General features: G+C 66.7%; 55 protein-coding genes and 1 tRNA gene (2 of these 56 running past the window's edge). 31 read left to right on the top strand and 25 right to left on the bottom strand.

Annotated features, from left to right (window positions below):
* Positions 1-1,186 carry the 5' portion of a glucans biosynthesis glucosyltransferase MdoH gene (mdoH, locus tag AB4Z10_RS08390; RefSeq protein ID WP_441469925.1) on the bottom strand. It extends 644 nt beyond the left edge of the window, so 1,186 of the gene's 1,830 nt are visible here — the first part of the coding sequence; the start codon lies at positions 1,184-1,186; the stop codon falls past the left edge of the window.
* A 130-nt stretch (positions 1,187-1,316) separates the two neighbouring features.
* Between mdoH and AB4Z10_RS08395 the strand changes: the two genes are divergently transcribed.
* The 4 genes from AB4Z10_RS08395 to AB4Z10_RS08410 are packed head-to-tail and all read left to right on the top strand — an operon-like array spanning position 1,317 to position 4,578.
* Entirely contained in the window at positions 1,317-2,240 is a 924-nt protein-coding gene (locus AB4Z10_RS08395; protein WP_441469926.1) for a zinc-dependent alcohol dehydrogenase, read from the top strand.
* 36 nt (positions 2,241-2,276) lie between these two features.
* Positions 2,277-2,678 carry a 6-pyruvoyl trahydropterin synthase family protein gene (locus tag AB4Z10_RS08400; RefSeq protein WP_441469927.1) on the top strand — a complete coding sequence of 134 codons (402 nt, stop codon included), beginning with the start codon at positions 2,277-2,279 and terminating at the stop codon, positions 2,676-2,678.
* Positions 2,675-3,739, top strand: coding sequence for a glycosyltransferase family 4 protein (locus AB4Z10_RS08405; protein ID WP_441469928.1), 1,065 nt, complete (start codon positions 2,675-2,677; stop codon positions 3,737-3,739). Before AB4Z10_RS08400 ends, AB4Z10_RS08405 begins: the two co-directional genes overlap by 4 nt.
* Positions 3,739-4,578, top strand: coding sequence for a class I SAM-dependent methyltransferase (locus tag AB4Z10_RS08410; RefSeq protein WP_441469929.1), 840 nt, complete (start codon positions 3,739-3,741; stop codon positions 4,576-4,578). The genes AB4Z10_RS08405 and AB4Z10_RS08410 overlap by 1 nt, the downstream gene beginning before the upstream one ends.
* A 58-nt stretch (positions 4,579-4,636) precedes the next feature.
* On the opposite strand, the gene AB4Z10_RS08415 is transcribed toward AB4Z10_RS08410, so the two are convergent.
* A complete protein-coding gene (locus AB4Z10_RS08415; RefSeq protein WP_441469930.1) occupies positions 4,637-5,200 on the bottom strand; it encodes a cytochrome b in 564 nt (187 codons plus the stop codon).
* 242 nt (positions 5,201-5,442) lie between these two features.
* On the opposite strand from AB4Z10_RS08415, the gene ribA reads away from it, so the two are divergent.
* The 3 genes from ribA (at position 5,443) to AB4Z10_RS08430 (ending at position 10,602) form a co-directional block, all read left to right on the top strand.
* Complete coding sequence (gene ribA, locus AB4Z10_RS08420; RefSeq protein ID WP_441469931.1) at positions 5,443-6,570, top strand: GTP cyclohydrolase II RibA; 1,128 nt, start codon at positions 5,443-5,445, stop codon at positions 6,568-6,570.
* Between the two features lie 31 nt (positions 6,571-6,601).
* Positions 6,602-8,968, top strand: coding sequence for a hypothetical protein (locus AB4Z10_RS08425; RefSeq protein WP_441469932.1), 2,367 nt, complete (start codon positions 6,602-6,604; stop codon positions 8,966-8,968).
* Between the two features lie 101 nt (positions 8,969-9,069).
* Positions 9,070-10,602, top strand: a complete 1,533-nt coding sequence (locus tag AB4Z10_RS08430; protein ID WP_441469933.1) for an MFS transporter — start codon at positions 9,070-9,072, stop codon at positions 10,600-10,602.
* A gap of 15 nt (positions 10,603-10,617) precedes the next feature.
* On the opposite strand, the gene AB4Z10_RS08435 is transcribed toward AB4Z10_RS08430, so the two are convergent.
* From AB4Z10_RS08435 to AB4Z10_RS08450, 4 genes are all read right to left on the bottom strand, one after another.
* Complete coding sequence (locus AB4Z10_RS08435) at positions 10,618-11,478, bottom strand: TIGR01459 family HAD-type hydrolase (RefSeq protein WP_441469934.1); 861 nt, start codon at positions 11,476-11,478, stop codon at positions 10,618-10,620.
* The gene (locus tag AB4Z10_RS08440) at positions 11,478-12,416 is read right to left on the bottom strand and encodes a sugar kinase (RefSeq protein WP_441469935.1); all 939 of its coding nucleotides are present in this window, start codon (positions 12,414-12,416) and stop codon (positions 11,478-11,480) included. The genes AB4Z10_RS08435 and AB4Z10_RS08440 overlap by 1 nt, the downstream gene beginning before the upstream one ends.
* A gap of 127 nt (positions 12,417-12,543) precedes the next feature.
* Positions 12,544-13,788, bottom strand: a complete 1,245-nt coding sequence (locus tag AB4Z10_RS08445; RefSeq protein WP_441469936.1) for a coiled-coil domain-containing protein — start codon at positions 13,786-13,788, stop codon at positions 12,544-12,546.
* Between the two features lie 101 nt (positions 13,789-13,889).
* Positions 13,890-14,477 carry a DUF1134 domain-containing protein gene (locus tag AB4Z10_RS08450; RefSeq protein ID WP_441469937.1) on the bottom strand — a complete coding sequence of 196 codons (588 nt, stop codon included), beginning with the start codon at positions 14,475-14,477 and terminating at the stop codon, positions 13,890-13,892.
* A 472-nt stretch (positions 14,478-14,949) separates the two neighbouring features.
* Here AB4Z10_RS08450 and AB4Z10_RS08455 point away from each other — a divergent pair, with 472 nt between their 5' ends.
* Positions 14,950-15,330, top strand: coding sequence for a YHS domain-containing (seleno)protein (locus tag AB4Z10_RS08455; RefSeq protein ID WP_441469938.1), 381 nt, complete (start codon positions 14,950-14,952; stop codon positions 15,328-15,330).
* Between the two features lie 6 nt (positions 15,331-15,336).
* Here AB4Z10_RS08455 and AB4Z10_RS08460 read toward each other — a convergent pair whose 3' ends face one another.
* Positions 15,337-16,170 carry a 3'(2'),5'-bisphosphate nucleotidase CysQ family protein gene (locus AB4Z10_RS08460; protein WP_441469939.1) on the bottom strand — a complete coding sequence of 278 codons (834 nt, stop codon included), beginning with the start codon at positions 16,168-16,170 and terminating at the stop codon, positions 15,337-15,339.
* A 126-nt stretch (positions 16,171-16,296) separates the two neighbouring features.
* Here AB4Z10_RS08460 and chpT point away from each other — a divergent pair, with 126 nt between their 5' ends.
* The 6 genes from chpT (at position 16,297) to AB4Z10_RS08490 (ending at position 22,597) form a co-directional block, all read left to right on the top strand.
* Positions 16,297-16,938, top strand: a complete 642-nt coding sequence (gene chpT / locus AB4Z10_RS08465) for a histidine phosphotransferase ChpT (RefSeq protein ID WP_441469940.1) — start codon at positions 16,297-16,299, stop codon at positions 16,936-16,938.
* 92 nt (positions 16,939-17,030) lie between these two features.
* A complete protein-coding gene (locus tag AB4Z10_RS08470; protein ID WP_441469941.1) occupies positions 17,031-19,637 on the top strand; it encodes a hybrid sensor histidine kinase/response regulator in 2,607 nt (868 codons plus the stop codon).
* The gene (locus AB4Z10_RS08475) at positions 19,634-20,131 is read left to right on the top strand and encodes a chemotaxis protein CheW (RefSeq protein ID WP_441469942.1); all 498 of its coding nucleotides are present in this window, start codon (positions 19,634-19,636) and stop codon (positions 20,129-20,131) included. Before AB4Z10_RS08470 ends, AB4Z10_RS08475 begins: the two co-directional genes overlap by 4 nt.
* A 30-nt stretch (positions 20,132-20,161) precedes the next feature.
* Positions 20,162-20,527: a response regulator gene (locus AB4Z10_RS08480; RefSeq protein WP_038359309.1), complete on the top strand. Its 366-nt coding sequence runs from the start codon at positions 20,162-20,164 to the stop codon at positions 20,525-20,527.
* Between the two features lie 73 nt (positions 20,528-20,600).
* Positions 20,601-21,713, top strand: coding sequence for a chemotaxis-specific protein-glutamate methyltransferase CheB (gene cheB, locus AB4Z10_RS08485; RefSeq protein WP_441469943.1), 1,113 nt, complete (start codon positions 20,601-20,603; stop codon positions 21,711-21,713).
* Positions 21,710-22,597 (top strand): CheR family methyltransferase, encoded by an 888-nt coding sequence (locus tag AB4Z10_RS08490; protein WP_441469944.1) that lies wholly within the window; start codon positions 21,710-21,712, stop codon positions 22,595-22,597. Before cheB ends, AB4Z10_RS08490 begins: the two co-directional genes overlap by 4 nt.
* A gap of 164 nt (positions 22,598-22,761) precedes the next feature.
* Here AB4Z10_RS08490 and ctrA read toward each other — a convergent pair whose 3' ends face one another.
* Positions 22,762-23,463, bottom strand: a complete 702-nt coding sequence (gene ctrA / locus AB4Z10_RS08495; protein WP_265055836.1) for a response regulator transcription factor CtrA — start codon at positions 23,461-23,463, stop codon at positions 22,762-22,764.
* A gap of 434 nt (positions 23,464-23,897) precedes the next feature.
* Here ctrA and fliI point away from each other — a divergent pair, with 434 nt between their 5' ends.
* The gene (gene fliI, locus AB4Z10_RS08500; protein WP_441469945.1) at positions 23,898-25,244 is read left to right on the top strand and encodes a flagellar protein export ATPase FliI; all 1,347 of its coding nucleotides are present in this window, start codon (positions 23,898-23,900) and stop codon (positions 25,242-25,244) included.
* Positions 25,245-25,278: 34 nt separating this feature from the next.
* On the top strand, positions 25,279-25,632 hold the full coding sequence (locus AB4Z10_RS08505; protein WP_441469946.1) for a DUF1304 domain-containing protein: 354 nt from the start codon (positions 25,279-25,281) through the stop codon (positions 25,630-25,632).
* Between the two features lie 6 nt (positions 25,633-25,638).
* Here the strand turns inward: AB4Z10_RS08505 and AB4Z10_RS08510 are convergent, their stop codons facing one another.
* On the bottom strand, positions 25,639-26,844 hold the full coding sequence (locus AB4Z10_RS08510) for an MFS transporter (protein WP_441469947.1): 1,206 nt from the start codon (positions 26,842-26,844) through the stop codon (positions 25,639-25,641).
* 232 nt (positions 26,845-27,076) lie between these two features.
* Between AB4Z10_RS08510 and fliJ the strand changes: the two genes are divergently transcribed.
* Positions 27,077-27,481, top strand: a complete 405-nt coding sequence (gene fliJ, locus AB4Z10_RS08515) for a flagellar export protein FliJ (protein WP_441469948.1) — start codon at positions 27,077-27,079, stop codon at positions 27,479-27,481.
* Positions 27,482-27,545: 64 nt separating this feature from the next.
* Here fliJ and AB4Z10_RS08520 read toward each other — a convergent pair whose 3' ends face one another.
* Positions 27,546-28,205, bottom strand: coding sequence for a GNAT family N-acetyltransferase (locus AB4Z10_RS08520; RefSeq protein WP_441469949.1), 660 nt, complete (start codon positions 28,203-28,205; stop codon positions 27,546-27,548).
* A 31-nt stretch (positions 28,206-28,236) separates the two neighbouring features.
* Between AB4Z10_RS08520 and AB4Z10_RS08525 the strand changes: the two genes are divergently transcribed.
* The 3 genes from AB4Z10_RS08525 (at position 28,237) to AB4Z10_RS08535 (ending at position 30,288) form a co-directional block, all read left to right on the top strand.
* Complete coding sequence (locus tag AB4Z10_RS08525) at positions 28,237-28,662, top strand: hypothetical protein (RefSeq protein ID WP_441469950.1); 426 nt, start codon at positions 28,237-28,239, stop codon at positions 28,660-28,662.
* Between the two features lie 73 nt (positions 28,663-28,735).
* Positions 28,736-29,107, top strand: a complete 372-nt coding sequence (gene copM / locus AB4Z10_RS08530) for a CopM family metallochaperone (protein ID WP_441469951.1) — start codon at positions 28,736-28,738, stop codon at positions 29,105-29,107.
* A gap of 143 nt (positions 29,108-29,250) precedes the next feature.
* Complete coding sequence (locus tag AB4Z10_RS08535) at positions 29,251-30,288, top strand: lysylphosphatidylglycerol synthase transmembrane domain-containing protein (protein WP_441469952.1); 1,038 nt, start codon at positions 29,251-29,253, stop codon at positions 30,286-30,288.
* Between the two features lie 13 nt (positions 30,289-30,301).
* Here AB4Z10_RS08535 and AB4Z10_RS08540 read toward each other — a convergent pair whose 3' ends face one another.
* Both AB4Z10_RS08540 and flhA read right to left on the bottom strand, forming a co-directional pair.
* Positions 30,302-31,213, bottom strand: coding sequence for a DMT family transporter (locus AB4Z10_RS08540; RefSeq protein ID WP_441469953.1), 912 nt, complete (start codon positions 31,211-31,213; stop codon positions 30,302-30,304).
* A 185-nt stretch (positions 31,214-31,398) separates the two neighbouring features.
* Positions 31,399-33,471 (bottom strand): flagellar biosynthesis protein FlhA, encoded by a 2,073-nt coding sequence (gene flhA, locus AB4Z10_RS08545; protein ID WP_441470039.1) that lies wholly within the window; start codon positions 33,469-33,471, stop codon positions 31,399-31,401.
* Between the two features lie 352 nt (positions 33,472-33,823).
* Between flhA and AB4Z10_RS08550 the strand changes: the two genes are divergently transcribed.
* Both AB4Z10_RS08550 and AB4Z10_RS08555 read left to right on the top strand, forming a co-directional pair.
* Complete coding sequence (locus AB4Z10_RS08550) at positions 33,824-35,272, top strand: MFS transporter (RefSeq protein ID WP_441469954.1); 1,449 nt, start codon at positions 33,824-33,826, stop codon at positions 35,270-35,272.
* Between the two features lie 137 nt (positions 35,273-35,409).
* Complete coding sequence (locus tag AB4Z10_RS08555) at positions 35,410-35,721, top strand: hypothetical protein (RefSeq protein WP_441469955.1); 312 nt, start codon at positions 35,410-35,412, stop codon at positions 35,719-35,721.
* Between the two features lie 18 nt (positions 35,722-35,739).
* Here the strand turns inward: AB4Z10_RS08555 and flbD are convergent, their stop codons facing one another.
* From flbD to AB4Z10_RS08595, 8 genes are all read right to left on the bottom strand, one after another.
* Positions 35,740-37,104: a sigma-54-dependent transcriptional regulator FlbD gene (gene flbD, locus AB4Z10_RS08560; RefSeq protein ID WP_441469956.1), complete on the bottom strand. Its 1,365-nt coding sequence runs from the start codon at positions 37,102-37,104 to the stop codon at positions 35,740-35,742.
* Between the two features lie 44 nt (positions 37,105-37,148).
* Positions 37,149-37,499, bottom strand: coding sequence for a flagellar motor switch protein FliN (fliN, locus tag AB4Z10_RS08565; RefSeq protein ID WP_441469957.1), 351 nt, complete (start codon positions 37,497-37,499; stop codon positions 37,149-37,151).
* An 11-nt stretch (positions 37,500-37,510) separates the two neighbouring features.
* Positions 37,511-38,101, bottom strand: coding sequence for a FliH/SctL family protein (locus tag AB4Z10_RS08570; protein ID WP_441469958.1), 591 nt, complete (start codon positions 38,099-38,101; stop codon positions 37,511-37,513).
* 1 nt (position 38,102) lies between these two features.
* Positions 38,103-39,182, bottom strand: coding sequence for a flagellar motor switch protein FliG (gene fliG, locus AB4Z10_RS08575; protein WP_441469959.1), 1,080 nt, complete (start codon positions 39,180-39,182; stop codon positions 38,103-38,105).
* A gap of 14 nt (positions 39,183-39,196) precedes the next feature.
* Complete coding sequence (gene fliF / locus AB4Z10_RS08580; protein ID WP_441469960.1) at positions 39,197-40,894, bottom strand: flagellar basal-body MS-ring/collar protein FliF; 1,698 nt, start codon at positions 40,892-40,894, stop codon at positions 39,197-39,199.
* A 202-nt stretch (positions 40,895-41,096) separates the two neighbouring features.
* Positions 41,097-41,372, bottom strand: a complete 276-nt coding sequence (sciP, locus tag AB4Z10_RS08585) for a CtrA inhibitor SciP (protein ID WP_038359348.1) — start codon at positions 41,370-41,372, stop codon at positions 41,097-41,099.
* Positions 41,373-41,479: 107 nt separating this feature from the next.
* Positions 41,480-42,151: a flagellar hook assembly protein FlgD gene (locus tag AB4Z10_RS08590; RefSeq protein ID WP_441469961.1), complete on the bottom strand. Its 672-nt coding sequence runs from the start codon at positions 42,149-42,151 to the stop codon at positions 41,480-41,482.
* Between the two features lie 15 nt (positions 42,152-42,166).
* A complete protein-coding gene (locus AB4Z10_RS08595) occupies positions 42,167-43,621 on the bottom strand; it encodes a flagellar hook-length control protein FliK (RefSeq protein ID WP_441469962.1) in 1,455 nt (484 codons plus the stop codon).
* 246 nt (positions 43,622-43,867) lie between these two features.
* On the opposite strand from AB4Z10_RS08595, the gene mnmA reads away from it, so the two are divergent.
* The 7 genes from mnmA to AB4Z10_RS08630 all read left to right on the top strand — a co-directional run bounded on the left by mnmA (position 43,868) and on the right by AB4Z10_RS08630 (position 49,077).
* On the top strand, positions 43,868-45,052 hold the full coding sequence (mnmA, locus tag AB4Z10_RS08600; protein WP_441469963.1) for a tRNA 2-thiouridine(34) synthase MnmA: 1,185 nt from the start codon (positions 43,868-43,870) through the stop codon (positions 45,050-45,052).
* 33 nt (positions 45,053-45,085) lie between these two features.
* Positions 45,086-45,742: a class I SAM-dependent methyltransferase gene (locus tag AB4Z10_RS08605; protein WP_441469964.1), complete on the top strand. Its 657-nt coding sequence runs from the start codon at positions 45,086-45,088 to the stop codon at positions 45,740-45,742.
* Positions 45,743-45,810: 68 nt separating this feature from the next.
* A tRNA-Met gene (locus tag AB4Z10_RS08610) sits at positions 45,811-45,887 on the top strand.
* Between the two features lie 80 nt (positions 45,888-45,967).
* Positions 45,968-46,162 (top strand): hypothetical protein, encoded by a 195-nt coding sequence (locus AB4Z10_RS08615; RefSeq protein ID WP_441469965.1) that lies wholly within the window; start codon positions 45,968-45,970, stop codon positions 46,160-46,162.
* A gap of 260 nt (positions 46,163-46,422) precedes the next feature.
* Positions 46,423-47,454: an ABC transporter substrate-binding protein gene (locus tag AB4Z10_RS08620; protein WP_441469966.1), complete on the top strand. Its 1,032-nt coding sequence runs from the start codon at positions 46,423-46,425 to the stop codon at positions 47,452-47,454.
* 4 nt (positions 47,455-47,458) lie between these two features.
* Positions 47,459-48,352 carry an ABC transporter permease gene (locus AB4Z10_RS08625; protein WP_441469967.1) on the top strand — a complete coding sequence of 298 codons (894 nt, stop codon included), beginning with the start codon at positions 47,459-47,461 and terminating at the stop codon, positions 48,350-48,352.
* Positions 48,328-49,077 (top strand): ABC transporter ATP-binding protein, encoded by a 750-nt coding sequence (locus AB4Z10_RS08630; RefSeq protein WP_441469968.1) that lies wholly within the window; start codon positions 48,328-48,330, stop codon positions 49,075-49,077. The genes AB4Z10_RS08625 and AB4Z10_RS08630 overlap by 25 nt, the downstream gene beginning before the upstream one ends.
* Positions 49,078-49,204: 127 nt before the next feature.
* Here the strand turns inward: AB4Z10_RS08630 and AB4Z10_RS08635 are convergent, their stop codons facing one another.
* Complete coding sequence (locus AB4Z10_RS08635; protein ID WP_441469969.1) at positions 49,205-50,551, bottom strand: LLM class flavin-dependent oxidoreductase; 1,347 nt, start codon at positions 50,549-50,551, stop codon at positions 49,205-49,207.
* 603 nt (positions 50,552-51,154) lie between these two features.
* Between AB4Z10_RS08635 and AB4Z10_RS08640 the strand changes: the two genes are divergently transcribed.
* Positions 51,155-52,261 (top strand): LLM class flavin-dependent oxidoreductase, encoded by a 1,107-nt coding sequence (locus AB4Z10_RS08640; protein WP_441469970.1) that lies wholly within the window; start codon positions 51,155-51,157, stop codon positions 52,259-52,261.
* A 27-nt stretch (positions 52,262-52,288) separates the two neighbouring features.
* Here the strand turns inward: AB4Z10_RS08640 and AB4Z10_RS08645 are convergent, their stop codons facing one another.
* The 4 genes from AB4Z10_RS08645 to AB4Z10_RS08660 are packed head-to-tail and all read right to left on the bottom strand — an operon-like array spanning position 52,289 to position 55,250.
* Complete coding sequence (locus AB4Z10_RS08645; protein ID WP_441469971.1) at positions 52,289-52,453, bottom strand: hypothetical protein; 165 nt, start codon at positions 52,451-52,453, stop codon at positions 52,289-52,291.
* Positions 52,454-52,504: 51 nt separating this feature from the next.
* Positions 52,505-53,581 (bottom strand): LLM class flavin-dependent oxidoreductase, encoded by a 1,077-nt coding sequence (locus AB4Z10_RS08650; RefSeq protein WP_441469972.1) that lies wholly within the window; start codon positions 53,579-53,581, stop codon positions 52,505-52,507.
* A gap of 15 nt (positions 53,582-53,596) precedes the next feature.
* Positions 53,597-54,598: an LLM class flavin-dependent oxidoreductase gene (locus AB4Z10_RS08655; RefSeq protein ID WP_441469973.1), complete on the bottom strand. Its 1,002-nt coding sequence runs from the start codon at positions 54,596-54,598 to the stop codon at positions 53,597-53,599.
* 25 nt (positions 54,599-54,623) lie between these two features.
* Positions 54,624-55,250, bottom strand: a complete 627-nt coding sequence (locus AB4Z10_RS08660) for a GNAT family N-acetyltransferase (RefSeq protein ID WP_441469974.1) — start codon at positions 55,248-55,250, stop codon at positions 54,624-54,626.
* Positions 55,251-55,366: 116 nt separating this feature from the next.
* Between AB4Z10_RS08660 and AB4Z10_RS08665 the strand changes: the two genes are divergently transcribed.
* Positions 55,367-55,549: the beginning of an MsnO8 family LLM class oxidoreductase gene (locus AB4Z10_RS08665; RefSeq protein ID WP_441469975.1), read on the top strand. It continues 822 nt past the right edge of the window; the window shows 183 of its 1,005 coding nt (coding positions 1-183); it begins with the start codon at positions 55,367-55,369; its stop codon lies beyond the right edge, outside the window.

Here is a 55,549-nt window from a genome sequence, read left to right on the forward strand (position 1 = left end):
ACCGGCTCATCGGCTTGAGACCGGGCAGGTCGAGCAGCTTGAGATACTGCAGATTGCCGAGGCACCAGCGCAGGTCGCGCTTGGCGAATTCCAGCATGGTTGGCGGATTCTCCTCCCAGCTTCCGCCCTCGACCGGCAGCACGCGGACCTCGTAGCCGGCGCGGCGCATCAGCGTCGCCTCGACCTGGTCGTGGCTCATCACCGCCCCGCCCAGAGGTGGTCCGCCCGGCAGGACCGGCAGATGGCAGTGGTCGCGGAACGGCGCGATCCGCACCAGCGCGTTATGCCCCCAGAACGGCCCGCAATCCCCGCCCCACCAGGCCGAACCCATCGTATAGGGCCGCATGCCGTTGCGCATGCCGAACTGGAAGATGCGGGCGAAAGCGGAGCGGCTGGGCATTCCGACCACCAGACTTTGCAGGATTCCGAGGTTCGGATGCGCCTGCATCATTCGGGCCATGCCGAGGATCGTCTCAGCAGCCATGACGCTGTCCGCGTCGAGCGGCAGCATCAGCTCGTAGCGCTCGCCCCAGCGCTCGCAGAAATCGCGGAGATTGCCGGCCTTGAAGCCGGCATTGTCGGTGCGGCGGCGATAGGTCAGGCGGGCCGGCTCGCCGATCTCCTGCGCCCAGGCGGCTGCCAGGGCCTCCTCGGCGGCGGCAACCGTCGTGTCACTGGTGTCCGACAGCACGAAATAGTCGAACCAGACGCCCTCTCCCGTCGCATCGAGGCTCTCCTTGACCACCTTGAGACGGCGGAAGGCGCGCGCCGGATCCTCATTTCGCAGCGTCATCAGCACGGCCGTACGCAGCGTGAGCGGCCTCGCCCGCTCGCCGGCCGCGGCGAAGGGCGCGACCTCGGCAAGACCATCCTTGCGACCATGGAGCAGCCAAAGCCCGATTGCCGCGTTCCAGAAGCCGAGCACGGTCCAGGGGGCCCCGAAGAGGAAGGCGACGAAGATCACCACATCCGCAGCGGTCCAGCCACCCGCCCCCAGGACCCGAGCAAGCCCAGCCAGCAACAGGGCCAGTGTCGCGAGGTTCAGCAGGAGGACGAGAAGACGCCGCCGCCGAAGAGCGGCTGCGTCCTGCAGGCCGGCCGGCGTCAGGCCGAGCGCTTCGACCTCTTGCGCCACCCGCTGGAACGTGGTCGGACCGGGACGCTGGTTCGTGGCAGTCTCTGTCATGGGGGCAGACAGGCTCGGACGGAGGGCAGACGCGATGGCGCGGGAGCTAAAGCCTGCAACCACGATTGACGCAAGGGCCAAGGCCCTCGCGCTTTGGTATACAGCCCCCCGTGAATGCAAGCTGAATGACGTGGCTCTGCCGGTGCCGGGCCCCGAGGATTGCCTCGTCACGACGCTGTGGAGCGGCCTCAGCCGCGGCACCGAGCGCCTCATATTCGAAGGCCGCGTTCCGCCTTCCGAGCATGAGCGCATGCGCGCACCCTTTCAGGAGGGCAGCTTCCCCTTCCCGGTCAAGTACGGATACTGCGCCGTCGGCCGCGTCGATGCCGGCCCTCATGACCTGCTCGGCCGCATCGTCTTCTGCCTGCACCCGCATCAGGACCGCTTCATCGCGACGCGCGGCAGCCTGATACTGGTTCCGGACAGCGTTCCACCACGGCGCGCCATCCTCGCCGCCAATATGGAAACCGCCCTGAACGCCCATTGGGACGCCGGCTCCGGCCCGGCAGACCGGATCGTCGTGGTGGGCGGCGGCGTCCTCGGCCTGCTCGTCGCCTGGCTCGCCGGCCGCCTTCCGGGAACCGAAGTGACGCTGGTCGATATCGAGCCCGGCCGCGCCGAGCTGGCACGCAAGCTGGGATTTTCCTTTGCCACACCCGATGCCGCCCCGCGGGACGCCGATCTCGTCTTCCACACCAGCGCGACGGCCTCCGGCCTCGCCACGGCCGTGGCCGCTGCCGGGACCGAGGCGCGCATCGTCGAAATGAGTTGGTATGGCGAGGGAACGATACCGGCCACCCTGGGTTGCGCCTTCCATGCGCGTCGTCTCCAGCTCGTCTCCTCCCAGGTCGGCATGGTCGCCGCCTCGCATCGCGCACGCTGGGATCATGCGCGACGGGCGGAAGCCGCCATGGCGCTCCTCGCCGATGACCGGCTCGACGCGCTGATTACAGAGGAGATCGCCTTCCGTGATGCGCCGCAGCGCATTCCGGACCTGCTCGCGCCCGGCGCCGCTGGTCTGACCGCCGCGATTTGCTATGAAGCGCGGCCGTGACCGCGCTCCGCTTCGGGCGCTTATCGAGGAGATCGCATGTTTTCCATCGAAGTCCGCGACCGCATCATGATCGGCCACTCGCTGCCCGATCCCTTCTTCGGTCCCGCGCAGAACATGCATGGCGCGACCTTCGTGGTCGACGTCGCCTTCTTCCGTGAGGCGCTGAACCGGCAAAATGTGGTCGTCGACATCGGCGCCGCACTCGACGTGCTCGGCAAGACCCTGAAGCCGCTCAACTACCAGAACCTCGACGCCCTCCCGCAATTCGCCGGGGTCCTGACCACCACCGAATTCCTCTGCAAGCACATCTTCGATGCCATGGCCGCCGCCGCGAAATCCGGCGCGCTCGGCGCCGATGGCGCCGGCCTGGCGAAGATCCGCGTCACGCTCCATGAGACCGACCTCGCCCGCGCCAGCTACGAGGGCTCTGTGGCGTGAGCGCCATCATCTTCGCCATCCCCGGCGACATCGACCTGCCGACCGGCGGCTATGGCTACGACCGGCGATTGCTGCGGGAATGGCGCGAGATGGGTATCGAGGCCCGGCATCTGGCCTTGCCGGGCAGCTTTCCCTTCCCCAAGGAAGCCGACCTCGCCGCGACGGAACGGCTGCTGGCTGCGACAGCACCGGATGACATCCTGCTGGTCGACGGCCTCGCCTTCGGCGCCTTTCCCGAAGCACTCGCGGCACGCTTCGCCGACCGGCTCGTCGCGCTTGTCCACCACCCGCTCGCGCTCGAAACGGGCCTCGAAGCCGCCCAGGCGATGGCGCTGCGCGCGAGCGAACGCGCCGCTCTCAGCCATGCTCGCTCCGTCGCGGTGACGAGTCCGGCCACGGCAACGGTTTTGAGCGCGGAGTTCGGCGTCCCCGAGAACCGCATTTTCGTCGCCGTTCCCGGTGTCGATCACGCACAGCGAGCGACCGGCAGCCGTAGCGATCAGCCGCTGCAGTTGCTCGCAGTCGGCTCCCTGATTCCGCGCAAGGGCTATGATGTCCTGATCGAGGCGCTCAGGCGGATCGCCGATCGCGACTGGTATCTCACCATCGCCGGCTCGCCCGACTACGCGCCGGGAACCGCCGCCGCGATCGACGCCCAGATCCGCTCGGCCGGGCTGACGGACCGTATCTTGCTTGCCGGCGCCGTGCGGCCGGAAAACCTCGGTAAACTTTATGACGGTGCTGATCTTTTCGTCATGCCCTCGCTCTACGAGGGCTACGGCATGGTGTTGACGGAGGCCCTCGCGCGCGGGTTGCCGATCGTCTGTAGCCTGAGCGGCGCGGGCGCTGATGCCTTGCCGGCGGACGCTGCTCTCAAAGTGCCGCCCGGCGACGTTGTGGCACTTGCCAAGGCGCTCGCGAGGCTGATTGATGCGCCGGCTGAGCGCCGGCAACGTGCCGACGCCGCATGGGCAGGGGCCGGCGCCTTGCCATGCTGGCAGGACACCGCCCGCATCGTCGCGCGGGCCTGCCACAGCGACGGCAGCCGGGAGGTGGGGTGATGGCTGGTTTCTCTCCGGAATGGCTCGCCTTGCGCGAGCCTGCCGATCATGCGGCGCGCAATCCGCAGGTGCTTGCTACGGTCGGCGCATATTTCTCCGACAGATCTTCGCTCTCGGTCCTCGATCTCGGCTGCGGCGCCGGCTCGAATCTGCGTGCCTCCTACGCCGCCCTGCCCGACCATCAGCACTGGACGCTGGTGGATCACGATGCCGATCTGCTCGCCCATGCGCGCAGCCGCCTGACCGATTGGGCCGACGAAGCACGCGAGCAGGGCGAGGAACTCGTCCTCGCCAAGGGCGAAAAGCTGATCAGCGTGGATACTCGCCGGGTCGATCTCGACAAAGACCTCGACTGGGTGCTGGGCTGGCGGCCAGACCTCGTGACGGCAGCGGCTCTCTTCGACCTCACCTCGCGGCGCTGGATCGAGCGCTTCGTCGCCGCGCTCGCGAGCCAGCGCCTGCCGCTCTATGCCGTGCTGACCTATGACGGCCGCGAGGGCTGGCAGCCGGAGCACCCCGCCGATACCGGCATCCACGCCGCCTTCGTTGACCACCAGCGTGGCGACAAGGGCTTCGGCCCCTCCGCCGGCCCAGAGGCCTGCGAGATCATGGCCGAGGCGTTCCGCAAGACCGGCTTCGCGGTTTCGATGGGCGACAGCAGCTGGCTGATCGACGGCGCTCGCGCCGATCTGCGCGGAGCCCTGGCCGAGGGCATCGCGGAGGCCGTGCGCGAAACCGGGCGGGTCGACCCGGCGACCGTCGAGGCCTGGCTCGCCGCGCGCCGGGAAGCCGGGTCCGCGCGGATCGGCCATCAGGACCTTTGGGCACGCCCGGTCTGAGGCTTCACCTCGACAGGGAGCTGGATCGCCATCCCGTGTCCGGGCGACACGGGGCGAGCTAGCCGGTCCCCGGCCACATCCGGCGCAGGACGCCATCCTTGCGGATGAAGCGGTGATAGAGCACCGCCGCGATATGCAGAACTGCAAGAGCGCCGAGCGTCAATGCAAGCTTGCCGTGGATGCCGAGCACCCGGTGGGCCGCCGCCTCATTCGGCTGCGTCAGCGCCGGCAGGTTGAACAGGTCGAACACCCTCAGCGCCGGAAACAGCGAAACGCCGGTCCAGCCCAGCAGCGGCACCACGAGGAGCAGCCCGTAAAGCAGCCAGTGGGCGAGGTGCGAGCCGGCCTTCTGCCACCATTCCAGCGTCGGCTCGTCCGCAGGCGCGCCATGCAGAAGACGGTAGATCAGCCGCCCCGCCGTCAGCCACAGCAGCAGGAATCCGGTCAATTTATGAGCGCTGTAAAGGCCGTTGGTCAGCCCGTCCCAGAGGTGCAGGACGTTGCCGCGATAGCTCATCGTCACCCCGACCGGGATCATCACGAAAACGGCGATCACGGTGATCCAGTGCAGGCTGCGGGCTGTCGCGCTGTAGCGCTCGCCGGGCGCAATCTCCTTCGACATCGATCGTTCTTCTCCGGGCGTTGCCGCTAGGGAAAGCATTCATCCCACGTTCAAGCTCACCAGCCTATACGACGCTGCTCTGGTCAGGTTCCCGTTCTTGGTTCCTGAGCGCTTGCGCGCCATGGAACCGTGCCCTGACGGGAACGTTGCTGGAAGGGCGGATCAAGAACCCCTATATCGTTCCGCGATGGTGCCTCTGACGCTCCTCGGCCGTTTGCCGGCCCAATCTGACGGACTTCCCGATGCCTGAGTCGCGTACGCTCTTCGGCCCCTCCCTCGAAACTGCTCTCGTGAAGGTGGACCGGGCAATCGCCGAGTTTCGTGCCGGGCGCCCCGTCCTGCTGAGGGACGGCGGTCGGAACGCGCTCGCCCTGTCTGCCGAGCTGGCCGAAGAGAGGCTCGTGCAAGGTCTCAATGAGCTCGCGCATGGCTGTGGCCATCTTGTCCTGAGCGGCGCCCGGCTGCGCCGCCTGGGAGCCAAGGGGCGCAGCGAAAGCGGCATTTTTGCCCTGCCCACGATCGACCTCGGCCGCATCGAGACGCTTGCCCTCAAGATCGATGCGCGGATGGACGCGCCGATCGCGCCCGCTTCCGGGCTCGACGAGGCCGCACTGGAACTGGCCCGCCTGTCCCTCGTCCTGCCGGCGGTCATCGTGGCGCCGGTCAATGCCGCCGACATCGCCGGCGAGCCGCTGGTCGAGGTCACGGTCGAAGCGGTCAACGGCTATCGCGCTGAGCAGGCTGCTTCGCTGAAGATCGTCGGCCGCGCGCCCGTGCCGCTCGAAGGGGCGCCGGAGACCGAGTTCGTGGTCTTCCGCGGTGGCGAGGGACTGCGCGATCAGGTTGCGATCATCGTCGGCAAGCCCGATCTGCAGGCGGCCGTTCCGGTGCGTCTCCACTCCGCCTGCCTGACCGGCGATCTCTTCGGTTCGCTGAAATGCGATTGCGGCGACCAGCTGCGCGAGACCGTGCAATGGATGGCGGAGAACAGCGGCGGCATCCTGCTCTATCTCGACCAGGAAGGCCGCGGCAACGGCATCTCCAACAAGATGCGGGCCTACAAGCTGCAGAGCCAGGGCTGGGACACCTATGATGCCGACGAGGTGCTCGGCTTCGACCTCGACCAGCGCCATTTCGATTTCGCGGCGACCATGCTGAAGCAACTCGGCGTCTCCAGCGTCGTGGCGCTCACCAACAATCCGCAGAAGATCGGCGCGATTCAGGCCGCGGGTCTCGAGGTTGCCGCCAGCCAGCGCGTGCTGGGCCGCCCGAACGCCCACAACGTCCGCTACCTCGCGTCGAAGCGCGACCGCGCCGGCCATTTCATCGACATGGACGCGCTGATGGCGCGCGCCGCGCCGACGGATTGACGGCGTTTCCGATTGCGGTCAGGCCAGGCTGATGCCCGTGCCCGAAACAATATCGACCGAAAGCCATCCGACACGCTGGCCACTCGCCAGCGTGTTCTGCATCGTCTTCCTATGCTGGCTGGCCTTGTCCTGGCCCTGGCTCTCAGGCGCCGTCACCATCCCCTGGGACGCCAAGGCCCATTTCCACCCCCAGCTTCAGTTCCTCGCCGATAGCTGGCATCGCGGGCTCTCCCCGTTCTGGACGCCTTACGTCTTCTCCGGCTCGCCGCAGGTCGCCGATCCGCAGTCGCTGATCTTCTCGCCTTCCTTCGCCCTGATCGCCGCGCTCAATCCCGCGCCCGATTTCCGCTGGAGCGACGGCGCGGTGCTCGGCACGCTGCTCGTCGGCGCGCTGGCGATCGTCCTGATCTTCCGCGACCGCGGCTGGCATCCCGCCGGCGCCCTCGTCGCGGCCCTCTCCTTCGCCTTCGGCGCCGCGGCCGCCTGGCGAATCCAGCATGTCGGGCAGGTGCTGAGCCTCGGCTATTTCGCCGTCACCCTGTTTCTGCTCTCCCGCGCGCTGGAGCGCGGCTCGATCGGCTACGGCTTCGCCGCCGGGGTGGTCTCGGGCTTCATGGTGCTCGGCCGCGACCAGGTCGCGCTGATCGGCGTCTACGTCCTTGCCGGGCTGGTCATCGCCGCCATCCTGATGGCGCGCAACCCCTGGCGCGCCTTCCGCGCGAGCCTGCTGCCGCTGCTTGCCGGCGCGCTCGGCGCCATTCTGGTCGCCACCATCCCCATCCTGCTGACCGCCTTCATCGCGCAGGAATCGAACCGTCCCGCGATCGATTTCGTCGAAGCCGGCAAGGGCTCGCTGCACCCAGCCGCGCTGCTCACCGGCCTGATCGCCAATCTCTACGGCGCGGCCGGGCCGCTCGCGGATTTCTGGGGTGCGCCGAGCCCGGCCTGGGAGGCCCGCTTCGGCCCGCTCGGGCTCTTTCTCGCCCGCAATATGAGCGAGCTTTATCTCGGCTTGCTACCGATGGGGCTGATCATCACCATCGGCCTCGTCCGCGGTGCGCTCTGGCGGCGCGAAATCGTCGCGCTCAGTGGCGCGGCGCTGATCGTCCTGCTCTATGCGCTCGGCCGCTACACCCCCGCCTTCCGGCTGCTGTTCGAGTTGCCGGGCGTCAGCTTCTACCGCCGCCCAGCCGACGCGCTCTTCATCCTCGGCGCCCTGCTCGCCATCCTCGGCGGCTACCTGACCCATCTCGTCATGACCGGCACGGCGCCGAAGGCGCGGCGCTGGCAGATCGCCCTGGAAGCGCTCATCTTCGCCGGAGCGCTCGCTGTCGCCCTCTGGCTCGCCTGGACGGTCGGGCGCATCCCGGTCGCCGTCTCGCCGCTTGTCGTTGCGCTCCTCTGCGGCATGCTCTCGCTTGGAAGCATCGTCGCCGCGCGCGGCCTGGCCCAGCGCGGCTCGGCGCTCGCGGCCACCATCGTCCTGGCTGTAACGCTCGTTGTGGACCTTTCGGCCAATAACGGCCCGAGTGAATCCACCGCCCTGCCGCCACAGATGTATGACGTGCTGCGCAAGAACAGCACGAACGAGACCATCGCGCTTCTCAAGCGCGAAACCGCGCGCACCGCCGCGCCCGACCGGCGTGACCGCATCGAGCTCGCCGCCATCGACTTCCACTGGCCCAATGCCAGCCTCGTCCACGAGCTCGACAACACGCTCGGCTACAACCCGCTGCGGCTCGGCCTCTACAGCAAGGCGACCGGCGCCGGCGACCATGTCGCGCTGCCCGATCAGCGCACCTTCTCTGCCCTGATGCCTGGCTATCGCTCCCTGCTGGCCGACATGCTGGGCCTGCGCTTCATCGCGACCGGCGTGCCGGTCGAGCAGATCGACAAGCGGCTGAAACCAGGGGACCTCCGCCAGATCGCCCGTACCAAGGATGCCTATATCTACGAGAACCCGCGCGCCCTGCCGCGTGTCCTGCTCGTCACCGAGGCGCAGAAGGCCGATTTCGACGCCATCCTGACGAGCGGTCAATGGCCGGCCGGCTTCGATCCCCGCCGAACCGTCCTGCTCGACCGCGATCCGCCGCCGCTTGCCACGGGCGCGATCGGGCCGGCCACGGTCGCAATCCGCGACTACGGCACGACCACGGTGACGCTCGCCGTCGATGCGCCCCGCGGCGGCTATCTCGTCCTCAACGATGTCTGGCACCACTGGTGGCGGGTGGAGGTCGACGATCGGCCGGCGGAGCTGCTGCGTGCCAACGTGCTTTTCCGGGCCGCCGTCGTCCCGCCGGGGAAATCCACGGTGCGTTTCGTGTTCCGCCCGATCGACGGTCTCTACGAGGACATCCTCGCGCGTTTGCGCAATCTCGCGGTAACCCGGCAGGGATAACGCGGCATCGGGCGCAGGGACCCTGCCGCCCTCTCCTGCCAGATTCGGCCGTACTCTCATGAGAAATGGCTGGTCCGGATACCAGAGACTGCGAGTGAACTATGACGTCGGCACCCGTTTTGGGCCAGGATGAAGGAAAGGCGACACGTCGCGAATGGCTTGGCCTGCTCGCGATCGCCCTGCCCTGCATGATCTATTCGATGGACCTGACGGTGCTGAACCTCGCCGTACCGACGCTGACCCGCGACCTGAAGCCGAGCGCGAGCCAGCTGCTGTGGATCATCGACATCTACGGCTTCATGGTCGCCGGCTTCCTGATGACCATGGGCACGCTCGGGGACCGCATCGGGCGCAGGCGGTTGCTGATGATCGGCGCCGCCTTCTTCGGAGTGGCTTCAACCGTCGCTGCCTTCTCCAACAGCGCCGAGATGCTGATCGGCATGCGCGCCGTCCTTGGCATCGCCGGGGCGACGCTCGCTCCCTCGACGCTCTCGCTGATCACCGTGATGTTCACCGACGAGAAGGAACGCACCTTCGCGATCTCGATGTGGATCGCGAGCTTCTCGGTCGGCGCCATCATCGGGCCTGTCGTCGGCGGCTTCCTGATCGAGTATTTCTGGTGGGGCTCTGCCTTCCTGATCGCCGTGCCACCGATGCTGCTGCTGCTCGCCATCGGCCCGATTCTGCTGCCTGAATATCGCGCGCCGAACGCCGGCCGCATCGACATCCTCAGCGCCCTGCTCTCGCTCGCGGCGGTGCTCGGGCTTGTCTACGGCATCAAGCACTGGGCGGCGGACGGCTTCGACTGGCAGGCTGCCGCATCAATCATCGCCGGGCTCGGCTTTGTACTGCTCTTCCTGCGGCGACAGGCCCGTCTTGCCGACCCGATGATCGATCTCGCCATGTTCCGCATCCCGGCCTTCCGGGCAGCGTTGGCGATCAACCTCGCCGGCATCCTGTTCATGTTCGGCAGCTTCGTCTTCCTGGCGCAGTATTTTCAGCTCGTCGCCGGACTGACGCCGCTGCAGGCCGGCCTCTGGTCCTTGCCCTCGGCCATCGCCTTCACGCTGGCCTCCTTCGTGACGCCGAGCCTCGTCGGGCGCTTCGCACCAGCGACGCTCATGGCGGGCGGCATGGCGGTCTCGGCGCTCGGCTTCGTCTGGCTCGTCTTTGCCCCGAGCCTCGTGCAGATCGTCGCCGCCTCGGTGGTGTTCTCGATCGGCTTCACGCCGGTGATCACGCTGACGACGGGCATCGTCGTCGGCTCGGCCCCACCGGAACGCACGGGTGCTGCTTCGGCCATGTCGGAAACCAGCGTCGAGCTCGGCGGAGCGCTCGGCATCGCCGTGCTCGGCAGCCTCGGCGCCGCGCTCTATCGCAACCGCATGGCGGATCTCGTCGTGCCCGGCTTCAGCCCGGAAGCGCTGGCTCCGGCGCGCTCGACATTGGGCGGCGCTCTGGCCTTCGCAGCCGGGCTCGCGCCCGATCAGGCCGCGCCGATGCTGGCGCAGGCGAGCGAGGCTTTCATGCTCGGCTTCCGCGCGGCGGCGATCCTCTCGATCGTCGGCATGCTCTTCTGCATCGTCGTCACGCTGACGACGCTGCGCGACGCACGCGCGGGGGACGCCCACTGAGCCGTGGCGGGCTGCTCAGGCCAGAGCGCCCATCGCCGCGATCGGCCGGACCGGCAGCCCGTCCAGCACCCTGGCGAGCCCGGAAGGGTCGACCTCGCCGCCGTGCATCGTCTCGTCGCGATGGATGCCGCCGGCGATGAACAGGCTGTCGAAGCCCATCAGCCGTGCGCCGGCGAGATCGGTCCTGACGGCGTCGCCGATCACCAGAACCTTGCCGGGCTCGACAGTGCGGCCGCCGCGCGCCTCGGCGGCGGCTGCGAGCGCGAGGTCATAGGCCGGGCGATAAGGCTTGCCGGCCCAGGCGACCGTGCCACCCAGCTCCTCGTAGATCGTCGCAAGCGAACCGGCGCAGGGCAGCAGATCCTCGCCGACATGCACGACGAGATCGGGATTGCCGCAGATGAAAGGCAGGCCGCGCCGGGCGAAGCCCTCAAGCAGCGGCCGGTACTGTTCCGGCGTCTCGTTGCGGTAATCGTTGAGTTCGGTCGCCACGACGATGTCGGCCTGTTCCTCGCCAACCAGCTCGACATCGAGCCCGGCGAAAACGGCCCGATCGCTCTGCCAGCCGATATGGTAGACGCGCTTGTGATGGCTCTCCGCGATCAGCGCCCGCGTGACATCGCCGGACGTGACGAGCCGGTTCCAGGCCTCGCGCGGCACGCGCTTGGTGTCGAGCAGCCCGGCCACCTGCTCGGACGGTCCGGGAGCGTTGGAGAGCAGCGCAACCGTTCCGCCGTGCTCGCGGAAGGCGATCAATGCCTCGCAGGCCGGCTCCAGCGCCCAGAGCCCGTCATGGACGACGCCCCAGACATCGCTGATCAGCACATCGTAGCGGGCGAGCAGATCGCCCGCGCGCTTCAGGATCGGAACGGTCATCAGCTCTTGGCCTCGGCAATGATGCGTGCTTCGACCTCGGCCCGATGCGGCAGGGGCGCAACGGCACCATATCCTTGCGTCGACAGCGCCGCGGCGACATTGGCATAGGCGCCCGCCGCGAAGGCATCGCCCGTGCGCAGATATTCCGCGAGGAAGGCGCCGTCATAGCAATCGCCTGCCCCGGTCGCGTCGATGGCATCGACCTTGATCGGACGGAAGCGCTCGCGCCGGACCGGTGTCGCGACGAGTGACCCCTCATGGCCGAGCGTCAGCGCCACGACCCGCGCGCCGAGGCCGAGATAGAAATCGACAATGGCGTCGGGGTTGTTGAGCCCGGTCAGCTGCGTCGCATCGTCAAGCCCGGGCAAGACGATGTCGGCCATGGCGCAAGCGGCGTGGATGATCGCCCGCGCGCGGGTCAGCGGCCAGAGCTTAAGGCGCAGATTGGTGTCGTAGGCGGTCAGCACGCCGGCCTTGCGGGCCGTCTCGAAGGCCTCGAACACGGCGTCGCAGGCCCCGGCCGAAATGGCCTGGCTGATGCCGGAGGCCTGGATGATGCGGGCCGAGCGGATGAGATCGCGCGGCAGGTCGCGCGGGCCATAGAGGCTCGCGGCCGAACCGGCCCGCAGATAGGAGAAGACATGGCCGGACGGGCCGTGATCGACGAAGTAGAGGCCCGTCGGCGCCGTCGGATGCGTCGCGACATGGGCGTCGTTGACACCCTCGCGCTTCCACAACGCCCGGATCGAATGGCCCGCGCTGTCGTCGCCGAGCGCCCCGAGATAGCCGACCGACATGCCCTGCCGGGCCGCCGCAACCGCACAATTCGAGGTGTCGCCGCCATGCCCGAACAGGAAGGCCCCGGTCTCGGCCCGGGTGGCGTTGAACTCGCCGAGCGGCTCGCCCAGGCACAGAAGATCGATTTGGCTGTCCGTCACGATTCAAAACCATTCGGGTGAGGTCGGCGCGCCAGGAGGCGCGGCCTTCCTAAAGCATCGGGCTGAAAAGAGGAAATCGCTTTTCGAAGCGATCCGGACCACACGAATGGGTGCGGTATGTGCAGCGCTACTCAGCAGCCTCGCGTTTCGGCGAAAGACTCATCAAGCGGTCGGCCAGCCGGACGATCTCCTCGCGCAAGGCCGCATTCGACTGTGCGCCCGATGCCGCTTTGCGCAGATTCGACATTTCGCCCAGAAGCTGGCTCCGGTCTTCGCGGGCCTGGCTGAGCGCGCCTTCCAGCGTCTGAAGCTCGGCGTGCAGAAGCTCGATCTGACCTTCTCGTTCGCGCTGGCTGTCCTGCAAGGCGGTTATCTCTTCCTGTTTGCGCTGGCGCAGATCGGCCAGCTCGTCCTTCGCGACCACCAGGGCCTGTTCAAGGCCATCCGCCCTGCCCTGCAAGGCTTCATGGTCGGACCTCGTCTGCTCCAGCCGTGCGCCGAGCTGCTGCGCCTCGACGGCGGCCGCGCTGGCGCGCGCATCGGCTGCCGCCAGCCCAGCCTCGGCCTGCTCGGCCCGGGCGGAGAAAGCGCCGGCGCGAATCTGTTCGCCGTCACGCTCGCCCGTCATCGCTTTCAACGACGCCTCGCTGCGGGCCAGCCGATCCTCGACGCCCGCCAGTCTCCCGGCAAGCTCGTCGCGCTTGCCCTGGAGAACCATGATCCGGGTGCGGTCCTCTACCAGCGCCACGCGCAGCTTCTCATGCTCGTCGCGGATCGCCGCCAATTCCGTCTCGCGTTCGGCAAGGAGCTTCTCGATCCTTCCGAGCGTCTCGCGCTCCCGCGCGAGCTCGCCGTCGCGCATACTCAGATCGGCGCCGGTGCCGGTCAGAGCCTGCCGTGTCTCCGCCAGGTTCTGCTCCAGGCTCGCCAGATCGGCGAGCCGCTTCTCCAGCGCCGCGGCCGTTTCGCCATGGCCCGCCTGTTCTTGTTCGAGGGTTCTTCGCGTGTCGCCGAGCTCGGCCCGGGTCGTCGCGAGTACGCTTTCCAGTTCTGCAATCCGCGTGTCGCGCTCGCTGCGCTCGCGCTCCAGCCGGCCGATCGTCATGTCCCGGCGGCCGAGCTCCTGCATCGCCCCGGCCTTGGCGGCAAAGCCACGCTCGGCCTCCTGCTCGACGGAACGCATGCGCAGGGCGAATTCGGCGCGCAGATGGTCACGGTCGGCTGCGATCTCTCCCAGCGAGAGCGGGAAGGCTGCCTCGGCCCGCTTGCGCGCCAGCCGATCGGCACGCCGGGCGAGCGCCGGCACCGCGGCCAGTGCGAGCAGCGCCGCACAAAGGAAGCCGAGCGCGAACAGCATGGCGGCTTCGATCAAGACCCAGCACTCCCGAACGAGGCGTGGACACAGGCTATGGCCGAATCTGCCACGCCCGCGCCGCCAAGGCCAGTTCTAGTCACCCGCTCGAGGTCGGGAGGCTAGAACGGATTCCACGTCGCCTGCGGCGTGAACTTGAGGTAGCCGAGATTGACGCCGAGCCGCCAGCCGACGCCGGTGCGGATCGGCACGACGGTGATGCCCTCAGCCGTCATGGCGGTGAAACCGAAGCCGCCGATGAAATAGGCCGAGCCGTCGACGCCGGCGAAGCGCTGGTAGAGCGCATCCACCGCCGGCAGGTTATAGACCAGCATCATCGTGCGCGCGCCTTCGCCACCGAAGTCGAAGCCGATCGAAGGCCCCTGCCAGAACACCCTGCGGTCGCCGGCATTGCGGGTGTAGAGCTGGCCCTCGCCGAAGCGCAGCCCGCCGACAAAGGCGCCGGCGGCTTCCTGGCCGAGCACGTAGCCATTGGGCTCACCCCAGCGCCGCACGGCCTCCTCGATGGTGAGCGCGAGACCGCGCGACACGTTGCCGAAGAACTTGTGGCCCGACGAGACCAGCTCGTTCTGCGAGAAGGAGCGCTGCTCGTTGTAGTTCTGTGCGAACGCCGGGGCGGACAGGCCGGTGAGGCCCGTTCCGGCTACGGCGAGACCGCCCTTGATGAGACTGCGGCGGGTCTGGTTCATATGCTAGATCTCCGGACAGTGAGTCCGGCGAAGCCGGACGCCAGAACGGTTTGATCGCCCGGCCTCGCGACGCCGGATCCGGTTGCGGGGCAACCTGTTCCGGACGCGTGCGATGCAGGCCAGACGGCGGGCCGATTCTGGGCTGTCCGCCGTTCGCGCAGGCGTCGAAAAAGCAACGCCTAGCGAATACGAATCAATTCGGTAACCAGTTTGATACGCCGTAAATCTATCCAAGGCGTGAAAATTCCGGAGAGCCGAGCGGCCCTGGATTGCGGGATTGCGAGGATTTGCCGGGATGAAGGCCGCAACAAGGCAACGCTGCAGCGCGACCTGCACCGGCGTTGCCCTTCTCTTCCTTGCCGTCTCCGTGACATCTGCCAACACCACGTCAGCCGAGCCGGTTCTTCCGGCTTCGTCGGGAGCACCGGGACTGCCGACCGGGCTGCCTTCCCTGCCTTCGCTGGGCGAAGTGATGCAGCGCGACCTGCGCACCGGCCTGGCCATCAATGGCTTTGACCCGGTGTCCTATCGCTTCGGCAGCAGGCCTTCGGCCGGCCTCCCCGAGCACGAGCTCATCCACGAGGGTGTGGTCTGGCGCTTCGCCTCACAGGCCAATCTCGAGGCTTTCCGCGATGCACCGGGCATCTACGCGCCCGCTTTCGCCGGCTTCGACCCGACGGGCGTTGCCAATGGCGTCGCCGTCGACAGCGACCCCGGCCAATACGCGATCATCGGCTCGCGGCTGTTCCTGTTCCGCTCGGCGGAAAACCGCCAGCGTTTCCTGCAGGACGCGGCGCTCCTGGCCCAAGCCGAAGATCGCTGGAAATCGGTGCTGCGCGTCGTCGCCCGCTGAGAGCTCTCAGCAACCGGTATCGCCGGCGATGGCACGCCGCGCCAGCGCCTCGCTCGACGCCGCCACGAAAGGCGGATTGCGGAACTGCCGTTCGCTCACGCCGTAATGCGGCAAGGCGCCGTCAAGCGTCAGCACCACTCCGCCCGCCGCCGAGAGAATGGCGTCGCCGGCTGCGATATCCCACTCCATGGTCTGGCCACAGCGGACATGGAGATCCGCCTCGCCCGAAGCGATCATCCCGAACTTCACGGCCGACGAGACCGGGATGCCCTTGTTGCAGCACATCGACGCGGCAATGCCGTCGCTGCGGCCATCGCCGTGAAAGCGACTGACCAACGCCACCGGCCCGTCGCTGGGCAAAGCGCGTACAGCCGCGCGGCGCGCTTCCCCGTGCACGGTTCCGTCGGCCGCGAAATCCTGCACATAGGCGTGCTCGCCGGCGAACCAGAGGCGGCCGATGGCAGGAGCGGCAATCGCGCCCGCGATCGGCCTGCCGTCACGGATCACCGCAATCGCGACGCAGTAGCTGTCGCCGCCGGCCAGGAACTCGCGCGTGCCGTCCAGCGGATCGAGCAAGATGAAAACCTCGCCAGGCGCGACGCTGTCGACCGTTTCCTCGCTGATGACGGGAAATCCCGGGCACAGGCGAGCAAGCGCATCCTTCGCTGCGTGATCGGCAGCCAGATCCGCCGAGCAGACCGGCGAGCCGTCCTGCTTGAGCGTCACATCGCGCGCCGCCCGCTTCGCCAGCAGGACCGTCGCACTGATTCTGGCAGCTTCCGCGAGCTTGCGCCCCAGCCCGTCGCAATCGCGCAGGCGGGGATCGTCACGGCCGATCATGGCGGCCCTTCCTTCGAACATTGGCCCGATATATGGCGATTAACCACATGAAAACCAAGATGGCAGCATATCTGGCGGCATTGCCGCCCTACCCTCGGCGCATCGCCATCCCAGGATTTCGCCCCCATGACCGCCATCTCGCTCGACTCGCTCGACCTGGCCGCTCTTCTCTGCAGCCGCGTCTGCCATGACGTGATCAGCCCGGTCGGTGCGATTGTCAACGCGCTGGAGGTTCTCGAGGAAGATGATCCGTCGATGCGCGATTTTGCGCTGGAGCTGATCAAGAAGAGCGCCCGCAACGCCTCGGCCCGCCTGCAGTTCGCGCGCCTCGCCTTCGGCGCGGCCGGCTCGGCCGGCGCAATGATCGATCTCGGCGATGCCGGAAACGTCGCCAACGGCTTCCTGAACGACGAGAAGCTTTCGCTCGACTGGGAGGCGCCGCGCGCCCTGCTGCCGAAGAATCAGGTCAAGCTGCTGCTGAACCTGCTGGTCATCGCCGCGCAGGCCGTGCCGCGCGGCGGCAAGCTGATCTCGCGGGCCAGCGTCGAGGGGGAACAGGGCAGCTTCGAGATCAAAGCCACGGGCTCACATGCCCGCATCCCCGCCCATGTCGAGGATCTGCTCGCCGGCAATGCGCCGGGCGGGACGATCGACGCCCATGCCGTCCAGCCGGTCTACACCGGCATGGTGGCACGCGCTGCCGGGATGGAGGTTTCCGTCGCGATCGACGGGGAGACCGTGACCATCAAGGCAGCCAAGGCGGCCTGAAACCGAAATCAGTCGAAGGGCGATCTCAACCGATCATAAACCCTTCTCGTGCTTTGGTTCCTGGAGGGTTTCGCGTTGAGTGATGTTCCTGCATGGACGAGTTGCTGCAAGAGTTCCTGACCGAGACCGGCGAGAACCTCGATACGGTCGATCGGGAGCTCGTCCGCTTCGAGCAGGACCCGAACGACCGGGACATCCTGCGCAACATCTTCAGGCTTGTTCACACCGTAAAGGGAACCTGCGGCTTCATCGGCCTGCCGCGGCTCGAGGCTCTCACCCACGCGGCCGAGTCAGTGATCGGGCAGTTCCGTGACGGCGCAACGGTGAAGCCCACCGCCGTCACCGCCATCCTCGAAACCATCGACCGCATCAAGGACATACTCGCCGAGCTGGCCGAGAAAGGGCTGGAGCCGGAGGGCGACGACGAGACGCTGATCCGCGAGCTGCAGGCTCTGGCAGAGCGAGCCAAGGGCGAACTCAACCACGCGCACCCGGTCGACCAGCCGGTCGATCCCGTCGCCGCCTATCTCGCCCGGCACGGCCAGACCGACGCCACGGCCGCGACTGACGACATCGTCTTTCGCAGCGCGCCAGAGCCGCAGCGGGACCGCAACGGCCGCATCGAGAGCGGCGAAAGTCCCGCACCTTCCGAAGATGTCCCTTCGTCCTCGCGAACCGGCGGCCCCGCGACCCTGCGTGTCAATGTCGACACGATCGAGCATCTGATGACCATGGTCTCCGAGCTCGTTCTGACACGCAACCAGCTCCTCGACGTCTCCCGCCAGCAGGAGGACGCCAAGCTCAAGGCACCGCTGCAGCGCCTCTCGCTGATCACCGCCGAGCTGCAGGACGGCGTGATGAAGACGCGCATGCAGCCGATCGGCAACGCCTGGTCGAAGCTGCCGCGCATCGTGCGCGACCTCAGCGCCGAACTCGGCAAGCGCATCGAACTCGTGACCGATGGTGCGGAAACCGAGCTCGACCGGCAGATCCTCGACCTGATCAAGGACCCGCTCATCCACATGGTCCGCAACTGCGCCGACCATGCGATCGAGCTTCCGGCGGAGCGCCGGGCAGCCGGGAAGCCCGAACAGGGCACGATCCGGCTTTCCGCCTACCATGAGGGCGGCTCCGTCACGATCTCGATCGCGGATGACGGACGCGGGCTCGATGTCGGACGCATCCGGAACAAGGCCATCGCCCGGGGCCTTGCGACCGAAGCCGAGATCGAGAAGCTCGGCGACGCCCAGATCAGCCGCTTCATCTTCCTGCCCGGCTTCTCGACGGCGGATAACGTGACGGCGGTTTCCGGCCGCGGCGTCGGAATGGACGTGGTCAAGGCCAACGTCGATTCGATCGGCGGGATGATCGACGTCGCCAGCCGTCCCGGCCTCGGCACCACCATCACCATCAAGATCCCGCTGACGCTCGCAATCATCTCCGCCCTGATCGTTGTGGCGGGCAATGACCGCTACGCGATCCCCCAGATCGCGGTGCGCGAGCTCGTCCGGGTGAAGGCGGGCGACGACAACCGCATCGAGGAGATCAACGGCGCCCCGGTCCTGCGACTGCGCGGACGCCTGCTGCCGATCATTTCGCTTCCCGAGCTGATGGGCGCGCCCAAGGCCGCGGAAGGTGAAGGCTTCATCGTCATCACCCAGATCGGGGAGCGACAATTCGGAATCCTCGTCGACAGCGTCTTCCACACCGAGGAAATCGTGGTGAAGCCGATGTCGAGCAAGCTGCGCCACATCCCGCTCTTCTCCGGCAATACCATCCTCGGCGACGGAGCCGTCGTGCTGATCGTCGACCCCAACGGCGTCGCCAGCCTGGTCGGCGCGGCCCTGTCGGGCGAGGTGGAAGCGAAGCAGCATGCCGCACCCGCCCATGAGCAAGCGAGCGAGAAGACGACGATGCTCGTCTTCCGGACCGGAGCCGGCAGCCTCCAGGCGCTGCCTCTGTCGTTGGTGACGCGGCTCGAGGAGGTCGATGCCGACCAGTTCCAGCGCGGCGGCGGCCGCACTTTGCTGCACTATCGCGGACGCCTTGTGCCCGTCACGCCACTCGCGGAAACGCAGCTGCGCAGCAAGGGCATCCAGCCACTGGTCATCGTCTCGGACGGCGATCTGACCGTCGCGCTTGCGGTCGAAGCCATCGTCGACATCGTCGAGGACAGTTTCGACCTCGAAATGGCCGCGAGCGGCGAACGCGGCGTGATCGGCTCGGCCATGATCCGGGGCCGGGCCACCGATATCGTCGATCTCGCCCATTACCTGCCGCTGAACGAGCCCGGCTGGTTTGCCGTGCGGCGCAGCTCAGCGCCCTCCGCCCGTGTCCTGCTGATCGAGCCGTCGGATTTCCTGCGGGAAATGCTGAGCCCGATCCTGAAGGCGTCCGGCCACACCATCACCATGGCAGCCGATTTCGACCTCGATCCCTCCGCAGCCGGCGAGCCGTTCGGCATCGTCCTGCTCGATCTCGATCGGCAGATCGAAGCGGCCTTCGCCTTCGCCGCTACACTGCGCGCGCGGGCCGGAAGCGAGCGCCTGCGCATCCTCGGCCTCACCACCTGCGCGACCCCCGATCTGCACATGCGCGCCGTACAGGCCGGTCTCGACGATATCGTTGCGAAATTCGATCGCCGGGCCCTGCTGAGCGAGCTGAACGCCGGCGGTGCGGATATGAGGCAGGCAGCATGACCCTTCCCGGACCCGACAAGGCGCAGCAGGCGGCCTCCGCCGGTTTCGGCGATTCGCTCGACTACGTGACGATCCGGATCGGCGAGCAGTTGCTCGGGCTCCCGATCGGGCGCGTACAGGATGTCTTCATCACCGACCGCATCACGCTCGTGCCCCGCGCCCCGAGCGAGATCGTCGGCCTGCTGAATCTGCGTGGGCGCATCGTTACCGCGATCTGCCTGCGCAAGCGGCTCGGCCGGACGGTTCCGGATGCACAGCGGCAAGGCGAGCTGACGGCGATCGGCATCGACCATCGCGGCGAGGCCTACGCCCTGATCGTCGACGCCGTCGGCGAGGTGATCCGGCTGGACCGTTCCACCTTCGAGCCGCTGCCCGTTCATCTCGATCGCGTCTGGACCGCGTTGGCGACCGGCGTTCACCGGCTCGCCGACGAACTCCTCGTCATACTCGATCTCGATGCTGTCCTCGATCTTGATCTTCCCGCCGCGGCCTGAAGCGCGGCCACAGAGTTTTGGAGACAGACCATGAAATATTGCCTCGTCGTCGATGACTCAGCGGTGATCCGCAAGGTCGCACGCCGAATCCTGGAAGGCCTGCAGTTCCGCATCGCCGAAGCCGAGGATGGTGCGCGCGCCATCGATGCGTGCAAGGGCGAGATGCCGGACGCCGTACTGCTCGACTGGAACATGCCGATCATGGACGGCTACGAGTTCCTGCGCACGCTGCGCCAGATGCCGGGCGGCAAGCGGCCGAAGGTCGTCTTCTGCACCACGGAGAACGACATCGCCCATATCGCGCGCGCCATGCATGCGGGCGCTGACGAGTACATCATGAAGCCCTTCGACAAGGAAATCGTGGCGTCGAAGTTCCATCAGGTCGGTCTGCTCTGAGCAGTCCGGCGCCGGTCTGGATGCCCGATCTCCGTCGCTCGGCATCGCCGATCCAGCAAGCAGCATGAGCATGATGGCGTCCCGCCCCCTTCCGGCTCCGCCGACCCGGCACAAGACGGTCGTGATTGCCGACGATTCCGTCGTCGTCCGCGGGCTTTTCGCCCGCTGGCTGGGGGAAGCCGGCCATTTTCACGTCGTGGCGGTGGCCGGGGACGGCGAGACCGCGGTCGCCCATGCGACCCGCTACAAGCCGGACGTCATGGTGCTCGATCTCGACATGCCGGGCGTCGGCGGGGCAGCCGCACTGCCACAGATCCTCAAGGAAAGCCCCAATACCGGTGTCCTGCTCGCCGCCACGCTGAACGAGCGCAACACCCGCATCGCGCTCGAATGCATGACCAAGGGCGCGATGGACGTCGTCTCGAAGCCTGACAGCCGCGCCGGCATGACGCTGTCCCTCGATTTCCGCAGCGAGTTTCTGCTCAAGCTCGGCAACATCGCCCATACGGCGGCGCGACCGGGCTCGTTGCCGCCGGAGGTCGACATCGTCGATCTGCCACATGGCGGCCCCGTCAATCTGCGCCCCCTGGTTTCGGTGATGCCGCGCTACCTCGTGATCGGCGCCTCGACCGGCGGGCCGCGCGCTGTCGCCAAGGTGCTCTTCGATATCGGCGAAGGCCTTCACGACCTGACGACGCTGGTCGTCCAGCACATGCCGCCGCTGTTCACGGCGTCGTTCGCCGAGCAGATCGCGAGCCATATCGGCGTTCCGGCGCGAGAACCCTTCGACGGCGAACGCCTGGTGCGCGGAACCGTCTACGTCGCACCCGGAGGCCGCCATCTGGGCATCGACCGCCGGCTCGGCCACATCGTCGCACGGATCGGCGACGAGGCGCCGGTCAACTTCTGCCGGCCCGCCGTCGACGTGCTGTTCAACGATGCTGCCCGCCATCTCGGCGCGGCGACGATGGGCCTCGTTCTCACCGGAATGGGCAGCGACGGCACAGAAGGTGCCGGTGCCCTGCGCAAAGCCGGAGCGGCGGTTCTGGCCCAGGACGAGCCGAGCAGCACGATCTGGGGCATGCCGGGCTCGGTCGTGCGTGCGCGCCATGCCAGCACCGTAATCGCGCTCGACGAGATCGGCGCCTCCGTCCGCTGCCTCGTGCGCGGGGTGCAGCCTGCATGACCGAGACCGATTTCGCATTCCTGCGGCTGCTGTTGCAGCAGCGCTCGGGCCTGTCGCTGACAGCCGACAAGCAGTATCTGGCGGAAAGCCGCCTGAGCATCCTGTGCCGCCGGCGCGGCATCGCCGATATCGCGACGCTGATCGGCCAGTTGCGGCTCGGCCGCGATCGCACGCTGGAAAATGTCGTCGTCGATGCGATGACGACGAACGAGACGCTCTTCTTCCGCGACCGCACGCCGTTCGACCTGTTCCGCGACGTGATCCTGCCCGAGCGCATGGCGGCGAACGCTGCCAGCCGCTCGCTGCGCATCTGGTGCGCCGCCGTGTCGAGCGGCCAGGAGGCCTATTCGCTGGCCATGATCATCCACGACCTCGCCGACCGCCTTGCCGGCTGGAAGGTCGAGATCATCGGCACGGATATCTCGTCGGAGATTCTCGAGAAGGCCCGCTCGGGCATCTACAGCCAGTTCGAGATGCAGCGCGGCCTGCCGATCCAGATGCTGCTGAAGCATTTCGAGCAGCGCGGCGACAAATGGCAGATCTCGGAGCGGCTGCGCGGAATGGTCGATTTCCGCCACCACAATTTGCTGGAGCGGAACGATCATTTCGGCCGGTTTGACGTGATCTTCTGCCGCAACGTGCTGATCTATTTCGACGTGCCGACGAAGGTGAAGGTGCTGGAATTGCTGACCCCGCGCCTCGCCCCTGACGGAGCTTTCGTGCTCGGCGCCGCGGAAACGGTTCTCGGACTTGCCACCAGGCTGACCTGCGACCCCGAGCATCGGGGCCTTTACCGCCAGGCTGCCCTCGCTCCGCAGCCGCACGCCGCCGCGCCGCTCGGCAGCCGCACCTCTGCGCGACCGCTTGCGAGCTGGCGCGCCTGAGCGCCGGACGACCGCAACATCGTCACCATCGACGGTCGGCCAAAACAAAAACCCCGCCTCGCGGCGGGGTCCCGTTGGCCTGTCGTGTACATCCGACGATCAGGTCAAAACTTGTATGCCGTCGCTTCGTGACGGCCCGATGACGGACCGGGCGACAGGACGCGTCAGGCCGGGATGCGCTCGTCGACTTCGGAGGGCTCGCGCAGCACATAGCCACGGCCCCAGACGGTCTCGATGTAGTTCTTGCCGTCCGACGCGTTCGCCAGCTTCTTGCGCAGCTTGCAGATGAACACGTCGATGATCTTGAGCTCTGGCTCGTCCATCCCGCCATAGAGATGGTTGAGGAACATCTCCTTGGTGAGCGTCGTGCCCTTGCGGAGCGAGAGCAGCTCCAGCATCTGGTATTCCTTGCCGGTGAGGTGGACGCGGGCGGCGTCGACTTCCACGGTCTTGGTGTCGAGGTTGACGACCAGATCGCCGGTCGTGATGACCGACTGGGCATGGCCCTTCGAGCGGCGCACGATCGCGTGGATGCGGGCGACCAGCTCGTCCTTGTGGAACGGCTTGGTGAGATAGTCGTCGGCGCCGAAGCCGAGGCCCTTCACCTTGTCCTCGATGCCGGCGAGGCCGGAGAGGATCAGGATCGGAGTCTTGACCTTGGCGACGCGCAGGCTGCGCAGAACCTCGTAGCCCGACATGTCGGGCAGATTCAGGTCGAGCAGGATGATGTCGTAGTCGTAGAGTTTGCCGAGATCGACGCCCTCTTCGCCGAGATCCGTCGTGTAGACGTTGAAGCTCTCGGATTTGAGCATGAGCTCGATGCTTTGAGCGGTCGCGCTATCGTCCTCGATCAGCAGAACCCGCATGTCCACGTCCCCAATTTCGCCCGCAGGGCAGGTTGACCGTTGCTTACGCCCGGACCTTCTCGGCCCTTGACGACGACGCACTTGCCCGATGAAACGCCACGCGACACGCTACAGAGAAACTGGTTAACAAACCGTGATTCCCGAGCGCAAGCGCTTCCTCGGAGAAAGTGAACGATCCTTGTCGAGGTGAGTCGAATTTGACACGGATCAGTGAACTCTCACCCGCGAAAACGCCCTTTCGCGGAGGGATGCTTCGAGAAACGGGGCCAAACGGCCCTGCGACACGCGGCAGCCTCGATCTGCAGTCTTAATCACAGAGCTTAACGGCTGGTAAATGAGCGCAATTTGTTAGGAACCCTTACCAAATCATCCACAGGGGCGATCTGCCGAATATCCCGCTCCTCCTCGCCGACTGGCAAGGACGTCATCGCATCATGAATTCCCCCTCGCACGGCCACGACCGTCTCTCGGCCCTCGCCTCCGCCATCGAGCACATCGAGGGGGTGAGCATCTATGGCCGCGTCATCGGCGTGCGCGGCCTGCTCGTCGAGGTAGCCGGACCGATCAGCGCGATGAGCCTGGGCGGCCGTGTCGGCATCGAGATCGCAGCAGACACCCGCGTTCCCTGCGAGGTCGTCGGCTTCTCGGGCGAGAAGGCGCTGGTGATGCCCTTCGGCGGGCTCGACGGCGTGCGCCGCGGCTGCCCGGTCCATGTCGACCGCGCTCAGCCCGGCCTGCGCCCGACACCCGCCTGGCTCGGCCGCGTCGTCGACGCGCTCGGCCGCCCGGTCGACGGCGGCCCGCCGCTGCCGCAGGGCGACACGCTCTATGCCTTCCGCAACGATCCACCGCCTGCCCATAAGCGGCGCCGCGTCGGCGGGCCGCTCGACCTCGGCGTCCGCGCCCTCAACACCTTCCTGACCTGCTGCATCGGCCAGCGCATGGGCATCTTCGCCGGGTCCGGCGTCGGCAAGTCCGTCCTGCTCTCGATGCTGGCCCGCTACGCCCAGGCCGACGTCAACATCATCGGCCTCGTCGGGGAGCGTGGCCGCGAGGTGCAGGAGTTCCTGCAGGAGGATCTCGGACCGCAGGGGCTCGCCCGCTCGATCGTCGTCGTCGCCACGTCGGACGAACCTGCGCTGATGCGCAAGCAGGCGGCGCTGACCACGCTGACGCTGGCCGAGTATTTCCGCGATCGCGGCCTGCAGGTGATGTGCCTGATGGATTCGGTGACCCGCTTCGCCATGGCGATGCGCGAGATCGGCCTGGCGGCAGGCGAGCCACCAACGACCAAGGGCTACACCCCGACCGTCTTCGCCGAGCTGCCACGACTGCTGGAACGCGCCGGCCCCGGCACCGAGGACGGCGCGATCACCGGGCTCTTCACCGTGCTGGTCGACGGCGGCGACCATGACGAGCCGGTCGCGGACGCGGTGCGCGGCATCCTCGACGGCCATATCGTCATGGAGCGCTCCATCGCCGAGCGCGGCCGCTACCCGGCCGTCAACATCCTGAAATCGGTCTCGCGAACCATGCCGCGCTCCTGCGATCCTGCCTATTACCCGGTCGTGCAGAAGGCCCGCGCCACGCTTGCGACCTATGCCGACATGGAGGAGTTGATCCGGCTCGGCGCCTATCGCCAGGGCGCGTCCGCGGAGGTCGACGAGGCGATCCGCCTGCACCCGGCACTCGAAGCCTTCCTCAAGCAGTCGAAGGACGACGCGACACCGCTGCCCGAATGCTATCAGCGCCTCCACGCGATCATCAGCGGCAGCCTGTGACTCCGGCTCAGCCTCTCCACGGGATGCCCCATCGATGATCGCCTCGGCTCTGATTGGCCTCGTTGCCCTCATCCACATCTACATCGTCATTCTGGAGATGTGGCTGTGGGATACGCCGCACGGCCACAAGGCTTTCGGACTGACGCCCGAATTCGCGGCGCGCTCCAAGGTGCTGGCGGCCAATCAGGGGCTCTATAACGGCTTCCTCGTGGCCGGCCTGGCCTGGGGGCTCTGGCTCGGCGCCGCGGGCTTCGCGATCAAGCTGTTCTTTCTGGCTTGCGTCGTCGTCGCCGGCCTCTTCGGCGCGGCCACCGCAAGCCGCAAGATCCTCTACATCCAGGCTCTGCCGGCGGCCCTCGCCATCCTGGCCCTGCTGGCGGGCGTCTGAAACGTTTCAGGCCCGCGCCATCATCCTCACCAGAGCGAACATCGCGGCGAACCCCACCGCCTGGATCGCGGCGGAAACGATCAGCGTCAGGTCGGCACCGAGCCGCTCGACCATCACCGCGAAAAGCAGCGGCGCGGCGGCGAAGGCCATATTCTGCGGCACGGTGAGCTTGCCCAGCATGGCGGCGAAGCCGTTGCGGCCGAACAGGGCGAGCGGCAGCGTAGCCCGCGCCACCGAAATCACGCCGAGCGCAGCGCTGAACAGCATGACGAAACCCGCCGCCGCACCGATCGTCATCGGAACGAAGGGCAGCACCAGGCACAGCGCTGGCCCCAGCAGCAGGCCGAGCAGCGCGGTCTTCTCCGCCGGCAGGCGCTCGCCGACCGTAGCATCGATGGCGCGCGCCGCGATCGTCGCCGGCCCGCTCAACGTCGCGATCCAGACGGCCTCCCCCTGCGTCAGCCCCGCCTCCTGGAACAAGGTGATCAGGTGCAGCGGCAGCCCCCAGGACACCAGCCCGCTCGCCGAGAAGGCAAGCGCGACGAGCCAGAAGGCAGCCTTGCGGGAAGAGGAGGGAACGCGCCCATCCTCGCCCGCAGAGGGAGCCCCGGCCACCTTCGCCGCCGGCTGCACGGGCCGTAAGCGGGGCACCGCGGCATAGATCGGCAGCACGATCACGATCTGCATCGCCGCGAAGACGAGCACGGTGATGCGCCAGCCGAAAGCCCCCATCAGAACCGCGGTCAACGGCCAGAACACGCTGGAGGCAAGCCCCGTCACCAGCATCATCAATCCGATGACGCGACGGGTCCGCTCGCCCATCAGCTGCGCGATCGCGACGTTGCCGACATTGGCGAGCGACATCGCATGTCCCAGCCCGATGACGAACCAGCTCGCGAGGTAGCTGACCGGCCCCTGTGCGGTGGCGAGAACGGCAAGGCCGAGCGCGCAGATGACAGCGCCGACGCACATCGAGCGGCGCGTGCCTTCCCGATCGAGATGACGGCCGATCGCCGGGGCGACCAGCGCGCCTGTGATCAGCAGAATGGTGATACCTCCGAAAACGATCTCGGCATTGAGGCCGAGATCGCGGTCAAGCGCGCCGACCAGCACCGAAGGCGAATAGAAGGTCGAGCCCCAGCCGATGATGCGCGTGAGGGCGAGGCCGAAAAGCAGGGGGCCGTGCCCGCCGAAATGAGGAAAGGCAGCCAAGTCAGGAAATCCGCTGATAACGGGCCGAACGGCCGCTGGCTCAGTGAGTAGATCATCGCGACAGGCTGCGGCAGGAGCCGGGACGCGGCTTGAGCATGCAGAAAAAGCAGCCCGTCTCGGTAAGGAAAGGTCAACCTCCTTGCGCCATGCTGCGGCACGTCTCGCGGATGGAGTTCAGACCCGCGCCGAGGGGTCGGCAGAGGTCAATGCGTAATCAGGAGTTGGAAACGACATGAAGTCGCGAGAGACCCTTCTGCGGTTGAAGCGCTTTCAGGTGGACGAGAAACGTCGCCGGGTTAGCCAGATCGAGATGATGATCGCCGACTTCCACAGGATGGCGAACGATCTCGATCGGGAAATCCAGGCCGAGGAAGCCCGCGCCGGCATCACCGACTCGTCTCACTTCGCCTACCCGACCTATGCCAAGGCGGCTCTGGGTCGGCGCGACAACCTGCGCCAGTCGGCCGACAATCTGAAGGGCCAGCTCGACGAGGCCAAGGCCGAGCTGCAGGAAGCCTTCGAGGACATGAAGAAGGTCGAGATTCTCGATGATCGCGAACGCGCCACCGAGCGCGCCGCTGAAGCCGCACGCGATCAGGCGACGATGGACGCGATCGGGCTGCGCTCTCGCGCCTGACCCGCTGCAAGAATTTCCAGGAGTTTCAGTGAGAGGGCGGCGTCTTCCGGACGCCGCCCTTTTCTCATGCAATGACGGGATGGTGCGCAACGGCGTCGCGGCGCAGCTTGCCCGTCAGGCGCGGGTCGTCGTCGACCTCGATCCCGCGCTTGAACACCGTGAAGCCCGAGCGCCGATAGAAGCCGAGCGCCGCCGGGTGATCGAGCGTGCAGGTATGCACCCAGAAGCGCGAGATCGGCCTCGTCCAGGCCAGTTCCAGCGCCCGGTTCATCAGCCAGCGGCCGGCCCCCTTCCCGACGACGGGCTCATCGAGCCCGAAGAAGGCGAGCTCCCCCTCCCCCGGGACGCGGAAGTCCAGCTCGAGCAGGCCGACATCCTGCCCGTCGAAGCAGGCTGCATAGATCGCGACGGCCGGATCCGAGAAGATCGGTTCGAGCTCCGCGCGCGGCGCGACCAACCGGCTGAACCACATCCAGCGTTCGCCAAGCTGACGATAGATGCGCAGATAGCGATCGATGTCGGAGCGCTCGATAGGGTCGAGCGAGAACCCCTCGGTTCCCGGCGGATCGGCCCGCTCCGGCGGTCGTTCGAACATCTCCAGCGATGTCACGATCGCCGCGACCTTGCCGGGCGGCAGGTCGGTCGTTCCGGTCAGGGTGATGGTCAGGCTCTGGGACATGGAAGGCAGATCGAGCTCGAAAGAGTGAATCTTCGCCGCGATCATGACATGATCCGGTCCGAAAGATCATCGCGTAATGACGCATGCCCCGCGTGACATCACCAACGGAATGAGGCGCCGGCCACACCGCGGCCGCGGCGCCGGCTGGCTGTTCGCGCTGCTGGTGATGTGCTTCGCGGTGCTGCCGCATATTACGCTGGCGGCGTCGGCGATGCGCATGCCGATGCCCGCATCGTCGCAACACGGCGCGGCCGCGCGGCCGGGTGCCGGCGAACGGACCGACGCCCCTGCTCCGTGTCACGAGTCCATGCCGGCAGAGCATCCGGCTTCCACTGCGCCCCTTTGCTGCATCATCGGCTGCGGCCTGATCGCGCAGGCGCCGGCAGCCCCCTCGCTGCCGGTCATGATCGCCTGGTCGCCCACTCATCCGTCGATCGTGATGCTCTCCCGGGGCCTGTCCATCGAGCCGGCAGAGCGCCCGCCGCGATCCCTGTCGATCTGAGCTGAGATTCCCGCGGATCATGACGCCGCTTTCCGGCGCGATCCGCATTTTCCATCGATCAAGGACAAGACTGATGAATCGTACCGCCATCGCACTGGCAGCCATTCTCGCAGCCGGCACGCTCGGCAACGCCGCGCAGGCGCAGCAGCAGCACAACCACGGTGCTCCCGCAGCCAAGACGGCAACCGAGAATGCATCGACCAAGGCCTATAGGGAGGCCAACGCGAAGATGCATAAGGACATGGACATCCCCTATTCCGGCGATGCCGATGCCGATTTCGTCCGCGGCATGATCCCGCACCATCAGGGCGCGATCGACATGGCGCGCATCGTGCTGGCCCACGGCAAGGACCCGGAGATCCGCAAACTTGCCGAGAGCGTCATCCGCGACCAGGAGAAGGAGGTCGCGATGATGCAGGACTGGCTGAAGAAGAACGGCAAATAACCCAGCCCGGCGCGGGGGCAGGCGTCTTCGGACGCTTGCCCTTGCCCCCACACGCTGGCACAGAGAACGACAGGTTCGCGCCGCAGCGGTGACGACGTGGGCCGCCCCGCCATCCGTCACCAATTCCCACCCCCGCGGCCTGTATGAAACGTTATCTCGACTACCTCTGGCCGATCATCGGGCTCGTCGCGGTGGTCTGGTCGGTTGAACTTCTCTGGGGCAAGCTCAAGGCCGAAGCCGGCTCCGACGCCGCGATCGAAGCGCTGCTCGCAGACGCCAGCCTCTGGCAGAGCATCAAGATCATCTCCCAGCGCATCGGCCACAAGATCGCGGTCATCCCGCCCGAGGCCTTCTTCCACGCCGCGCTCGCGACGCTCGTCGCCTACGCCGCCCTCGCCTGGTACGACCGGATCGCCCTGATCCATCTCGGCAAGGAGAAGGGCATCTCCTGGTTCTATATCTCGCTCTGCTCCTTCGTGACCTACGCTCTCTCGCACAATATCGGCGCCTCGGTCTTCTCGGGCGGCATGGTGCGCTACCGGGCCTATACGGCGAAGGGCCTCACGGCCGCCGAGGTGGCCGTTCTCGTCGCGCTCTGCTCCTTCACCTTCGCCTTCGGCACGATCTTCCTGATGGGTCTCGTGCTGCTCTACGAACCGCAAATCCTGCATCCGCTGGAGCGGATGTCGAAATGGTTCGCGATCAGCGACGGCACCGCGCGCATGATCGGCGTCGGCATGCTCGCCTTCGTCGCGCTCTACACGATCGGCTCCTGGCTGCGCTTCAGGCCGCTGAAGATCGGCAAGTTCGAGATCATCTATCCGCGCCTGCCGATCGTCTTCAGGCAATACCTCGCCGCCCCGCTCGAGCTGGCAGGCGCGGCCGGCATCATCTATTTCGCGCTGCCGGAACAGGGCAATCCCGGCTTCCTGATCGTGCTCGGCGCCTTCCTGCTCTCCTTCTCGGCCGGGCTGCTCAGCCAGGTTCCGGGCGGCGTCGGCGTGATGGAGGCGGTCTTCCTTGCCGTCATGCCAGGCGTGCCGGCGCCGGCGGTCTTCGCCGCGCTGCTGATCTGGCGGCTGTTCTATCTCATCCTGCCGCTGGTGTTCTCGCTGCCGATCGTGCTGGCCTTCGAGCGCGCGCAGCTCAAGCGCAGCACCCGTATCGCTCCGCCGCCCTGAGCGTGGCGGCCGATCAGGCCTTGGCAGGCTTGGCCGATGGCCGCTTGAGCGCAATCGCGGCGGCTCCGAACATCAACAGCGCGCCGGTTGCCTCCGACCAGCCGAAAGGCTCGTGCAAGGCCACGACGCCGACCGCGACGGCGATCGCCGGGCTGATGAAGGCGTAGAGACCGGCCCTGAACGCGCCCCAGTCACGCAGGAGCCGCATATAGATGGTGAAGCCCATCAGCGAACCGCCAATGACGAGGAACACGACGGCGGGCAGAACCGGCCACTGCACCAGCATCGCCAGATCGGCATAGCCAACCCGCTCGAGGCTGAGCGAGACCGCCGTGAGCCCGATGCCACCGATCAATGTCTGCCAGCCGGCGAGCGTCAGCGTCGGCATCGATCCCGCGATCGGGCGCGCCAGCACGGCACCGACGCAGTAGAGCAAGGTTCCGGCGGCCACGGCTGCAAGCCCCCAAGCCTCGAACGGATCGCCCTGCGCCACTGACAGCCCGCCGAGCGCGCGCGTCGCGAACAGGAAGCCGAGGCCGACCGTGCCGAGCCCGATCGCCGCGAGCTTGCGCCCGTCGATGCGCTCGCCCTCGAAGGCGCGGCTCGCCAGCAAGGTGAAGATCGGGATCGTCGCGAAATTGACGATGGCAGCGAGCCCGCTCGGCGCATGCGCCGTGCCCCAGAACAGCAGGGTGTAGTTGCCGGTGTTGAGCAGCAGCGCCGTGCCGATCAATCGCGGCCAGGCGTCGCGCGGCACCTTCGGCACATCGCGCCCGGCCCAGAGCAGCATCAGGAGCCCGGCAATGGTGAAGCGCGCCGCCGCCAGGAAGACCGGCGGCACATGCGATGCCCCGACCTTGACCGGCAGCCAGGTCAGCCCCCAGACGAGACACATGACGGCGAAGAGGGCGGCGTTGCGCGACATCGCCTTCGCTTAGCCGCAGCTTATGGCGCTGACCATTGCGCCGCAGGCATCGGCCCCCCGTGGAAAGCGGAGGCGCGGCGTCCGGGCTCGACCGAATTGTCAGCTCTCATCCTGAGGAGCGATCCGGAGGATCGCGTCTCGAAGGATGAGGGCTCGCCGAGGCGGCTGAACGATCTCCAAGGCCGTCAGACGCTGCCGACAGTCTTCAGCCGCACCCGCGGATGGATCTCCGCCTGCGACAGCACCGGCGTCTCGCGCCGGAAGCGCTCGATGATCTGGCGCGCGAAGGGCCGCGCCATGGCGGAGGTGACGAGCGCGGGCATCTCGCCGATGCGCGCAGCGTCCTCGAACTTGTCGCGGACGTGATGCACGAACTCCTGCAGTCGCGAGGGCTGCATGGCGAGGTGCCTGTCCTCGCCCTGGCCGATGACGGACTCGGCGAAAACGCCCTCCCAGGCCGGCGACAGCGTGATGATCGGCAGCACGCCGTGCTGATTTGAGAACTGGGCGCAGATCTGGCGCGCCAGCCGGGCGCGGACATGCTCGGCCATGTCGCGCGGGCTCCGGACGCTGGCCGAGACTTCGGCGATCCCTTCGATGATGGTCGGCAGGTCGCGGATCGAGATGCGCTCGGAGAGCAGCAGCTGGAGCACCCGCTGGATGCCGGTGGTCGAAATCTGGCTCGGCACGATCTCCTTGACGAGGTCGGCATGGTCCTTCGGCAGCTCGCGCAGCAGCTTCTGCACCTCACCATGAGAGAGCAGTTCCGGCATGTTCGACTTCAGCACTTCCGTCAGATGCGTCGAGATCACGGTGGCTGCGTCGACGACCGTGTAGCCGCGCAATTGCGCCTCGTCCTGCAGCGCGCCGTCGATCCAGGTCGCCGGCAGCCCGAAAGTCGGCTCCAGAACGTTGTGGCCGGGCAGGTTCACCGAGCCGCCCCTCGGATCCATCGCCATATACTGGCCGGCATAGACGATGCCATGGCCGGCATCGATCTCCTTGATCTTGATGTAGTAGTGGTTCGCCTCGAGCTGGACGTTGTCGACGATGCGAACCGCCGGCATGACGAAGCCGAGCTCGGCCGCGAGCTGCCGGCGCAGCGCCCGCACCTGGTCGGTCAGCCTGTCCTGCCCGCCCGCAGCATTGACCAGCGGCAAGAGCCCGTAGCCGATCTCGATCTTGAGCTCATCCATCTTGAGCAGGTCGTTCAGCGTCTCCTCGCGCGGCGAGCCGTCGGCCGCCAGCGCCGTGCCGGACTGCGCCGTGCCGGCGAGCGCCTGCTCGGCCTCGCGCGCCTTGGCGGCTTGGCCGAAGCGGCGGGCGAGGAAGCCCGCGCCACCCGCCAGCAGCAGGAAGGGCAGCATGGGGATGCCGGGCAGCAACGCGATCAGCAGCATCACCGCCGCCGACATGCCGAGCGCCTTGGGATAGCCGGAGAGCTGCTTGCCGAGCGCCTTGTCGGCGGCGCCGCGCACGCCCGCCTTCGAGACCAGCAGGCCCGCCGCGGTCGAGACGATCAGCGCCGGGATCTGGCTGACGAGACCGTCGCCGACCGTGAGCTGGGTGTAGTTGTGCGCGGCGTCGCCGAAGCTCAGCCCCTGCTGCGCCACGCCGATGATGATGCCGCCGAGCACGTTGATGAAGGTGATCAGCAGACCGGCGATGGCGTCGCCGCGCACGAATTTCGAAGCGCCGTCCATCGAGCCGAAGAAGGAGGATTCGTCCTCCAGCGCCTTGCGGCGGACCTTGGCCGTCTCCTGGTCGATCAGGCCGGCCGAGAGATCGGCATCGATCGCCATCTGCTTGCCGGGCATGGCGTCGAGGGTGAAGCGGGCCGCGACCTCGGCGATGCGGCCCGAACCCTTGGTGATGACGACGAAATTCACGATGATCAGGATGGCGAAGACGATCACCCCGATCACGAAATTGCCGCTCATCACGAAGCCGGCGAAGGCTTCGATGACGTGGCCCGCCGCCGAAGTGCCCTCGTGGCCGTGCGCGAGGATGAGGCGCGTCGAGGCCAGGTTCAGCGCCAGCCGGAACATGGTGACGATCAGCAGCACGGTCGGAAAGGCGGAGAACTCCAGCGGCTCCTCGATGAAGAGCGCGGTCATCAGCACGAGCACCGACAGGATGATCGAGAGCGCCAGCATCAGGTCGAGCAGCACCGCCGGCATCGGGAAGATGAGCACCACCAGGATGCCCATGACGCCGATCGCAAGGAACAGGTCCGGCCGATTGAGCAGCTTTCCCATCGCGCCGCGATCAGGAATGCTGAACCCTCTTCCCTGCCCCGCCGTCACATCGGTCATCGACCGCTCCGCCCGCCCTATGCCCGCCCATGGCCGGCCAGCGCTCCGAAGCGGAGCGCAACCCGGCAATTCTTGCCGGGTTCATGGTGAATGAATGGTTAAGCCAGGCTTCAGGCACCTGTCCCTGAATGCTTCACCGGAACCTTCGCGGACACGGATCGTTTGCGTCTCGAGCCAACGCGCACCGGCTCGCCGATGTCACGCGACGTCATTCACGCACCGGCAGCTCTCCCCCGCCGGCACTTGCCCATCTCAAAGCGCCGCAAGAGCGCCGTTCATTCGTCGGGGACAACCCGTGCAGCATGCTCAACCGCAGGGAGCGGAACGCCCCATCGTCGAGACCGATGTTCCCGCCCGTCTCGACCGGCTTCCCTGGTCACGCTTCCACACGCTCGTCGTCGTTGGGCTCGGCATTACCTGGATTCTCGACGGGCTCGAGGTCACGCTCGCGGGCTCCGTTTCGGGGGCACTGAAAGAAAGCCCGGTCCTCGGATTCACCAACACGGAGATCGGCCTTGCGGGCGCAGCCTACATTGCCGGCGCGGTGCTCGGTGCCGTCTTCTTCGGCTGGCTGACGGACCGTCTCGGTCGCAAGAAGCTCTTCACGATTACGGTCCTCGTCTATCTCTCCGCCACGGCCGCGACCGCCCTTTCCTGGAACGTCGCGAGCTTCATCGCCTTCCGTTTCCTGACCGGCATGGGCATCGGCGGAGAATACACAGCGATCAACTCCACCATTCAGGAGCTCATCCCGGCGCGTGTGCGCGGCTGGACCGACCTCGTCATCAACGGCTCGTTCTGGCTTGGCGCGGTACTGGGTGCGCTCGGCGCCATCGTCCTGCTCGACCCGGCCCGGATCAACCCGGAATATGGCTGGCGCCTCGCCTTCTTCATCGGCGCCGCACTGGGCCTCGTCATCCTGATCCTGCGGCACTGGATTCCGGAGAGCCCGCGCTGGCTGATCAGCCACGGCCATCCGGAGCGCGCCGCCGCCATCGTTGCCGATATCGAGCGCCGCGCCGGCTTCGTCGCACCGGCAAGGGAAGTTCTGATGCGTACCCGGCTGCGGCCGCGGGCTAAGACGCCGCTCGGCGAGGTGTTCCACGCGCTCTTCGTGGTCCATCGCGAGCGGGCGCTCGTCGGCCTTTCGCTCATGCTGTCGCAGGCCTTCTTCTACAACGCCATCTTCTTCACCTATGCGCTGATCCTGACCGATTTCTACAGCGTACCTTCCCAGCAGATCGGCTGGTTCATCCTGCCCTTCGCGGCCGGCAACTTCCTCGGGCCGTTGCTGATCGGCCGGCTGTTCGACACGATCGGCCGGCGCGTGATGATCGCAGCGACCTATGCCCTGTCCGCGCTGCTGCTGACAGGCACCGGCTATCTCTTCTGGAAGGACGTGCTCACCGCCTCGCAGCTTACCTTGTGCTGGAGCGTCGTCTTCTTCTTCGCCTCCGCCGCGGCGAGCTCGGCCTATCTCACGGTTTCGGAGACCTTCCCGGTCGAGATGCGCGCGCTCGCCATCGCCGTGTTCTACGCGGTCGGCACCGGCGCTGGCGGCATCGCCGGCCCCTGGCTCTTCGGCATCCTGATCGACACCGGCTCGCGCGGCAGCGTCTTCGCCGGCTATCTGCTCGGCGCGGCGCTGATGCTTGGGGCAGCCGTGATCGCAGCCCGCTTCGCCATTCGGGCCGAATGTCAGCCGCTCGAAAGCGTCGCGCGCCCGCTCAACGCGGTGGACTGATCGCGCTGCCCGCGTAACCATAGCGCCGGAAAGCGGGCCCAATGGAACAAAGCATCATTTAAATGCATTACTCGTGACCGGCATTCCGGCTCTAAGAATGCTCGGTAAGATGTGGTGACAGCAGCCTGGAGGTCATTGTGGACAGACGCTCATTCCTGATGACGCTGGTTGGGGGCTTTGCCGCCGCCGGCATGGGCGGCATCGCCGCCGCAGAAGCGGCCCAGCCGAAGCCGGCCCTGAAGCCGGAAGCCGAGCCCGCCCAGGGCGATGAGGCGGTCCCGGCCGAAATGAAGGAGGCGCTGGACAAGACCGACGCCGAGTTCAGCCAGTACTATTATTATCGCCGCCCGCGCTACTATGCCCGACCGCGCTATTATGCCCGGCCGCGCTACTACTATCGGCCCCGCTATTACGCCAGGCCGCGCTACTATCGCCGGCGCTACTACTGATAAGCCGCCGCTTACGGGTCAGGCCGCGCTGATGCGCGTCTGACCCGGCTCCGCCACGGTGATGCCGGCGGAGGTATATTCGCTGAGCTTGTTGCGCAGGGTGCGGATCGAGATCCCCAGGATCTTGGCCGCATGCGTGCGGTTGCCGAGGCAATGGTCGAGCGTATCGAGGATCAGCTCGCGCTCGACATCCGCGACGGTGTTCCCCACCAGCGACCGGGTCATCGCTTCCGCAGTCTGCGCCGCCCGCGCGGCCGGATCACGCGCAGGCGCCGAAGAAAGGACCTCGCCTTCCGGCGTCATCACGGCATTGGCGGCGATCTCCGGCCCGCTCGCCAGCAGCACCGCCCGGTGCATCGTGTTTTCCAGTTCGCGGACGTTGCCGCGCCAGGCATTGGCGAGCAGCAGCTTGCGCGCATCGGCGGCGATCGGCCGGGGCGGCAAGCCGTTGAGCTCCGCATATTTCTTCGCGAAATGCTCGGCCAGCGCCAGGACGTCGCCCGGCCGTTCGCGCAGCGCCGGCAGGCGCAGATGCACCACATTCAGGCGATAGAGCAGATCCTCGCGAAACAGGCCGTCGCGCACCGCATCGGCGAGGTTGCGGTTGGACGTGGCGATGATGCGGATATCGACCTTGACCGGCTGCGTGCCGCCGACGCGATCGATCATCCTCTCCTGCAGGGCGCGCAGCAACTTGGCCTGCAGGCGCACATCCATCTCGGAGATCTCGTCGAGCAGCAGCGTGCCGCCATTGGCCTCCTCGAACTTGCCGATGCGCCGGGCGATGGCGCCGGTGAAGGCGCCCTTCTCATGGCCGAACAGCTCGGATTCGAGCAGGTTGTCGGGGATGGCCGCGCAGTTGACCGCGACGAAAGCCCGGTCCTTCCGCCCCGACTTCTGATGCAGATGGCGCGCGATCACCTCCTTGCCGGTGCCGCTCTCGCCGGTGACGAGGACCGGCGCTTCCGAACGCGCGATCTGCGAGGCGAGCTGGACGACACGCTCCATCGCCGGGTCACGCCAGATCAGGCTGGTCTGGTCGGCCGCGACCGCTTCCAGCACCGCGGCGATCAGCTCCGGATCGGGCGGCAGCGGAACATATTCGCGTGCGCCGGCCTGGATCGCCGCGACGGCCGCGCGCGCATCCGTCGAGGTGCCGCAGGCGATGATCGGCGTGCGGATGCGCTCGGCCTCCAACGCGGCGACATAGGCCGCGATCGGCTGCACGACGTCGATCATGAGCAGGTCGGCGCCCTTGGCGCGCAGCACTGCGAGCGTCTGGTCGAGCCCTTCGGTGTGGGTCACGGCCGCTCCGTGCGACATCGCGATCTTGGCCGCGGCGATGATCTGTCCCTTGAGACCGCCGGCGATGATGAGGCGCATGGCTCAGGTCCTTCTGTTCTTGGTCACGATGACGGGGCCGGCTCTCACCGGTCCGCCTTGATGATTTCGGTCATGGTCACGCCGAGCCGGTCCTCGACGACGACGACTTCGCCGCGTGCCACCAGCCGCTCGTTGACGAAGATGTCGATCGCCTCGCCGACGCGCCGGTCGAGTTCCAGAACCGCGCCCGGCACGATCTGGAGAAGGTCGCCCACCGCGACCTTCGAGGAACCGAGCACGGCCGAGACCGTGACCGGCACGTCGAAGACCTGTTCCAGATCTTCGGCCGTCTTGACCGGGACAGGGCCCGACCGCGCGACAGAGGCCTGGTTCTGGTCGAAGGACAGGTCGGCCTGGTTCAGCGGCGGCAGGTTGAGGTCACGCTCCTGGCTCATGGCTCAGACTTTCATGGTTGCGCCTGGTCATGGCCGAACACGCGGGCAACCGCCTGTTCGACCAGAGCCGAAAGCTGCTGGCTGTCGAGGACGAAACCGCCCTCGGCCCATTCGATGCGCCCGTCGCCGGGCGCGATGTCGGCTTGTCCGAGCACGATCAGCTTTCCGGCAAAGCCGTGCTCGGCCGCGAGCTTGCGGGTCAGTTCCTCCGCCTGCTCGACCATCGCCTCATTGACGCGCAGGACGAGATGCGGCGCCGTCCGGGCATGGTTCAGGCATTCGCGCACGGCTCCCGCCAGCGCCGCCATCGGCTTCTCCGCCAGGGCAGCGCCCGCCAGAGCCTTCGCCGTCACAAGCGCGACATGCGCCGCATGCTCCTCGATCGCCGCGGCCCGCGCCGCTTCCTGTGCGAAGAGCCGCTCAGCGGAGCGGGCGAGCTGCCCGGTCAGGCCGGCGAGCTGGGTCTGCGCCTCCCGATGCGCCTGCTCCTGCCCCGCGCGGAACCCCTCGGCCCGCGCCGCAGCGAGATCGGCTTCGCCGGCCGCCTTGCGGCCGCCTTCGCGGAAATCCGTCCCGAACAGGAATTTCGTCGCGGAAGTCATTTCAATACACCAGTTCGTCGTCGGCATTGCCCTTGGACAGGATGATCTCGCCCTTCTCCGCCAGATCCTTCGTCAGCTGGACCAGCTTGGTCTGGGCCTCGTCGACCTCCTTGAGCCGCAGCGGCCCCAGACCTTCCATGTCGTCCTGCATGTTCTTCGCGGCGCGCTGCGACATGGCGCCGTAGAAGAAGTCGCGCATCGATTGGCTCGCCCCCTTCAACGCGCGCGCCAGCGTGTCCTTGTCGGCCTGGCGCATCAGCGTTTGCAGCCCGGCAGGGTCGAGCTTGCCCAGATCCTCGAAGGTGAACATGAGCGCCCGGATGCGCTCGGCCGATTCCTGGTTCGAAGCGTCGAGCGCCGAGAGGAAGCGGATCTCCGTCTGCCGGTCGAAACCGTTGAAGATCTCGGCCATCATCTCATGCGGATCGCGCCGGCGCGTCTGGGTCAGCGTCGAAACGAACTCGGTCCGCAAGGTGTTCTCGATGTGATCGAGTGCCTCCTTCTGCACCGATTCGAGCCGCAGCATGCGACCGACCACCTCGATCGACAGGTCGTTCGGCAGGTTGCGCAGCACGTTCGCGGAATGGTCGGGCCGGATTTTCGACAGGATCACGGCGATCGTCTGCGGGTATTCGTTCTTGAGGAAATTCGCGAGCACCACCGCGTCGATGTTGCCGAGCTTCTGCCACATGTTGCGGCCGGCAGGCCCCCGGATCTCCTCCATGATCAGCGCCACCTGATCCGTCGGCAGGATCTTCTCGAGCAGCGAGATCGTGCGGTCGAAGGAGCCCGTGATGGCGCCGGCGCTCGAGAGCTTGCCGACGAAATCGAGCATCAGGCGCTCGACCTCGTCCGCATCGACAGTGCCGAGCTCGGCCATGGCGCGCGTGATGATCCGGATCTCGTCGTCGTCGAACTGCTGCCAGATGGCGCGGCCGTGATCCTCGCCCAGCACCAGCAGGATGACGGCGGCGCGCTGCGGGCCGCTCATCTCGGCGACCGTTGTCACGCCGAAGCCGCCGCCCTCGATGGCGTCATCGAGGGAAGTGCCGCGCGTTGCGATGGATCGGTTCTCGGCCATGGTTCAGCGCCCCGTCACGCCGGGACTTTCTCGTGGATCCAGCTGCGCAGCACCGCGACCGAGTCGGCCGGGTTCTGCGCGACCAGCGCCCCGATCTTTTCCACCGACTGCGCCTTGAGCTGTCCCTTGACCTGCGCGACGGCGAGCATTCGCTCGGACGGCATCTCGACCTCGGCCTGCAGCACCTCCCCATTGGGCCCGACCGTGGCAAGGGCACGGCCGGAAGCACCGGCCGGATCGCCCGTCGCCGCATCCGGCCCGGCCAGCACCGCACCATTGCGCATGAAGGACGGGATCGCGCGGACATTGCTGTTGTCGGAAGCCAGCACCTGCTTCAGCAGCGGCCGCACCACGGTCATCAGCACGATCAGCGTCAGCAGCGAGATCACGCCGAGCTCGGCGAAGCGGACGAGATCCTCCCGGGAGAAGGATAGCAGCTGCTGCATCAGCGTCTGCTCGGTCAGGTCGTTCGGCGGCGGGGGCGCCTCGGCGAAGCGCAGGTTGACCACTTCGACCTTGTCGCCGCGGCCCTGATCGAAACCGACGGCGGTCCGCACCAGCTCGCCGATACGCTCGAGCTCCTCAGCGTTGCGCGGCTGATAGGAAAGCTCGCCGGCCGGGCTGCGGCTGTAGTTGCCATCGATGAGAACGGCGACCGAGAGCTTCTTGACCCGTCCGCCTTCCAGCACCTCGGTGCGGGTCGTGCGCGAGATCTCGTAGTTGGCCACCTCCTCGTTCTTCGAGGAATTCTCGCGCTGGGCCTGTTGCGCGCCTTGCGTCTGCTGGGCACCGGGCAGCTCGTTGCCGACCGTGACCGCGCCGTTGCCGCCCTCGTTCGTCGTCGATGCCTCAGTGCGGTTCTGGCTGGAGCGCAGGACACGGCTTTCCGGGTCGAAGCTTTCGGAGCGGCTCTCGACGCGATTGGTGTCGAGCGCCGCGGAAACCTGCACGCGCGCCCGGCCGTAGCCGACGACGCTGGCGACGATATCCTCGACCTGCGACTTGATGCGCTTCTCGATCGCGGTCTGGCGCTCCTCGATGCCGAGGCCGATCAGGCCCTGGTCGCTCTGCGCGCCATCGGCGAGCAGGCGGCCACGCTCGTCGACGATCGAGACGCGCTCGGGCTTCAGCCCGTCGACGGCCGAGGCGACGAGGTGGCGCACGGCGCGGACCTGCGCGGCATCCAGGTCACCGGCGAGCTTGAGCGCGATCGAGGCTCGCGGCGGCTCGCGGTCGCGCTCGAACAGCCGCCGCTCGGGGATCACGAGATGCACGCGCGCCGCCTGCACCCGGCTGATAGAGCGGATCGAGCGGGAGAGCTCGCCTTCGAGCGCACGCAGATGGTTGATGTTCTGGACGAAGCTGGTCGAGGAGAAGGCGTCGCCCTTGTCGAAGATCTCGTAGCCCACGCCGCCGCCGGCCGGGATGCCCTTGCCGGCCAGGTCGAGCCGCAAGCGCGGCACGTCGGCCTTGGGCACGAGCACGGTCTGGCCGTCGCCGCGCAGCTCGTATTTGATGCCGCGCGTGTCGAGATCCTTGAGGATCGCGCTGACATCCTGGCCGGAGAGATCCGTGAACAGCACGCTCATCGCCGGCTGGGACATCTTCAGCATCACGAAGCCGAAGAAGCCGACAAGCGCCAGCGTCACTGCCAGCATGGCCGCCAGCCGCGCCGCGCCGAATTTGGCGAATTGCTCGATCAGGCCGTTCACGCCGCCATCCGCTCCACAGAATCGAAGGGGCGACGCACTCGCCCCGGCCCACTAGGCAAGTTTTTCCCAGTGCATGGTTAGCGGTCCGTTAATTTTTCGGAGTGGGCTGTTAAACTTTCGATGCGGACATGCCGCGCAAACGCGAAAGGCGCCGGTCCTGACCGGACCGACGCCATTGAATACAAACGAAATTATCCGCGGCTTACTGACGGTAGTGCTGGATCCGGGTCGTCCGCAGTCCAGCGAGGCCATGCTGGTCGATCGACATCTGCCAGCTCAGGAACTCATCAACCGTCAACGTGTAGCGCTGACAGGCTTCCTCAAGGCTGAGCAGGCCGCCGCGCACTGCGGCCACCACCTCTGCCTTCCGCCGGATGACCCAGCGCCTTGTATTCATCGGCGGAAGGTCCGCGATCGTCAGCGGACTTCCGTCCGGTCCGATCACGTACTTCACCCGCGGTCGCAATGGCTCGGTCATGGTACTCTCACACAACTCAACAGAGCTACTGAGGGCAGCATAGTAGGCCGGCTTTAAAAATTGGCTAAAACGATCGTGCGGTATCTCCACGATTGATTCGCCCCGGCTCATTCGCTGCGCACCACGCTCTTCACCTTGTCGATCGGCACGCTGATCGAGCCGATCTTCAGCATCGGGATCGAAGAGGTGAAGTCGACGCCGTCGACGATACCGCTGATCTGCGTCTTGGCCGTAACGGACTCACCCGCCACGTTCTTCGCATCGATCGTGATGGTGTACTCGCCATCCGGCGCCTTGGAGCCGATCGAGGTCGTGCCGTCCCAGCTATAGGACTGGTCACCGGCGACCAGCGTCTTGGTCGCGGTCTGGACGACGTTGCCCTTCGAATCCTTGATCGTGACGTTCGCGGTTCCCGCCGAAGCCATGTTGACCTTCCACTCGGCCTTGCCGTCGATCAGCCTTGTGGTGGCGCCATCGGCCGTGATCTTGGCGCCGATGAAGCCGACCGCATTGGTCGCCGTGCCGGCCGCGTTCAGGCTGAGCAGCGAACTCAGCGTCTCATTGGTCTTGAGCTGCTGCTCGACGCCGGCGAACTGAACGAGCTGGGCCGTGAACTGGTTGGTGTCGAGCGGATCGAGCGGCGACTGGTTCTTGAGCTGCGTCGTCAGCAGCGTCAGGAACTGGTCGAAGTTGTTCGCGATCCCGGTCGTGCCGCCGGTGACCGTGCTGTTGCTGGTGGTCGATGTGCCGGACGTGCCGCTTGTCCCGGAAACAGCCATGGCTCTTGTCCTTGGTCAGATGCTGAGATCGACGCCGCCGAGCCGCACGAGGCGGCGCTGCGGGGCGGGATCGGTGGAAAGGGCAGCCTCGTCGGTCCGCTCATTGCCTTGCGGCACACGCGGACGTTGCGGCGCCTCGTCATGCTGGCGGTTCTGACGGAAGGCCGACTGATCGGAGGGATCGCGCAGGCTGATATCGACGCCGCCGTCCGACGGCTTCAGACCCGCCTGCTCGAAGGCGCGCTCCAGCGTGCGGGCGTCGCGTTGCAGGAGATGCAGGGTTTCGACCCGGTCGACGACCAGTCTGGCGCTGACCTCGCCCTTGTCGGAAATCGACAGATTGACGTCGACCCGTCCGAGCTCGTCCGGATCGAGGCGAATGTCGAACTGCCTTGAACCCGACATCGCGCGCATGCCGATCTCGATCGGCACCATATGGACCGGCGTCGGCTGGCCGCTCGCGACGCCCTGACCTTGAGCAGGCGTGGCTCCGTTCGCCGCCAGGTTCGGATCGAATGGCTGGACAAGGCGGTCATGGGCCGGCTTGCCGGACGCCTGCTGCAGCATGGTCGAGAGATCGAGAGGGCCGAGCGCCTGCTGCAAGCTGTCTAACAGCTTCGGATCCGCCGCAGGCGGCGCTCCGTCAGCCTTGGAGGCCGCGCCAACAGGCGCCTTCTCTTCCGTGCCCTTGATCTCGGCGACATGGCCTGCCGTCGGCGGTGCCTTGCCGTCCACCGGCGCCGCATCCTCGGCCGCGACCGTTTCGGCGGCCTTCGCCGAATTCGCGTCAGCCTTGGCAAAGCCGGGAAGCGGAAGCGCCTGCGGCTTCGCTCCGTCACCCACGACGATCGCAGATGCATTCGCAGACTGCGGCGCGCCTCCTCCGGCAGCGGAGGCCGGAACCGGCAATACAAGCGTCGCTATCGCGACGGGATGAGGCGGCTCTGCAACGGCTTTGATCTGATCCGCACCGGGCACTGGGTTTGCCGCGTCGGCCGAGCCATCGTCCGTCTTGGCTTTGGTCGGCTTCTGCTCGTCTTCGGTGGGTTTCGCCTGGCCATCCGCCTTCGGCTTTCCCTCACCGCCCTGAACCGCGGCGGCTTCGGCCTGCGCAGCCGCCATCGCGATCAGGAAATCGATCCCGGTGGCGGGAGCATCCGCCTGCGTTCCCGCCTGCTGGGGCTTGGACGGCTTGGCAACGACATYGCCCGGCTTCACGGCAAGCTCGCCCTTTCCGGTCGCCGTCGCCGAAATCTTCTCGGCCTGGGAGGCCGCAGCCACAGCAACCGCCTCTTCGACCGCACCGGTCTTGTCGGTTGTCTTGGTGCTCGTGCCCTTTTCCGCCCCGGCGTCGCTCTCGTCCTGCAGCTCGGGCAGAGTAAAGGCCTCTCCCTCCCCGCCCTCGGCGCGACGGCGCGAAGCGGGAGCCTCGGGAGCTCGCTGATTGCTGAAGACGGGCTGGATCGACATGAACGGTTCCACGGTGTGGGCAACAACACACCCGCCCGCCACCAGCAAGTTGCACGCCAGACCAAAGTACTTCGGAATCAATATGTTAGCGCGATGATAGCAACCGCCGACGGCAAGAAACGCCGATGCAGGGACCGCAAGCCGGCAGGATTTGCCGATCCTGCTGGCAGCATGCGGCCAAAGCCGGTATAGAGCCCGCAGACGCGCAAAGATCGCAGTTTCGAGCCACGGACGCCTCCGCAGACGATGACCACACCCCGCAACTCTCTCGACATCGCCAAGCCGCCCGCGGCCACGCGCGTCGTCGCAGCGATGTCGGGCGGCGTCGACTCCTCGGTGGTCGCCGCCCTGCTCAAGCGCGAGGGCTATGACGTCATCGGCGTCACGCTTCAGCTCTACGATCACGGCGCCGCCGTCCACCGCGCCGGCGCCTGTTGCGCCGGGCAGGACATCCATGACGCGCGCCGCGTCGCCGAGGCGATCGGCATCCCGCATTACGTCCTCGACTACGAAAGCCGCTTCCGCGACGCCGTCATCGAGCGCTTCGCCGAGAGCTATCTCGCTGGCGAGACGCCGATCCCCTGCGTGGAGTGCAACCGCACCGTCAAGTTCCGCGACCTGCTCGATCTCGCCAAGGAGCTCGGCGCCGACGCGCTGGCAACGGGCCACTATGTCGTCAGCCGCGACCTCGGCAATGGCCATCGCGGCCTGTTCCGCGCCGCCGACGCCAGCAGGGACCAGAGCTACTTCCTCTACGCGACGACGCAGCAGCAACTCGACCTGCTGCGCTTCCCGCTCGGCCATATCGACAAGACCCAGACCCGCGCGCTCGCCGCCGAGCTCGGCCTCGCCATCGCCGACAAACCCGACAGCCAGGACATCTGCTTCGTGCCGAACGGCCGCTATGCCGATGTCATCGAGAGGCTGAAACCCGGCGCCGCCCGGCCCGGCGACATCGTCCACCTCGACGGGCGTGTCCTCGGCCACCATGAGGGCGTGCTCCACTACACCGTCGGCCAGCGCAAGGGCTTGCGGCTCAGCGCGGCCGAGCCGCTCTATGTGCTGCGTCTCGATGCCGACACCGCGCGCGTCATCGTCGGCCCGCGCGAGGCGCTGAGCGTGCGCGAGGTCCGGCTGCGCGATCTCAACTGGCTCGGCGAAACCGCGCTCGATGCTCTGCCACCGGAAGGTCTCGACGTCGCGGTGCGCGTCCGCTCGACCCGCGCCCCGCGCGAAGCCCGGCTCTTCCGCGATGCGGAGGGCCTGCGCATCGAGCTTGCCGGTGACGAGGAAGGCGTGTCGCCCGGCCAGGCCTGCGTGATCTACGCAGATGCCGGCCCGGGCTCTCGCGTGCTCGGCGGCGGCACCATCCTGCGCCGTCCGCTCGCCATACCGGCCACCGCCGCCCCCGCGGCGCTCGCCCTGTCCTGACAGGCTCCCGCCTTTCCGCTCGGATTTCCTACCATGCCGGTGACAGACCATCTCGACACCCAGAAGCGCGTCTATGCGACCTGGGCCAAGTTCTACGACCGGATCTATCAGCGCATGCTGGCACGCCCGCAGCGCGAGGCGGTCGCCGCGGCCTGTGCCTGCGGTTCGGACATCCTGGAAATCGGTGTCGGCACCGGCCTCACCCTGTCGTATTTCACGCCGGAAACGCGCGTCCTCGGCGCGGATCTCTCGCTCGACATGCTCAAGGTGGCGCATCGCAAGGTCGCCAGCCAGAATCTGCGGCATGTCCACGGGCTGATGGTGATGGATGCCTGCCGGCTCGGCTTCGGCGACGAGCGTTTCGATGCCGTGACCGCGCAATTCGTCATCACCCTCGTGCCCGATCCCGATCAGGCGCTGACCGAGATGGACCGCGTCCTGAAGCCGGGCGGCGAGATCATCATCTCGAGCCGCCTCGTCGATGACGGCGGCCTCCTCGCGCCGTTCTGGAGCGCCGTCGCTCCCCTGTCGAAGGCGGTCGGCTGGAGTTCCGACTTCAAGGTCAGCCGTCTGACGGACTGGGCGAAGGCGACGGGCCGCTACGAAACCGTCCATGTCGGGCGCGGCTATTTCAAGGTCGTCCGCCTGCGCAAGCTCGCTTCTGCTGATAACTCGCGATCCAAGGCTTGACGCGACCATGTCGCGGCGCATATACCGCGCCTCGACGACGAGCCGGCCCAGCCGGCTACGATGTCCGTGGCGGGGTAGCTCAGCTGGTTAGAGCAGCGGAATCATAATCCGCGTGTCGGGGGTTCAAGTCCCTCTCCCGCTACCACAATCTTTCTTGAACCTCCGACGGCGTTCAAGATTTTCAAATCGATCGATTATTTCGAGCGCCAGACGCCCGCAGAGGTGATGCGATCGCCGCCGCAGTGCCCGGCATCGACCCGGCCGATTGACGGGCTAGCCGCGCTTTCCCATCAGGCGGCCGTCACCGCGGCCAAGACGAAAGTGATCGTCGACGAGTTCGCGCTGCGCTCGGCGACGGCCCTGTTCGATGTCGGGGGCGCCTCCGCCCCGACACTTCGCCAGAATCTCGGCCGCTATTGACGCAACGCCCGTACGCTCTCCTCGCACAATCCGGCAGGCTACGAAGGCGCTGACTGCCAGGGCCCACGCACTCAAAGGGCGCCGCTCCCTAACCTGGGCTCTTCTGACGCCCCGGAAGCAGGAAAGCCGTTCCTTCCGGCGGCTCGGCCGCGGCCCAAACCATTCCCATGCGCCGGCATATTAGAATATCAATTATATAGACTAATACCCCCGTAGTGCACATGCTCATGGCTGTCATTTCCGTATCCGAAAGCCGAAACATGGCACTGCGCCCCATCAATCGCGCCGTTGCAGCCGTCCTGGCCGTAATCGCCTTCTCTCCGATGGCGAGCGCCGCGCCGCTCGCTGACGATGCGCCGATTCCGGAGGCCATCGCGCCGGGAACCAAGCTCGTGATCGGCGACCCGCAGACGCGTGTCGCGCTGACGCTGTCAGGCGAACTCGCGAAGCTGCCATTCAAAGTCGAATGGGCCAACATCTCCGGCGGCCCGCAGACCATCGAGGCCTTCCGGGCGAAGGCGCTCGATGTCGGCTCTGTCGCGGACATCCCGCCGATCCATGCCCGCTGGACCGGGCTCGAGACGCGGATCGTGGCGACGAAATACAGGCTGGATCCGGTGGCCAACCCGATCTACGTCATCGCAACCGCTCCCGGTTCCGGTATCGCGAGGCTCGAGGAGCTCAAGGGCCGCAAGATTGCCTTCAGCCCCGGTCAGGCCCAGGGCGCCCTCGTCCTGCGCGTGCTGAAGAAGCTCAAGCTCGAACGAAGCGACGTCAACCTGATCGAACTGCCGAGCGTCGGCGACACCTATGTCAACGCGCTCGCCAGCAAGCTCGTCGATGCCGCGCCGATCGCCGAGGCGAACAAGCAGCGCTTCGCCCAGAACTATGAGCGCGATGGCGCGAAGGTTCTGGCGCATGCACTGCGCGACGATCCGTCCTTCCTCTACGTTGCCAAGACATCGCTGGAGGATGCCGACAAGGCGGCGGCGATCCGCGCCTATGTCGCGGCGTGGGGCCGCGCGACGAAATGGATCGAGACGCATCCGGACGAGTGGATCAAGGGCTACTACGTCAAGGACCAGGGCCTCAAGGAAGACGCCGGTCGCTTCCTGGTCCAGTCGAACGGCAGCCCTAACGTCCCGCTCGACTGGGTCGCCGCCACCGAACGCCTGCAGGAAACCGTCGACCTGCTTGCGGAGGAGCTGAAAAAGCCGCCGTTCAAGGCCGCAACTCTGTTCGACCGCCGTTTCGAGACGGTCGCCGGCAAAGCCTACCGCGACGGGGAGTAGTACGATGGCGGACCTCTCGATCGAAGGCAGCGCTCTCCGCTCGGCCCGGCCGCGCGCTTTGCTCTTCCGCGTCCTCGGTCGGTCGCACGGTGCCGGTTCCACCGGCCACGGGGCGAGGCGCAAGCGCAAGCTTGGACCGGGGCCGGTCTGGCGCTTTGGTCCCGCGCTCGGGCCCGTGCTGCTATTGCTGCTCTGGAGCGCCGGGAGCGCCACCGGCGCGATCGACGACCGCATCCTCTCGCCGCCCTGGACCGTCGTGACGACCGGCTATGAGCTCATCGCCGACGGGCGCGTGCAGGAGAACCTCTGGACCTCGTTTCAACGTTCCTTCTGGGGGCTTTTCTGGGGCATCGTCGCTGGCGCTTCGCTTGGTATCGTCGCCGGGTTGAGCCGCATCGGAGAATACCTCGTCGACGGCCCGATCCAGATCAAGCGCGCAATTCCGGCACTTGCCCTGATCCCGCTGCTGATGCTTTGGTTCGGCATCGGCGAGCCGATGAAGATCCTGACGATCGCGCTGATCACCTTCGCGCCGATCTACATCCAGACCCATGACGGGCTGCGCTCGACGGATGCGCGCTACATCGAGCTGGCAGAGACGCTTGACCTGAGCAACTGGCAGTTCCTGCGCCACGTCGTGCTGCCCGCCGCCCTGCCCGGCTTCCTGCTCGGGCTCCGCTTCGGCGTGACCTATTCCTGGCTTGCACTGGTCGTCGTCGAGCAGGTCAACGCCACGAGCGGCCTCGGCTACATGATCAACCTCGCGCGCACCTATGGGCAGACGGAGGTCATTATCCTGTGCCTCGCAGTCTACGCCGCCCTGGGGCTGAGCTCCGACTGGCTCGTGCGCCTTATCACGCGAAAGGCCCTTCCGTGGCGCAAGATCCTCGCGGACTGATCGCTCGCCCCGTCGTCGACGTGCGCGGCCTGACCCGCCGCTACGGCACGCGCACCATCCTCGACCGCGTCGACCTGACCATCGGGCGCGGCGAGTCCGTTGCCCTTCTCGGCCGCTCCGGTTCGGGCAAGAGCACGTTCCTGCGCGCGCTAGCCGGTCTCGACCACGGCGTACCCGGCGAAGGCACCTACGACACGCCGGACGCCGTGTCCGTCGTCTTTCAGGATGCGCGGCTGCTGCCTTGGAAACGTGTCCTCGACAATGTCGAGCTCGGCCTGAAGGGCGAGCGGCCGCGCGAGCGCGCGCTGGCTGCGCTTGAAGAGGTCGGGCTGACCCAGCGGGTCGAAGCCTGGCCCACCCAGCTCTCCGGCGGCGAGCAGCAACGCGCGGCGCTGGCCCGCTCGCTGGTGCGCTCCCCGGATCTGCTGCTGCTCGACGAGCCGTTCGGCGCGCTCGACGCGCTGACGCGGCTGCGCATGCAGGCCCTGCTGCTCGATCTCGTCGCGAGGCACCGCCCGGCCGTGCTGCTCGTCACGCATGATGTCGACGAGGCCATCCACCTCGCACAGCGCGTGCTCGTCCTGGATCAGGGCCGCTTCATCATCGATCAGCCGATCGCGCTCCCGGAAGAGCATGCGGCCCGCGAGGTGCGCTTCGCCGAGATCCGCACGAAACTGCTGCGCAGCCTCGGCGTCACCGATGCCGATCTGCGCCGGGTCGCCTGACTGCTTTCCCCCTCTCCTCGTCGCGCGGAGCCTGCGGCCTGACGGGCCAAGCGAACCCATTCGAGAAACAGCAAGGCCCGGATGCCAGTGCATCCGGGCCTTTTGTCCCTTGGTCCGCAGTGCCGGCTCAAGCGCTCTGGCGCTGATCCGCTGCGAAGACGCTCTCCGGGCGCGGCAGGCCATAGTGTTCGCGCAGCGTCGAGCCGGAATACTCCCGCCGGAACAGGCCGCGTTTTCGCAGGATCGGAACCACCTCGGAGACGAACGTGTCGAAACCTCCGGTGAGATAGGGCGGCATCACGTTGAAGCCGTCCGCGGCGCCCTGCTCGAACCATGCCTGTATCTCGTCGGCGACATGGTCCGGCGTCCCGACCACGACGCGATGCCCGCGCGCGCCGGCCAGGCGACGGATGAGCTGGCGAATGGTCGGGCTCTCGCGGTCGACGATGTCGACGATGAGCTGGAAGCGGCTGGCGACGCCTTTCGGCCCGCTCGTGTCGACGAGGTGCCGCGGGAACGGGCCGTCGAGATCGAAGCCGGTCAGGTCGAGGCCGATCATGCGCTTGAGCTGCTCGAGCGAAGCCGCCGGCTGGATGAGTTCGTTGATCTCATCCTCCAGCCTCTCGGCTTCGGCCTGCGTCGAGCCGAGGAAGGGGCTGATACCGGGCAGGACCCGGATATGCTCCGGCCGGCGGCCGAGCGCGACGGCGCGCGCCTTGATATCCCGGTAGAATTCCTGCGCGCTGGCCAGCGTCTGATGCGCGGTGAAGATCGCTTCGGCGAACTGGGCAGCGAAGGAACGACCGTCTTCCGAGGAACCGGCCTGCACATAGACCGGCCGGCCCTGTGGCGACCGCGAGACGTTGAGCGGCCCCCTCACCCGATAATGCCGGCCGACATGATCGATCCGATGGACCTTGTCCCCATCCGCGAAGACACCGCTCTCTGGATCGGCGACGAAGGCCTCATCCTCCCAGCTGTCCCAGAGCTTGCTGACGACATCGAGGAATTCGCGCGCCTTCTCATAACGCTCGCCATGTGGCGGGTGCTCGGGCAAGCCGAAATTCTGCGCGGCGCCGGCATCGCTGGTCGTGACGATGTTCCAGCCGGCACGCCCGTTGGAGAGATGATCGAGCGAGGCGAAGAGCCGGGCGAGATTGTAGGGCTCGTTATAGGTCGTCGAGGAGGTTGCGATCAGCCCGATCCTCTCGGTCACTGCCGCGATGGCGGACAACCATGTCAGGGGTTCGAAGCGCACCCGCGACGAGTACCGAACGTTCTCTGGCAGCGAAGGACCGTCCGCAAAGAAAATTGCGTCGAACCTGGCGGCCTCGGCCCGGCGCGCGAGCTCCTGATAATAGGTGATGTCGAGCACGCGCTTCGGCTCGGAAGCGGGATAGCGCCAGGCGGCCTCGTGGTGACCGCCTGGATAGATGAACAGATTCAGCGTCAGCTGGCGGGCGTTTGCGGACATCGCGGACCTCGCTCGTAAAGCCTGCGGACAGCCTCGCCGTGCCGCAGTTACCGCGGCAGACGATGCCGCTTCGGCGCGCAAGGGGTCAAGAGAAACGCATTTCAAAAAAGTATTGAAAATCAAATATCTATGCCAAAATCGACAAGCTTTATGACGATATATCAGTACCCTTCGCCCCGGAGAGATAAATATACCTTTATTCACTCCTCAGAGGTGGCACATTCACTCAATATTACACCGAATGAAATCGGTAATTCTATTGGCAACGACCAGCCAAAACGACCACCTTATGCCCAGGCAGAAGCGGCACCGTCACGCGACAATGCCGTCGAACGCTCTCGTGCAGGCTCTCCCTTCGAAGATGAATCTGGCCGGCGCCCTGACACTTGCCCGTGACCGATGCATGAACGGTCCACCGTCAGCAGAGGCTCCGAAAATAAAAGCGGCGACAAGAGAGGAAACACCCACAGACGACCAGATATCAGAGGACATATTCTTCGTTATTATCGCAATTCAAAACGTTAATTCTGTTGTTATCAGAGTAAAAGTTTTTACAGAGGCGATTTGCGCCTGAATGTAAATAGATATCGATAGCCGGACCCCATGACGGAAGCCTGCGAATTTCTCTGGTACATCCCAAACGATGTTAAGCCCGGTCATCGTGGCGATTCCGCCACCCACGACTACAACAGCCTCGATACCCTGACCAGCCATGCGCTCGCTCTGGAACGGTTCGGGTGGAAAGGCGCCCTTATCGGGACGGGCTGGGGGCGGCCCGATACCTTTACCGTCGCGACCTCTCTGGCCGCACGAACGAAGACGTTCGAACCGCTGATTGCGATCCGCCCGGGTTATTGGCGGCCCGCCAATCTGGCCTCGGCCGCCGCGACGCTCGACCATCTGAGCGGAGGTCGCGTGCGGATCAATATCGTATCGGGACAGGACGACCTCGCCGCATACGGAGACGAGGAAGGCGATCAGTCACAGCGCTACGCCCGGACCAGGGAGTTCATGCAGCTGGTTCGCAAGCTCTGGACCGAGGAAGCCGTCAGTTTTCGCGGGCAGTATTTTTCGGTCACGAACTCGACCGTCGTACCCAGAGTGCAGCCTCGGGAAGGCAGGGCGCATCCCAAGCTCTATTTCGGCGGCGCGTCGGAAGCGGCTGAGCGCGTCGCCGCGACCGATGCCGATGTCCAGCTCTTCTGGGGCGAGCCGCTCGCCGAGATCGCGCAGCGGATCGAACGTCTCAAATCGCTCGGCCATCGGCTCGGCCGGGAGCTTCCACCGCTGCAGTTCGGGCTGCGCATCACGACGCTCGTCCGCGACACGACGGAGCAAGCCTGGGCCGACGCGGAGGCCAAGGTCGCGGCGATGGCCAAAAGCCGGGGCGCAGGCTGGAATGACCATCAGCGCGCGGTGGCCGTCGGCCAGCGACGTCTGCTCGACCTGCATCAGCGCGGCGAGGTGCTCGACGACAATCTCTACACCGCGCCGGGCAAATTCGGCGGAGGCGGCGCGGGGACGACCTGGCTTGTCGGCTCGGCCGCGGACGTCGCCCAGTCGCTGAAGAAGTACCGCGATCTCGGGATTACCAAGTTCATTCTGTCCGACACGCCCTATCTCGCCGAGATCGAGCGCCAGGGCTTGCAGCTATTGCCGCTGCTTCGCGATGAGCAACCGACACCGCAGGCAGTTCCGGCGCCGCTCTGAGCGGCGCCGGAAGCGGCGGGGYGCCCTCTACACCGCCTTGGCGACCGGCTGCCACGCCTCGGGAAGAGCGAGGTTTCCGCGGAGCGTGGAGGAGGCATAATCCCGCCGGAAGACCTTGCGCTCCTGCAGGATCGGAATGACCTTCTCGACGAATTCGTCGAAGCCGCCCGGGGTGAGATGGGGCGCGAACACGAAGCCGTCCGCCGCATCTTCCTGAACGTAGCGATCGATCTCCTCGGCGACCTAGGCCGGCGTCCCGACGAACTGCTTGCGCCCGGTCACCTTGATGATGAGTTCGCGGATGCTGAGCTTTTCCTGCTCGGCCAGCTCACGCCAGGCCCGCGCAGTCTCCAACCGGTTATCGTAGCGCGCCGCACGCCCCTGGGCGAGCTGCTCGACCGCGACGTCGGGATCCACGTCGGGCAGAGGACCGTCCGGATCATAGGCCGAGAGGTCGCGATTCCAGACCTGCTCGAGGAAAACGATGGCGTTCTTCGGGCTCACCTGCTGCAGTCGTATGGTCTTCTGCTTTTCCAGAGCGTCTTCCAGCGTATCGCCCAGAACGAAGTTGGCACCCGGCAGTATCTTCAGGGCGTCGCGGCTGCGGCCATGTTTGGCGAGCCTTTGCTTCACATCCGCATAGAAGGCCTTTCCCTCCTCAAGCGTGCCGTGGCGCGAATAGATGAGGTCGGCATGGCCCGCAGCAAGCTCCCTGCCCTCGTCGGAATCGCCGGCCTGCGCGATGACCGGAGTGCCTTGCGGCAACGGACCGGCGCCGGTGCGTCCCGCGATATCGAAGTGAGGCGTGCGAGCGTAGAAGTCGCCGCCTCTCCAGATCGAGCGCGCGGTTTCCAGGAAATCCCGCGCGCGCTCGTAACGCTCGCGAAACGGCAAATGATCGCCGCGACGGAAGTTCGCCCCGGTGAAGGCACCGGGCGACGTCACGACGTTCCAGCCGGCCCGCCCACCGGACAGGATATCGAGCGTCGCGAGCTGACGTGCGAGCGGATAAGGCTCGTTGAATGTCGTGGTCAGCGTCCCGATCAGCCCGACATGGTCGGTGATCGAAGCCAATGCAGTGAGGATAGCCAGCGTGTTTGGGCGGCCGACGACATCCAGTTCGTGGAAGCGCTCCTTCTGCTCCCGGACCCTCAGCCCTTCGGCGAGAAAAATGAAGTCGAACTTGCCGTGCTCGACCGTCTCGGCGAAGTGCCGGAAGGACGAGAATTCGATCTGGCTGCCGGCGGCCGGATCGCTCCACACCGTGAAATTATTGACCCCGGGGAACTGCGCCCCGAGGATGATCTGCTTCCTGGTCATGGCATTCCTCCGAGCTCAGGCTGCCGCGGCGTAGCGATTGCGCGCGGCTGGCAGGCCAAAGCGGCTGCGCAGGTTCCCGCCCGCAGGTGGCGCGACCAGCCCTGCAGCGCGAAGAGCGGGGACCAGCGTGCCGGTGACGCGGTCGATCTGCGTGCGAGGATCGGACAGGACCAGGCGGACACCTTGGGCGCCATCGGCGGCGGCGATCCCGGCCGCGGCGATCAGATCCTCGGCGGTACTTCCATCCGGGCCGATACGCAGATCGGCGATGACGACTGGCCCCTTCCCCGATGTACCGCCGCTAAGCTTAGCGAGCGTTTCGGCAAAATCGCCGTTGGCCGGCACGAAAACCACATCGGCAGCGCGCGCGAAGGCCAGATCCGTTTCGGCCACCCGGCTGACTGCGACGATGGGCTGGCCCTGGGGAGGCCTCGGCGTGATCGACGGTCCCAGCACGCGGAAATCTGCGCCTTGGAAATCGATATAGTGAAGCTTCTCGCCATCGACGAAGCGTTGGCTCTGCGTGTCGCGGATGACCGCATCGTCCTCCCAGCTGTCCCAGAGACGCCTGACGACATCGACGGCATCCAGCGCGTCGCGGTCGAGAGACGGCTGGTCGGCCGCGGGAAAGCCCTTCAGCTCTCCGATCGCGCGGCTGGCCTCGCGGCTACGCTCCTGGTCGAGGCGCTGGGCCAGAAGTCCGGCCCTGCCACCGCTGACATAGTCAAGCGTGGCAATCGCCGTCGAGACGTGGAAGGGCTCGGCGAAGCTTATCGGCGCCCCGGCGATGAGACCGATCTCGCGGCTTCGGGGCGCGAGCCAATTGGCCAGAAGGATCGCGTCGAGCCCGTCCTGGCCGGGATCGGCAAAGCCATCTTCCAGGGTCACGAACGCTGCGACGCCATCAAGCCTCGCGACGAGGCTGCTCCAGAGCTCGCGCCAATCGGGTTCGTCTCCGTTGCGATGGCCGCCCGCATCCAATCCGAGACCGAGCAACAGGGGAGATTTCTGCGTCATCGTCACATTCCGATCCGGTGCGTGCCTAGGCCGCCGAAGCCCGATAGCTCGCGAGCCGCGAGGACACCTTCGCCTCGTGCTCGGCCTTGATCGCGGCGACCCGCTTCGTCGCTTCCTCGAATGACGCGGCGGGCGCATGGACCGGATAGGTGCCGACCTGCCCTGCCCTCCTGCCGATATGCTTCTCGAAAGGCAGGGAGCGGTAGAGGGTGGGGTCGACGGCCGTATCGAAAAGCGGTCGATAGCCGAGGGCGATGTACAACGCCGACGCTTCTGGCTGCAGGAAACCGGTGGTGAGATATGCCCGCGTGTAGCCGAGCTCGCCGGCACTTTCCTCAAGTGCCGGCACAACCTGTCTAGCGAGACCCTGACGGCGCAAATCCGGGCGCGTCCAGATGCGCTTGAACTCCGCCGTCTCGTCGTCGTGGCTCATGAACGCCCCACCCGCGATCGTTTCGCCGTCACGCTGCAAAAGCAGAAAGGCACCGAGCGGCGGCGCGAAAGCTTCGGCGGGGTAGCGCAAGATCTCCGAGCGGGCGCCACCGGGGCGGCTCGCCACGCCATATCGTCCGTCATATTCCGAGATCAGCCCCTCCAGCAGCGGCTCCGCGGCCGGGTCGAGAGGCGACGACCGCACGAAAAGGTCAGCCATAACATTCTCCGAAATCGCCACAGCGAGCCCATGCCCACTGCCGCTTGATCAAGCAATATATTATTTCTATAGACTATTAGAACATCATCGACTGTCAATGCCGCTGGCGAGGACGGATGCCCTACAAACTGAGCTTTCTCGACAAGAGCCCCCTGCAACTGAACGAGGCTGCCGGCGACGCGCTTGCAAGGACGCTCTCGCTCGCAAAAGCCGCGGAGGAGCTGGGTTTTGCGCGCTTCTGGGTGGCCGAGCATCACAACGCGGCGAAGCTGGCGAGCTCGTCTCCGGAGGTGCTGATC

Source organism: Allobosea sp. RAF48 (genome assembly GCF_052114025.1).
Lineage (GTDB): Bacteria > Pseudomonadota > Alphaproteobacteria > Rhizobiales > Beijerinckiaceae > Allobosea.

What these genes read in the sequence shown, in the direction of transcription:
- AB4Z10_RS08400 (WP_441469927.1), top strand. Translation starts at nt 2,277, where the DNA reads ATGTTTTCCATCGAAGTCCGCGACCGCATCATGATCGGCCACTCGCTG.
- AB4Z10_RS08410 (WP_441469929.1), top strand. Translation starts at nt 3,739, where the DNA reads ATGGCTGGTTTCTCTCCGGAATGGCTCGCCTTGCGCGAGCCTGCCGAT.
- AB4Z10_RS08415 (WP_441469930.1), bottom strand. Translation starts at nt 5,200, where the DNA reads ATGTCGAAGGAGATTGCGCCCGGCGAGCGCTACAGCGCGACAGCCCGC.
- ribA (WP_441469931.1), top strand. Translation starts at nt 5,443, where the DNA reads ATGCCTGAGTCGCGTACGCTCTTCGGCCCCTCCCTCGAAACTGCTCTC.
- AB4Z10_RS08425 (WP_441469932.1), top strand. Translation starts at nt 6,602, where the DNA reads ATGCCCGTGCCCGAAACAATATCGACCGAAAGCCATCCGACACGCTGG.
- AB4Z10_RS08430 (WP_441469933.1), top strand. Translation starts at nt 9,070, where the DNA reads ATGACGTCGGCACCCGTTTTGGGCCAGGATGAAGGAAAGGCGACACGT.
- AB4Z10_RS08435 (WP_441469934.1), bottom strand. Translation starts at nt 11,478, where the DNA reads ATGACCGTTCCGATCCTGAAGCGCGCGGGCGATCTGCTCGCCCGCTAC.
- AB4Z10_RS08450 (WP_441469937.1), bottom strand. Translation starts at nt 14,477, where the DNA reads ATGAACCAGACCCGCCGCAGTCTCATCAAGGGCGGTCTCGCCGTAGCC.
- AB4Z10_RS08455 (WP_441469938.1), top strand. Translation starts at nt 14,950, where the DNA reads ATGCAGCGCGACCTGCGCACCGGCCTGGCCATCAATGGCTTTGACCCG.
- AB4Z10_RS08460 (WP_441469939.1), bottom strand. Translation starts at nt 16,170, where the DNA reads ATGATCGGCCGTGACGATCCCCGCCTGCGCGATTGCGACGGGCTGGGG.
- chpT (WP_441469940.1), top strand. Translation starts at nt 16,297, where the DNA reads ATGACCGCCATCTCGCTCGACTCGCTCGACCTGGCCGCTCTTCTCTGC.
- AB4Z10_RS08470 (WP_441469941.1), top strand. Translation starts at nt 17,031, where the DNA reads ATGGACGAGTTGCTGCAAGAGTTCCTGACCGAGACCGGCGAGAACCTC.
- AB4Z10_RS08475 (WP_441469942.1), top strand. Translation starts at nt 19,634, where the DNA reads ATGACCCTTCCCGGACCCGACAAGGCGCAGCAGGCGGCCTCCGCCGGT.
- AB4Z10_RS08480 (WP_038359309.1), top strand. Translation starts at nt 20,162, where the DNA reads ATGAAATATTGCCTCGTCGTCGATGACTCAGCGGTGATCCGCAAGGTC.
- cheB (WP_441469943.1), top strand. Translation starts at nt 20,601, where the DNA reads ATGGCGTCCCGCCCCCTTCCGGCTCCGCCGACCCGGCACAAGACGGTC.
- AB4Z10_RS08490 (WP_441469944.1), top strand. Translation starts at nt 21,710, where the DNA reads ATGACCGAGACCGATTTCGCATTCCTGCGGCTGCTGTTGCAGCAGCGC.
- ctrA (WP_265055836.1), bottom strand. Translation starts at nt 23,463, where the DNA reads ATGCGGGTTCTGCTGATCGAGGACGATAGCGCGACCGCTCAAAGCATC.
- fliI (WP_441469945.1), top strand. Translation starts at nt 23,898, where the DNA reads ATGAATTCCCCCTCGCACGGCCACGACCGTCTCTCGGCCCTCGCCTCC.
- AB4Z10_RS08505 (WP_441469946.1), top strand. Translation starts at nt 25,279, where the DNA reads ATGATCGCCTCGGCTCTGATTGGCCTCGTTGCCCTCATCCACATCTAC.
- fliJ (WP_441469948.1), top strand. Translation starts at nt 27,077, where the DNA reads ATGAAGTCGCGAGAGACCCTTCTGCGGTTGAAGCGCTTTCAGGTGGAC.
- AB4Z10_RS08520 (WP_441469949.1), bottom strand. Translation starts at nt 28,205, where the DNA reads ATGATCGCGGCGAAGATTCACTCTTTCGAGCTCGATCTGCCTTCCATG.
- AB4Z10_RS08525 (WP_441469950.1), top strand. Translation starts at nt 28,237, where the DNA reads ATGACGCATGCCCCGCGTGACATCACCAACGGAATGAGGCGCCGGCCA.
- copM (WP_441469951.1), top strand. Translation starts at nt 28,736, where the DNA reads ATGAATCGTACCGCCATCGCACTGGCAGCCATTCTCGCAGCCGGCACG.
- AB4Z10_RS08535 (WP_441469952.1), top strand. Translation starts at nt 29,251, where the DNA reads ATGAAACGTTATCTCGACTACCTCTGGCCGATCATCGGGCTCGTCGCG.
- AB4Z10_RS08540 (WP_441469953.1), bottom strand. Translation starts at nt 31,213, where the DNA reads ATGTCGCGCAACGCCGCCCTCTTCGCCGTCATGTGTCTCGTCTGGGGG.
- flhA (WP_441470039.1), bottom strand. Translation starts at nt 33,471, where the DNA reads ATGGGAAAGCTGCTCAATCGGCCGGACCTGTTCCTTGCGATCGGCGTC.
- flbD (WP_441469956.1), bottom strand. Translation starts at nt 37,104, where the DNA reads ATGCGCCTCATCATCGCCGGCGGTCTCAAGGGACAGATCATCGCCGCG.
- fliN (WP_441469957.1), bottom strand. Translation starts at nt 37,499, where the DNA reads ATGAGCCAGGAGCGTGACCTCAACCTGCCGCCGCTGAACCAGGCCGAC.
- AB4Z10_RS08570 (WP_441469958.1), bottom strand. Translation starts at nt 38,101, where the DNA reads ATGACTTCCGCGACGAAATTCCTGTTCGGGACGGATTTCCGCGAAGGC.
- fliG (WP_441469959.1), bottom strand. Translation starts at nt 39,182, where the DNA reads ATGGCCGAGAACCGATCCATCGCAACGCGCGGCACTTCCCTCGATGAC.
- sciP (WP_038359348.1), bottom strand. Translation starts at nt 41,372, where the DNA reads ATGACCGAGCCATTGCGACCGCGGGTGAAGTACGTGATCGGACCGGAC.
- AB4Z10_RS08590 (WP_441469961.1), bottom strand. Translation starts at nt 42,151, where the DNA reads ATGGCTGTTTCCGGGACAAGCGGCACGTCCGGCACATCGACCACCAGC.
- mnmA (WP_441469963.1), top strand. Translation starts at nt 43,868, where the DNA reads ATGACCACACCCCGCAACTCTCTCGACATCGCCAAGCCGCCCGCGGCC.
- AB4Z10_RS08605 (WP_441469964.1), top strand. Translation starts at nt 45,086, where the DNA reads ATGCCGGTGACAGACCATCTCGACACCCAGAAGCGCGTCTATGCGACC.
- AB4Z10_RS08615 (WP_441469965.1), top strand. Translation starts at nt 45,968, where the DNA reads ATGCGATCGCCGCCGCAGTGCCCGGCATCGACCCGGCCGATTGACGGG.
- AB4Z10_RS08620 (WP_441469966.1), top strand. Translation starts at nt 46,423, where the DNA reads ATGGCACTGCGCCCCATCAATCGCGCCGTTGCAGCCGTCCTGGCCGTA.
- AB4Z10_RS08625 (WP_441469967.1), top strand. Translation starts at nt 47,459, where the DNA reads ATGGCGGACCTCTCGATCGAAGGCAGCGCTCTCCGCTCGGCCCGGCCG.
- AB4Z10_RS08635 (WP_441469969.1), bottom strand. Translation starts at nt 50,551, where the DNA reads ATGTCCGCAAACGCCCGCCAGCTGACGCTGAATCTGTTCATCTATCCA.
- AB4Z10_RS08640 (WP_441469970.1), top strand. Translation starts at nt 51,155, where the DNA reads ATGACGGAAGCCTGCGAATTTCTCTGGTACATCCCAAACGATGTTAAG.
- AB4Z10_RS08650 (WP_441469972.1), bottom strand. Translation starts at nt 53,581, where the DNA reads ATGACCAGGAAGCAGATCATCCTCGGGGCGCAGTTCCCCGGGGTCAAT.
- AB4Z10_RS08655 (WP_441469973.1), bottom strand. Translation starts at nt 54,598, where the DNA reads ATGACGCAGAAATCTCCCCTGTTGCTCGGTCTCGGATTGGATGCGGGC.
- AB4Z10_RS08660 (WP_441469974.1), bottom strand. Translation starts at nt 55,250, where the DNA reads ATGGCTGACCTTTTCGTGCGGTCGTCGCCTCTCGACCCGGCCGCGGAG.